General features: G+C 64.8%; 52 protein-coding genes (2 of these 52 running past the window's edge). 26 read left to right on the plus strand and 26 right to left on the minus strand.

Annotation, left to right across the window (positions count from 1 at the left end):
- The 5 genes in view from CH268_RS12225 to CH268_RS12245 are tightly spaced (at most 3 nt apart) and all read left to right on the plus strand, a layout consistent with a single transcriptional unit that may run on beyond the window.
- Nucleotides 1-997, plus strand: the 3' portion of a protein-coding gene (locus CH268_RS12225; RefSeq protein WP_094664269.1) for a flavin monoamine oxidase family protein. 431 nt of this gene lie to the left of the window's left edge; the window shows 997 of its 1428 coding nt (coding positions 432-1428); its start codon lies beyond the left edge, outside the window; the stop codon is at nucleotides 995-997.
- Nucleotides 979-1458, plus strand: coding sequence for an SRPBCC family protein (locus CH268_RS12230; RefSeq protein ID WP_094664271.1), 480 nt, complete (start codon nucleotides 979-981; stop codon nucleotides 1456-1458). Before CH268_RS12225 ends, CH268_RS12230 begins: the two co-directional genes overlap by 19 nt.
- Nucleotides 1455-2390 (plus strand): carbohydrate kinase family protein, encoded by a 936-nt coding sequence (locus CH268_RS12235; protein WP_094664273.1) that lies wholly within the window; start codon nucleotides 1455-1457, stop codon nucleotides 2388-2390. Before CH268_RS12230 ends, CH268_RS12235 begins: the two co-directional genes overlap by 4 nt.
- A complete protein-coding gene (locus CH268_RS12240) occupies nucleotides 2390-3052 on the plus strand; it encodes a class II aldolase/adducin family protein (RefSeq protein ID WP_032388058.1) in 663 nt (220 codons plus the stop codon). The genes CH268_RS12235 and CH268_RS12240 overlap by 1 nt, the downstream gene beginning before the upstream one ends.
- Nucleotides 3053-3055: 3 nt before the next feature.
- A complete protein-coding gene (locus CH268_RS12245; protein ID WP_032388057.1) occupies nucleotides 3056-4255 on the plus strand; it encodes an MFS transporter in 1200 nt (399 codons plus the stop codon).
- On the opposite strand, the gene CH268_RS12250 is transcribed toward CH268_RS12245, so the two are convergent.
- The 5 genes from CH268_RS12250 to CH268_RS12270 form a co-directional block, all read right to left on the minus strand.
- Nucleotides 4256-5833 carry an acyl-CoA synthetase gene (locus CH268_RS12250; RefSeq protein ID WP_094664275.1) on the minus strand — a complete coding sequence of 526 codons (1578 nt, stop codon included), beginning with the start codon at nucleotides 5831-5833 and terminating at the stop codon, nucleotides 4256-4258.
- Nucleotides 5834-5967: 134 nt separating this feature from the next.
- Entirely contained in the window at nucleotides 5968-6597 is a 630-nt protein-coding gene (locus CH268_RS12255; protein WP_369597506.1) for a TetR/AcrR family transcriptional regulator, read from the minus strand.
- A 28-nt stretch (nucleotides 6598-6625) separates the two neighbouring features.
- Nucleotides 6626-8800 carry a 3-hydroxyacyl-CoA dehydrogenase NAD-binding domain-containing protein gene (locus CH268_RS12260; RefSeq protein WP_094664279.1) on the minus strand — a complete coding sequence of 725 codons (2175 nt, stop codon included), beginning with the start codon at nucleotides 8798-8800 and terminating at the stop codon, nucleotides 6626-6628.
- A 24-nt stretch (nucleotides 8801-8824) separates the two neighbouring features.
- The gene (locus CH268_RS12265) at nucleotides 8825-9979 is read right to left on the minus strand and encodes an acyl-CoA dehydrogenase family protein (RefSeq protein ID WP_094664281.1); all 1155 of its coding nucleotides are present in this window, start codon (nucleotides 9977-9979) and stop codon (nucleotides 8825-8827) included.
- A gap of 106 nt (nucleotides 9980-10085) precedes the next feature.
- The gene (locus CH268_RS12270; protein WP_048317041.1) at nucleotides 10086-10784 is read right to left on the minus strand and encodes a FadR/GntR family transcriptional regulator; all 699 of its coding nucleotides are present in this window, start codon (nucleotides 10782-10784) and stop codon (nucleotides 10086-10088) included.
- A gap of 192 nt (nucleotides 10785-10976) precedes the next feature.
- Between CH268_RS12270 and CH268_RS12275 the strand changes: the two genes are divergently transcribed.
- From CH268_RS12275 to CH268_RS12285, 3 genes are all read left to right on the plus strand, one after another.
- The gene (locus tag CH268_RS12275; protein ID WP_094664283.1) at nucleotides 10977-12347 is read left to right on the plus strand and encodes an SLC13 family permease; all 1371 of its coding nucleotides are present in this window, start codon (nucleotides 10977-10979) and stop codon (nucleotides 12345-12347) included.
- 135 nt (nucleotides 12348-12482) lie between these two features.
- Nucleotides 12483-13682, plus strand: coding sequence for a CaiB/BaiF CoA transferase family protein (locus CH268_RS12280; protein WP_094664285.1), 1200 nt, complete (start codon nucleotides 12483-12485; stop codon nucleotides 13680-13682).
- Nucleotides 13679-15181 (plus strand): carboxyl transferase domain-containing protein, encoded by a 1503-nt coding sequence (locus CH268_RS12285; protein WP_094664287.1) that lies wholly within the window; start codon nucleotides 13679-13681, stop codon nucleotides 15179-15181. The genes CH268_RS12280 and CH268_RS12285 overlap by 4 nt, the downstream gene beginning before the upstream one ends.
- A gap of 71 nt (nucleotides 15182-15252) precedes the next feature.
- Here CH268_RS12285 and CH268_RS12290 read toward each other — a convergent pair whose 3' ends face one another.
- The gene (locus CH268_RS12290) at nucleotides 15253-15993 is read right to left on the minus strand and encodes an SDR family oxidoreductase (protein WP_094664289.1); all 741 of its coding nucleotides are present in this window, start codon (nucleotides 15991-15993) and stop codon (nucleotides 15253-15255) included.
- A 106-nt stretch (nucleotides 15994-16099) separates the two neighbouring features.
- Complete coding sequence (locus CH268_RS12295; RefSeq protein WP_094664291.1) at nucleotides 16100-16963, minus strand: RNA polymerase sigma-70 factor; 864 nt, start codon at nucleotides 16961-16963, stop codon at nucleotides 16100-16102.
- Nucleotides 16964-17010: 47 nt separating this feature from the next.
- Here CH268_RS12295 and CH268_RS12300 point away from each other — a divergent pair, with 47 nt between their 5' ends.
- The 6 genes from CH268_RS12300 to catC all read left to right on the plus strand — a co-directional run bounded on the left by CH268_RS12300 (nucleotide 17011) and on the right by catC (nucleotide 22376).
- Complete coding sequence (locus CH268_RS12300) at nucleotides 17011-17760, plus strand: IclR family transcriptional regulator (protein WP_027494689.1); 750 nt, start codon at nucleotides 17011-17013, stop codon at nucleotides 17758-17760.
- Between the two features lie 66 nt (nucleotides 17761-17826).
- Nucleotides 17827-19002, plus strand: coding sequence for a 4-hydroxybenzoate 3-monooxygenase (locus CH268_RS12305; protein ID WP_094664293.1), 1176 nt, complete (start codon nucleotides 17827-17829; stop codon nucleotides 19000-19002).
- Between the two features lie 144 nt (nucleotides 19003-19146).
- A complete protein-coding gene (locus CH268_RS12310) occupies nucleotides 19147-20076 on the plus strand; it encodes a LysR family transcriptional regulator (protein WP_027494687.1) in 930 nt (309 codons plus the stop codon).
- Nucleotides 20073-21176 carry a mandelate racemase/muconate lactonizing enzyme family protein gene (locus tag CH268_RS12315; protein ID WP_094664295.1) on the plus strand — a complete coding sequence of 368 codons (1104 nt, stop codon included), beginning with the start codon at nucleotides 20073-20075 and terminating at the stop codon, nucleotides 21174-21176. Before CH268_RS12310 ends, CH268_RS12315 begins: the two co-directional genes overlap by 4 nt.
- A gap of 43 nt (nucleotides 21177-21219) precedes the next feature.
- Nucleotides 21220-22086 (plus strand): catechol 1,2-dioxygenase, encoded by an 867-nt coding sequence (catA, locus tag CH268_RS12320; RefSeq protein ID WP_032367867.1) that lies wholly within the window; start codon nucleotides 21220-21222, stop codon nucleotides 22084-22086.
- A gap of 5 nt (nucleotides 22087-22091) precedes the next feature.
- Nucleotides 22092-22376 carry a muconolactone Delta-isomerase gene (gene catC / locus CH268_RS12325; protein WP_032385893.1) on the plus strand — a complete coding sequence of 95 codons (285 nt, stop codon included), beginning with the start codon at nucleotides 22092-22094 and terminating at the stop codon, nucleotides 22374-22376.
- 51 nt (nucleotides 22377-22427) lie between these two features.
- Here the strand turns inward: catC and CH268_RS12330 are convergent, their stop codons facing one another.
- Complete coding sequence (locus CH268_RS12330) at nucleotides 22428-23573, minus strand: SGNH/GDSL hydrolase family protein (RefSeq protein ID WP_094664297.1); 1146 nt, start codon at nucleotides 23571-23573, stop codon at nucleotides 22428-22430.
- A 141-nt stretch (nucleotides 23574-23714) separates the two neighbouring features.
- Between CH268_RS12330 and CH268_RS12335 the strand changes: the two genes are divergently transcribed.
- The gene (locus tag CH268_RS12335; RefSeq protein ID WP_032408374.1) at nucleotides 23715-25199 is read left to right on the plus strand and encodes an amidase; all 1485 of its coding nucleotides are present in this window, start codon (nucleotides 23715-23717) and stop codon (nucleotides 25197-25199) included.
- A 32-nt stretch (nucleotides 25200-25231) separates the two neighbouring features.
- Here the strand turns inward: CH268_RS12335 and CH268_RS12340 are convergent, their stop codons facing one another.
- The gene (locus tag CH268_RS12340; RefSeq protein WP_176457929.1) at nucleotides 25232-26284 is read right to left on the minus strand and encodes an NAD(P)H-binding protein; all 1053 of its coding nucleotides are present in this window, start codon (nucleotides 26282-26284) and stop codon (nucleotides 25232-25234) included.
- 86 nt (nucleotides 26285-26370) lie between these two features.
- Between CH268_RS12340 and CH268_RS12345 the strand changes: the two genes are divergently transcribed.
- Together CH268_RS12345 and CH268_RS12350 are read left to right on the plus strand one after the other, a co-directional pair.
- Entirely contained in the window at nucleotides 26371-27171 is an 801-nt protein-coding gene (locus CH268_RS12345) for an alpha/beta fold hydrolase (RefSeq protein WP_027494681.1), read from the plus strand.
- A complete protein-coding gene (locus CH268_RS12350) occupies nucleotides 27171-28328 on the plus strand; it encodes a PP2C family protein-serine/threonine phosphatase (RefSeq protein ID WP_371828749.1) in 1158 nt (385 codons plus the stop codon). Before CH268_RS12345 ends, CH268_RS12350 begins: the two co-directional genes overlap by 1 nt.
- Here CH268_RS12350 and CH268_RS12355 read toward each other — a convergent pair.
- The 5 genes from CH268_RS12355 to CH268_RS12375 all read right to left on the minus strand — a co-directional run bounded on the left by CH268_RS12355 (nucleotide 28305) and on the right by CH268_RS12375 (nucleotide 33096).
- Nucleotides 28305-28664 carry an STAS domain-containing protein gene (locus tag CH268_RS12355; RefSeq protein WP_094664301.1) on the minus strand — a complete coding sequence of 120 codons (360 nt, stop codon included), beginning with the start codon at nucleotides 28662-28664 and terminating at the stop codon, nucleotides 28305-28307. The two genes, CH268_RS12350 and CH268_RS12355, sit on opposite strands and share 24 nt — an antisense overlap.
- Before the next feature lie 67 nt (nucleotides 28665-28731).
- Nucleotides 28732-30063 (minus strand): MCE family protein, encoded by a 1332-nt coding sequence (locus tag CH268_RS12360; RefSeq protein ID WP_094664303.1) that lies wholly within the window; start codon nucleotides 30061-30063, stop codon nucleotides 28732-28734.
- A gap of 139 nt (nucleotides 30064-30202) precedes the next feature.
- A complete protein-coding gene (locus CH268_RS12365; RefSeq protein WP_027494677.1) occupies nucleotides 30203-30658 on the minus strand; it encodes a hypothetical protein in 456 nt (151 codons plus the stop codon).
- Between the two features lie 68 nt (nucleotides 30659-30726).
- Complete coding sequence (locus CH268_RS12370; RefSeq protein WP_094664305.1) at nucleotides 30727-31974, minus strand: DUF6745 domain-containing protein; 1248 nt, start codon at nucleotides 31972-31974, stop codon at nucleotides 30727-30729.
- Nucleotides 31975-32115: 141 nt separating this feature from the next.
- Complete coding sequence (locus CH268_RS12375; protein WP_027494675.1) at nucleotides 32116-33096, minus strand: sugar-binding transcriptional regulator; 981 nt, start codon at nucleotides 33094-33096, stop codon at nucleotides 32116-32118.
- A gap of 122 nt (nucleotides 33097-33218) precedes the next feature.
- On the opposite strand from CH268_RS12375, the gene CH268_RS12380 reads away from it, so the two are divergent.
- The 5 genes from CH268_RS12380 to CH268_RS28430 all read left to right on the plus strand — a co-directional run bounded on the left by CH268_RS12380 (nucleotide 33219) and on the right by CH268_RS28430 (nucleotide 39220).
- A complete protein-coding gene (locus CH268_RS12380; RefSeq protein ID WP_027494674.1) occupies nucleotides 33219-34073 on the plus strand; it encodes an MIP/aquaporin family protein in 855 nt (284 codons plus the stop codon).
- On the plus strand, nucleotides 34070-35587 hold the full coding sequence (gene glpK, locus CH268_RS12385; protein WP_032367858.1) for a glycerol kinase GlpK: 1518 nt from the start codon (nucleotides 34070-34072) through the stop codon (nucleotides 35585-35587). The genes CH268_RS12380 and glpK overlap by 4 nt, the downstream gene beginning before the upstream one ends.
- Nucleotides 35584-37290: a glycerol-3-phosphate dehydrogenase/oxidase gene (locus CH268_RS12390; protein ID WP_032384182.1), complete on the plus strand. Its 1707-nt coding sequence runs from the start codon at nucleotides 35584-35586 to the stop codon at nucleotides 37288-37290. The genes glpK and CH268_RS12390 overlap by 4 nt, the downstream gene beginning before the upstream one ends.
- A gap of 168 nt (nucleotides 37291-37458) precedes the next feature.
- Nucleotides 37459-38973 carry an alkaline phosphatase D family protein gene (locus CH268_RS12395; RefSeq protein ID WP_057472482.1) on the plus strand — a complete coding sequence of 505 codons (1515 nt, stop codon included), beginning with the start codon at nucleotides 37459-37461 and terminating at the stop codon, nucleotides 38971-38973.
- 61 nt (nucleotides 38974-39034) lie between these two features.
- Entirely contained in the window at nucleotides 39035-39220 is a 186-nt protein-coding gene (locus tag CH268_RS28430; RefSeq protein WP_327212954.1) for an aromatic-ring hydroxylase C-terminal domain-containing protein, read from the plus strand.
- Here the strand turns inward: CH268_RS28430 and glgX are convergent.
- Complete coding sequence (gene glgX, locus CH268_RS12400) at nucleotides 39151-41193, minus strand: glycogen debranching protein GlgX (RefSeq protein WP_094664307.1); 2043 nt, start codon at nucleotides 41191-41193, stop codon at nucleotides 39151-39153. The two genes, CH268_RS28430 and glgX, sit on opposite strands and share 70 nt — an antisense overlap.
- A gap of 122 nt (nucleotides 41194-41315) precedes the next feature.
- Here glgX and CH268_RS12405 point away from each other — a divergent pair, with 122 nt between their 5' ends.
- Nucleotides 41316-43691 (plus strand): ATP-binding protein, encoded by a 2376-nt coding sequence (locus CH268_RS12405; RefSeq protein WP_141215141.1) that lies wholly within the window; start codon nucleotides 41316-41318, stop codon nucleotides 43689-43691.
- Between the two features lie 8 nt (nucleotides 43692-43699).
- On the opposite strand, the gene CH268_RS12410 is transcribed toward CH268_RS12405, so the two are convergent.
- A complete protein-coding gene (locus CH268_RS12410) occupies nucleotides 43700-44086 on the minus strand; it encodes a DUF5313 family protein (protein ID WP_032367853.1) in 387 nt (128 codons plus the stop codon).
- Nucleotides 44083-44535, minus strand: coding sequence for a MarR family winged helix-turn-helix transcriptional regulator (locus tag CH268_RS12415; RefSeq protein WP_080966137.1), 453 nt, complete (start codon nucleotides 44533-44535; stop codon nucleotides 44083-44085). The genes CH268_RS12410 and CH268_RS12415 overlap by 4 nt, the downstream gene beginning before the upstream one ends.
- Before the next feature lie 210 nt (nucleotides 44536-44745).
- Between CH268_RS12415 and CH268_RS12420 the strand changes: the two genes are divergently transcribed.
- Entirely contained in the window at nucleotides 44746-45732 is a 987-nt protein-coding gene (locus CH268_RS12420; protein WP_027494666.1) for an alpha/beta hydrolase, read from the plus strand.
- 24 nt (nucleotides 45733-45756) lie between these two features.
- Here CH268_RS12420 and hglS read toward each other — a convergent pair whose 3' ends face one another.
- Complete coding sequence (hglS, locus tag CH268_RS12425) at nucleotides 45757-47142, minus strand: 2-oxoadipate dioxygenase/decarboxylase (RefSeq protein ID WP_255182374.1); 1386 nt, start codon at nucleotides 47140-47142, stop codon at nucleotides 45757-45759.
- A gap of 184 nt (nucleotides 47143-47326) precedes the next feature.
- Between hglS and styD the strand changes: the two genes are divergently transcribed.
- Together styD and CH268_RS12435 are read left to right on the plus strand one after the other, a co-directional pair.
- Nucleotides 47327-48811 carry a phenylacetaldehyde dehydrogenase StyD gene (styD, locus tag CH268_RS12430; RefSeq protein WP_094664372.1) on the plus strand — a complete coding sequence of 495 codons (1485 nt, stop codon included), beginning with the start codon at nucleotides 47327-47329 and terminating at the stop codon, nucleotides 48809-48811.
- A gap of 40 nt (nucleotides 48812-48851) precedes the next feature.
- Nucleotides 48852-50381 carry a GMC family oxidoreductase gene (locus CH268_RS12435; protein WP_094664313.1) on the plus strand — a complete coding sequence of 510 codons (1530 nt, stop codon included), beginning with the start codon at nucleotides 48852-48854 and terminating at the stop codon, nucleotides 50379-50381.
- A gap of 30 nt (nucleotides 50382-50411) precedes the next feature.
- Here the strand turns inward: CH268_RS12435 and CH268_RS12440 are convergent, their stop codons facing one another.
- From CH268_RS12440 to CH268_RS12475, 8 genes are all read right to left on the minus strand, one after another.
- Nucleotides 50412-51317 carry a helix-turn-helix domain-containing protein gene (locus tag CH268_RS12440; protein ID WP_032388036.1) on the minus strand — a complete coding sequence of 302 codons (906 nt, stop codon included), beginning with the start codon at nucleotides 51315-51317 and terminating at the stop codon, nucleotides 50412-50414.
- Between the two features lies 1 nt (nucleotide 51318).
- On the minus strand, nucleotides 51319-52626 hold the full coding sequence (gene paaK / locus CH268_RS12445; RefSeq protein WP_032388035.1) for a phenylacetate--CoA ligase PaaK: 1308 nt from the start codon (nucleotides 52624-52626) through the stop codon (nucleotides 51319-51321).
- Between the two features lie 18 nt (nucleotides 52627-52644).
- Nucleotides 52645-53739, minus strand: a complete 1095-nt coding sequence (paaE, locus tag CH268_RS12450; protein ID WP_094664315.1) for a 1,2-phenylacetyl-CoA epoxidase subunit PaaE — start codon at nucleotides 53737-53739, stop codon at nucleotides 52645-52647.
- Nucleotides 53739-54200 (minus strand): 1,2-phenylacetyl-CoA epoxidase subunit PaaD, encoded by a 462-nt coding sequence (paaD, locus tag CH268_RS12455; protein ID WP_052055184.1) that lies wholly within the window; start codon nucleotides 54198-54200, stop codon nucleotides 53739-53741. Before paaD ends, paaE begins: the two co-directional genes overlap by 1 nt.
- A 41-nt stretch (nucleotides 54201-54241) precedes the next feature.
- Nucleotides 54242-55159: a 1,2-phenylacetyl-CoA epoxidase subunit PaaC gene (paaC, locus tag CH268_RS12460; RefSeq protein WP_094664317.1), complete on the minus strand. Its 918-nt coding sequence runs from the start codon at nucleotides 55157-55159 to the stop codon at nucleotides 54242-54244.
- A gap of 28 nt (nucleotides 55160-55187) precedes the next feature.
- The gene (paaB, locus tag CH268_RS12465) at nucleotides 55188-55565 is read right to left on the minus strand and encodes a 1,2-phenylacetyl-CoA epoxidase subunit PaaB (protein WP_032373518.1); all 378 of its coding nucleotides are present in this window, start codon (nucleotides 55563-55565) and stop codon (nucleotides 55188-55190) included.
- Nucleotides 55562-56509: a 1,2-phenylacetyl-CoA epoxidase subunit PaaA gene (gene paaA, locus CH268_RS12470; protein ID WP_027494656.1), complete on the minus strand. Its 948-nt coding sequence runs from the start codon at nucleotides 56507-56509 to the stop codon at nucleotides 55562-55564. Before paaA ends, paaB begins: the two co-directional genes overlap by 4 nt.
- A gap of 186 nt (nucleotides 56510-56695) precedes the next feature.
- Nucleotides 56696-57281, minus strand: the 3' portion of a protein-coding gene (locus CH268_RS12475) for an enoyl-CoA hydratase/isomerase family protein (RefSeq protein WP_094664319.1). It continues 185 nt past the right edge of the window; only the last 586 of its 771 coding nucleotides appear in the window; its start codon lies beyond the right edge, outside the window — the gene reads right to left on this strand; it ends in the stop codon at nucleotides 56696-56698.

The following is a 57281-nucleotide window of genomic DNA, read 5'->3' on the forward strand; positions in this document are numbered from 1 at the left end:
CGAGTGGGACACCCAGACTCTCGCCACCTGGGCCCGGAGGCACGCGGCCACCGACGGTGGGGTGGAGCTACTCGACATCCTGCTCGGTTCGGTGTTCGGTGGCACATCCGCCGACGTGTCGGCGCTCTTCGGCCTGGCGTACATCGCCGGGGCGGGCAACGAGTACACCCCCGGCACCGTCGACCGGTTGATGAGTGTCGCTGGGGGAGCGCAGCAGTGGCGATTTCTCGGTGGCTCGCAGGCGATCTGCATCGAAATGGCGTCGCGACTCGGTGATTCGGTCCGCCTCGATACTCCCGTGCGCCGCGTGGAGCAGTATCCGGATCGCGTGGTGGTGAACAGTGATACCGAATCGTGGGTGGCCCGATCGGTCGTTGTTGCGATTCCGCCCGCTATGGCCGCCCGAATCGACTGGAGCCCAGCGCTGCCCGCGCCTCAAGACGCACTGTTCCAGCGGATGAACTTCGGCGGATTGGCCAAGTGTGAGGCCGTGTATCCCGAACCGTTCTGGCGCGCGAGCGGGCTCTCCGGCCAGGCGCTCTTTCGCGACAGCGACGTACCGGTGTCCTCGATGTTCGACAACTCGCCTCCCGACGGAAGCCACGGAGTGCTGATGGGATTCGTCGGCACCTGGGGCGCACGCTGTCGAGGAGGTCGAAACTGGTCCGAGGGCAACGAATCCGAGCGACGTGGTGAGGTTCTTCGGGCATTCGCCTCCGCGGTGGGGCCGCGCGCACTGGAGCCGACCGAATGGATAGAACTGGACTGGACCCGCGAGCAATGGACCCGTGGTGGTCCCACCTCGGTGTTGACGCCCGGCGTCTTGACCGGACTTGGCCGGTGGCGCGACACCGCGTTCGGTCGGGTGCGGTGGGCCGGTGCCGAACACTCCGACTATTGGAACGGATACATGGACGGTGCCGTGCGATCGGGGGAAAAGGCCGCAGCAGAAATACTTTCGACCGAAGGAGAACTCTCGTGGAACAACGCTTCGTAGTCTCGGCCCATCGCACCCTGTCGGTGAGCCCGGAGGAAGTGTGGGCACTGACCAGTGACACCAGACGCTACGCGGAATGGGTCACCGACGTTCGGGCCGTCACCACGCATCACGGCACCGCGCGCACCGGCGGTGTCTACACCGAGGAGGTGGCGACGCTCAGTAGCTTCACCAGTCACGCCACATGGACGGTTCGGCACCTGGAACCGAACCGACTGCGGATCGATTCGGGAGAAGTATTCGCGCCGCTGACCAACGTGGCCAACGTATTTCGCTTCGCACCGCTCAGTGACGCAACCTCCACCGCAATGACCTTCGAGTTCTGGTTCGATGTGGCTCCGGGCTGGCTGGGACGTATTGTGCGGCCGATCGCGACCGCCGGGATGTCCGCACGATTCGACGTGTCGATGTGCAACCTCGAGGCGCTGATCCTCTCCGAGCGAACCGCGTCGATCCGATGAGAGAACCGGCGGAAGTCCTCACTCTCGGGGTGCACGTACTCGACACTCTGGTTCGTCCGGTGACCGAGATACCCGACGGTCAGCAGGCCGTACTGGCGGAGCAGATCGCGCTATCGGCCGCGGGCACCGCCGCGGGAACGGCGCTGGTGCTGTCCCGACTGGGTGCCGCGGTACACACCGCAGGAGTCGTCGGTAATGATTCGGCAGGCGCGTTTCTCCTGCAGCTTCTCGCCGACGACGGGGTGGACGTCTCCCTCGTTCATCGCATGGACGGGGTGCAGACCTCGGCGTCGGTGTTGCCGATCAGGCCGGACGGATCCCGGCCGGCTCTGCACGTGATCGGCGCCAACGGCTATCTGGCTCGACATGTTCCGTGGAACATGTTTCACAACGTCGACTTCCTTCACCTTGGCGGACCCGAGTTCTTCGGACCGGACACCGCGTGCGACATCGCACGCCGCGCCCGCGAGGACGGGGCCGTCGTCACTGTCGACAGCCTGGCACCGTCCGTTCCGGAAGGACTCGGTGCTTTCGCCGCCGCGCTGCCCCACGTGGACTATCTGCTGCCCAACGACGAGCAGGTCCTCGGCTGGACCGGCTGCGCCTCTGTCGAGGACGGGTGTCGTCGACTGCTCGAGCTCGGAGCGTCCTGCGTGGTGGCCACCGCGGGGGCGTCGCCCACTCTCGTCGTCACGGCCGACGGGGCCGTCGAGGTCCCCGCATACTCCGTGGACGTGGTGGACACCAGCGGATGTGGAGATGCGTTCTCGGCCGGGTTCGTTCGTGGCCTGTCCCTGAATCTGAACATCGTCGAGTCGGCCGAACTGGGCAATGCGACCGCCGCGCAGGTGGCGCAGGGCCTCGGTACCGACTTCGGCACCTACGACCTCGACTTCGTCCGAAAGTTCGCACGTACCTGCAGGACCATCTGATGCCGGCCGACGTGGACGAGCTACGGCAGTCCGTCGCCGAGACCGCCCGGCAACTGGGCCGACGGGGCCTGGTTCTCGGCACCGCAGGCAATGTCAGCGCACGCGCGGGTGATGTGGTGGCGGTGACGGCGACCGGACTGGTGTTGGCGAACGCCACGCTCGAGGACGTCACGCTCGTCGGTATGGACGCAGTCGTACGTGCAGGTGCGTGCGAGCCGACCTCGGAACTCGGCCTGCACCTCGGCATCTACGCGTCGTCCGAGGTGCAGGCGGTGGTGCATGCGCATTCTTCTGCAGCCGTTGCTCTTTCGCTCGTCGCGGACGCACTGCCGCCCGTGCACTACGCGCAGCTGGCCCTCGGCGGCAGGGTCCCGGTGGTGCCGTTCGCGCCGTTCGGTACGGCCGAGCTCGCCGACGCGGTGGTGGCGGCGATGCGTTCGAGGTCGGCGGTGATCATGGCCCATCACGGATCGGTGGCCACCGGTCACGATCTCGGGGCCGCGCTGTCGAACATCGAACTGCTCGAATGGCTCTGCGGGGTCTACCTTTCCGCCGCGTCGGTGTCGAACCCGCGCACCCTCGACGACGCGCAGCTGGCGGCGACCCTCGACGAGGTGGTGCGCCGTGCATACGGAACAGCCGCACCCGTACGAAGAGACTGATCGATGACCGCCCGGGTGCGCCCGCTCTGGATTGCCGTGTTCTCCATGGCGTGGCTGGGCTATTGGATGGCCGATCTGGTTCCGCTGCAGCTGCTTCTACCCGAGCGGTTGCAGGAGATCGATCCGCAATCGAAGGTGTTCGACTTCGCCGTGATCAACGCGGTCTCTGCCGTGGTGCTTCTGATCGGTCTGCCTGTGTGCGGGTCGCTGTGCGATCGCACTCGCAGCAGGTTGGGGCGACGGCGCGTCTGGTTCGGCGGCGGTGTCCTGTTCTTCGCCGGTGCGTTGGTGGTCACCGGGCTGCAGAACACCGTCTTCGGAATCGGGGCGGCGTGGTCGGTAGCGATGCTCGGATTGAGTGCTGCAACAGCAGGGTTGACAGCCGTGGTGGCCGACCGTGTGGCGGACGAGCAGCGTGGAACGGTGTCGAGTGCGATCTATGCGCCACAGGCACTGGGCGTGGTGGCGGGCCTGGCCCTGGTGTCCACGCTCGCCCTGTCGGTACTGGGCGGGTACTTCTGCGTGGCGATCGCCCTGGTGATCTGCGCGGTGCCGTTTCTGCTGTCGTATCGCGAAACTGACTCAGCGACAGCGCTGTTGAGCCTACACAGCATCGTGGCCTCGCTGCTCGTTTCTTTGCGTCACCGCGACTTCGCGTGGGTCTTCGGGGGTCGAATCCTGGTCAACGTGGCGAACTCGCTCGGCACCTGCTACTTGCTGTTCTTCCTCACCGACGGCCTTCGAGTCGCCGATCCGACGGCATCGCTGCTCGAGGTCACCGTCGTCTATCTGTTCGCCTGTGTGCTGTGCACGTTCACCTTCGGTCCGTTGTCGGACAGGATGCGTCGCCGAAAGATCTTCGTGGCGGTTGCGGCATCGATGCAGGCCGTTGCCGGCTTCGTCCTGGCGGTACATCCCACGATGGAGGCGACGTTCGTCTCGGCTGCGTTGCTGGGCGGCGGATTCGGCGCGTACATGGCCGTCGATCAGGCACTGGTGACCGGGGTCCTTCCGTCCGCCGACAGTCGGGCGACCGATCTCGGCGTGATGAACATCGGGGCGATCGTTCCACCTGCCATGGCTCCGCTGATCGCGAGCGTGTTCCTCTCCGCCGTCGGTGGGTACCCGGCTCTGTTCGCGGCAGTGGGGGTACTGGCCGCACTCGGGGCAGCCGTGACATGGCAGGTGAAATCGGTTCGGTGATCACAGAGTTCGTGTCGTGCCCGGGCGCGAATCCGTCGCGGTTCCGAGCGCTTCCTTCGCGACGTAGGCGTCACGCAGGTCGCGCTTGAGGATTTTGCCTGCCCCGCTCATGGGAAGAGCCGTGACGAACTCGATGGTGCGCGGAGTTTTGTATCCGGCAACGTAGGTGCGAGTGTGCTCGCGTAACTCGGCTGTCGTGGGTGAGAGTCCCTCGGCCAGAACGACACACGCATGAACTCGTTCACCCCACTCCTCGTCCGGAACGCCGATCACGGCGCAGGCCAGAACGGCGGGATGACGACTGAGCGCACTCTCCACCTCGGCGCTGTAGACGTTCTCGCCGCCGGTGATGATCATGTCCTTCAAGCGGTCGACGACGAACAGGAATCCGTCGGAGTCGAGGTAACCCACGTCGCCGGTGTGCATCCAGCCGTCTCGAACGGCGGCCGCGGTCTCCTCCGGCTTGTTCCAGTAGCCCAGCATCACATGACCGCCGCGGACGCAGATTTCTCCGACGTCACCGGTGGCGAGCTCCTCGTCGTCCGGGCCGAGGATGCAGATCTCCGAGTGTGGGGCTGCGCGTCCCGCCGACCCGATACGTTGTCCAACATGATGTTCCGGCCACAGCAGAGATGCGACCGGCGCGAGTTCTGTCATGCCGTAGGCCTGAGTGAGGCGGGCCTGCGGTAGCCGGGCGAGGGTCCGTTCGAGGACCCCGGCGGAGATGGGGGATCCTCCGTACAGCACGCGGCTGAGTGACGAGGTGTCGAACTCGCTCAACGTGGGGTGGTCGACCAGAAGCTGAATCATCGTCGGTACCAGCAGAACATCGGTGATCGAATGCTTCGCGATCGCGCCGAGGACGGCGGTCGGCTCGAAGAACGGAACCATGACATGGGTGCCACCGAGCATGACCTGCCCTACCCATGCAGCCAGATCGGCGAGGTGGAACATCGGTGCGGCGTGGAGCAGTACCGACGCGTCGTCGAGCAGCTGTCCGGTGGCCACCGTCCCCAGGCCGGACGTCACCAGATTCGCGTGGGAGAGCATGACGCCCTTGGGGAATCCGGTGGTGCCGCCGGTGTAGAAGAGGCCGGCCAGGGCGTCGCCGCTGCGTCGTACATCGGGAACGGGACCGTGGGATGCCACCAGATCCTCGTACGACACCATGCCGTCAGGGGTGGAGCCGTCCCCGCAGTAGACGACGGTGGCCAGGTCGGGGCACGACGCGCGTAGAGCCGGAACCATCGCCCCGAAGGTGTCGTCGACGATGAGTACCTTGGTCCCGGAGTCGTTGAGTGCATACGCAACTTCGACGGGTGACCACCGAATGTTGACCGGATTGAGCACGGCATCGGCCCACGGGACCGCAAGCAGGTACTCGGAGTAGCGGTCACTGTTGAACGCCAGCATTGCCACTCGATCGCCGCTCTCGACTCCGACGGAATGCAGACCGGCCGCCAACCTCGCCACACGATCGATCTGTTCCGAGAAGGTGCGCACGCGATCGCCGAACACCGTTGCAGCGCGATCGGGCGTGGTGACTGCGGAGCGATGGAGGCCTTGAGTGAGATACATGGCGAGGTCCCTTGTGCGAGAGGGGGCGCGGTACGCCCGAGTGAATACGGTCACAGTTCCACCTTGTTGGCGTGGTGTCAATAGCGAAGCCGTGGGTGATCGACGGGATGTGAACCGTGAAAAGGATTGCCCAGCTACCGTTCTGGGGCGTTGTCGAGAGAGCGTGCGGTGGAGATAACGGTGACGAGCACGTCTGTCAGAAGTGTTTCCACCTGGTCCCGGGTCAGCGTGCCGCGCACCAGCCACTCGCGACCTGCCGCCTTCACCATGCCGCCGAACGCCCGCACTGCCGACGTTGCGATGCGTCTGTCGCCGCGGTGTGTCTCGAAAGCCGTTGCGTCCAAGACGCGCTCGGCGGCAAGGTCGTCCGCCTCGTCCAGAATCTGCGCCACCTGCTGGTCCACGCCCGAGCCGCTCGCCACCGACACCCACGCCGTTCCGTGTGCCTCGATGACGCCGACCAGCCAGTGCACACTCCCGCGAGCCCTCTCCTCGACCGAGCCCGTGGGCAAGTGCACGTCCTCGATCGGCGGCACGGTGACCAGGAAACGAACACACTCGAGGTACAGATCGCGTTTGCTGCCGATGTAGTGATGAATGAGCCCGCGTGCAACACCCGCAGCCGCAGCCACGTCGGCCATGGAGACCTCGGCGTACGGCTTGTCGCCGAACAAGCGAACGGCGGCGGCCAGGATCTGGGTCCGTCGCTCGTCCGGTTCCAGTCGATTCCACTTGGGTGTGCTTGCAGCCGGCATGGTTGTCATGATCGCACCGAACCGAGCGAGCGCGATCTCAGAGGTACCGCTCGGTGCGCGCTCGCAGCGACGCGGGTACGACGAACCTGTCGCCGTATCGCGCCCGCAACTCGTCGGCTCGGTGCACGAATCCCGGGAGACCGCCGTCGAACTGGTTGACGAATTGCAGCACACCGCCGGTCCAGGCAGGGAAGCCGATACCCAGAATGGACCCGATATTGGCGTCGGCGACGGTTCGGAGAACGCCCTCGTCGAGGCACGCGACCGAATCCAGCGATTGGGCGACGAGCATGCGATCCATCATGTCCTCGAACGGAATTCCGTGTTCGGGGTCATGGTAGTGCTCCACCAGGCCCGGCCAGAGCCGGACCTTGCTGCCGTCCTCGGCGTACTCGTAGAACCCGCGCCCCGCCTTGCGGCCTGGACGGTCGAATTCGTCGACGAGGCGATCGACCAGCGCGTAGGAGTTCGAGACGATCCAGGGGCGACCGTCCGCTCGAGCGGCCTCGGCCATGCCCTCGCGGATGTGCCGCGACAGGGTCAACGAAATCTCGTCCATCAGAGCCAGTGCGCCGGACGGGTAGCCGGCCTGGAGTGCGGCCTGCTCGACGGTGGCCGGATGCACGCCCTCCGCGACCAGCGAGATCGCCTCGTCCATGAATCGGCCGATGACGCGGGTGGTGAAGAAGCCGTGACTGTCGCCGACGACGATGGGTGTCTTGCCGATCAGGCGGACGAAGTCGAATGCGCGGGCAAGAGCGGAGTCGCTGGTGTGTTCTCCCACCACTATCTCCACCAACGGCATCTTGTCGACGGGGGAGAAGAAGTGCGTGCCGATGAAGTCGCCGGCTCGCGAAACAGATTGCGAGAGTCCGGTGATGGGGAGGGTGGAGGTGTTCGAGCACAGCAGCGCGTCGGCGGTCAGGTACTTGTCGACGTCCTCGAAGGCACCCTGCTTGACGGCGGGATCCTCGAACACTGCCTCGACGACCAGGTCGCAACCCTCGGCGTCCGCCGCGTCGGAGCTGGGGGTGATGAGCGCGAGCACCGCATCGGCATCGGCCTGGCTTGTGCGGCCTTTCGCGATGGCTTTGCCGAGAACCGAACGTGCATAACTCTTCCCGCGCTCGGCGGATTCCATCGAGACATCACGGAGGATCACCGGAACCCCGGCCGAGGCGACGACGTAGGCGATGGCGGCACCCATCATTCCGGCCCCGATCACCAGCACTTTCTCGGGAACTCGATGTGGTTCGGCCGGAGGGCGGGAAGCGCCTTTGGTGATGGAGCCGAGATCGAAGAACATCGACTGGATCAGGTTGCCCGAGATCGGCCCGCAGGCGAGCGACGTGCAGTAGCGGGTTTCGACGAGCGAGGCGGCCTCGAAGTCGAGTACCGATCCTTCCACTGCCGCGGCAACCACTGCGATGGGGGCAGGCATCGGCGCGCCCTTGACCTGTTTACGCACTGTTGCCGTGAGTGCCGGCAGCTGCGCGGCCACAGCCGGTGCTGCCGCCGAACCGCCGGGGATCGTGAATCCCGCTCTGTCCCAGGGCTGGAGGGCCCCGGGATTGGCGCTGATCCAGGAACGTGCCTGCGCCATCATCTGCTCGTGGGTGTCGACGACCTCGTCGATGAGTCCGAGTTCGAGGGCCTGCGCCGGCCGATACCGCTGGCCCTGGCCCACCACCTGTGTCAGAGCCTTGACGATGCCGAACATGCGGACCGTCCTGGTGACGCCACCGGCCCCGGGGAGAAGCCCGAGGGTCACCTCGGGCAGCCCGAAGCGAGCCTTGCTGTTATTCAGCGCAATTCGATGGTGGCAGGCCAGGGCGATTTCGAAGCCGCCGCCGAGCGCGGTGCCTCCCAGTGCGGCCACCACCGGCTTGCCGAGCGTCTCGAGCCGCCGAAACTTGTCCTTCGTGAAATCGAGCGCACCCGCGATGGTTGCATGGTCGGACGGACCGGCGTCGCGCAGCAATTCGAGGTCGCCACCGGAGAAGAACGAATCCTTGCCCGACGTGACGATGATGCCGTCGTACGCATCGAGTTCGGTCTCGAGCCAGTCGACAGTCTGCTCGAGCGATTCACCGAATGCCGCGTTCATGGTGTTCGTGGAATGCGCAGGATCGTCGATCGTCAGCACGACGATACGGTCTAAGCCGATCTCGCCGGTGATGGTGGAAGTGTGCAGTGCGGCTGGGCTGTTCATCGGATCCTCGGGTCGGTGCGGGTTCTACAGAGAGCGAGAGATGAGGTCTTTCATGACTTCGTTGGCACCGGCGTAGATGCGGGCGATGCGACCGTCGACGAACATGCGGGCGATGGGGTATTCCTCCATGTAGCCGTAGCCGCCGAAGAGTTGCAGGCAGCGGTCGACCACCTCGAATTGCCGATCGGTGGTCCAGTACTTGACCATCGCAGCCGTCGTCACGTCGAGTGATCCCGAAATATGCTTGGCCACTGCGTCGTCGACAAAGGTGCGGACGACGCGTCCGATGGTGGCGCATTCGGCGAGCTCGAACTTGGTGTTCTGCAGGTCGAACAGTGTCTTGCCGAACGCGTTTCGTGTCTTGGTGTATTCGACGGTCTGCTGGACGGCGGCCTCGATCATCGCGGCGGCGGCAATACCGCAGATCAGCCGTTCCTGAGGAAGCTGCTGCATCAACTGCGCGAAGCCGCGACCTTCTTCACCCAGGAGGTTGGCAGCCGGAACACGTAGACCGTCGAAGCTGAGTTCTGCTGTGTCCTGGCCTTTCTGGCCGATCTTGTGCAGTACCCGGCCGCGGTGGAAACCTTCGGTGTCGTCGGAGACCTCGGCGACGAGCAGCGACAGCCCCCGCGCTCCGGCGGCCGGATCGGTCTTGGCGGCGATGATGATCAGATCGCAGTGAGCTCCGTTGGAGATGAACGTCTTTCCGCCCGTGACCACGTATTCGTCGCCGTCGCGCACCGCGCGGGTGGTGATGCCCTGGAGGTCCGAGCCGGTTCCCGGTTCGGTCATCGCGATCGCGCCGATCCACTCGCCGGAGCACAGCTTCGGAAGCCAGCGCTGCTTCTTCTCCTCGGTTGCGTACGCAAGGATGTAATGCGGAACGATGCCGCTGTGCACACCCAACTGCATGGCCGAGTCGCCTGCGCGGACCTGCTCCTCGAACAGCACCGCCTCGTGGCGGAAGTCGCCGCCGCCTCCGCTGTACTGCTGGGGTATCGACATTCCCAGGAGTCCATGGTTGCCCGCACTCCGGTAGACCTCGCGGCTGGGGCGTCCGGCCGTCGCGAATTCCTCGCGGTGCGGCGCGACCTCCTTCTCGAAGAAGCTGCGGGCGAGCTGTCGGACGTCGGCGAGCTCGGTGGTGACGTCGTCGGTGCGGTCTGCGAGTGCAGTCATGGAGGGTCCTCGGGTCGGAGCGTACGACGCGTTGTTGGCGCTGTGCCAATAACGATGCACCGACGTGGCCACGGATGTCAACCATGTTCTGCGGCGGGTGAGTTCTCTAGCTGTCCGTGGAGCGGAGCAGTGCAACGTCCGAGACGAGGCGGATGTGCTCGGCCATCGCGCGTCCGGCCTCGACCGAATTCTGTTGCCGCACAGCGTCGGCGATGCGGCGGTGGTGTTCCAGCGAGGTCTGTGGTCGGTTCGACTGCGAGAGGGATTCGATTCGAGTTTCGCGGATCAGGCCGGCGATTTCACCCATGAGGCGGGCGAGTAGCGGCGAGTGTGCGGCCTCGGTGATGGCGTGATGGAACAGCTCGTCGCCGGAGTCGCCGCGATTTCCGTCGGTGATCTCCGAGGCCATCACCGACAGGGCATGGTCGATCGCCGCCATTTCGGCGTCGCTGCGGCGGTTTGCGGCGAGCTCGGCGAGCTTGACCTCGAGTGCCTCGCGGGCTTCGATCACCTCGGGCAGACGATCGGCGTGCTCGCGCAGGGCGCGAATGGCCATGTCTCCCACGGGCCGTCGCACGAGTACCGCTCCGTCGCCGTGGCGCACGGCCAGTATGCCCTGTACTTCGAGTGCGACGAGGGCCTGACTCAGTGAGGCTCTGCTGACGCCGAGGTGACCCGCCAGTTCACGCTCGGGCGGGAGGCGATCGCCGGGCTTCATGTCGCGATCGGCGATGTGTTTGCACAGCTGCTCCACGATGACCTCGTACAGCCGTGGTCGGGTCACCGGGCGAATTTGCTCAGCCACTGTGTCACTCGCTCTCTGCTCCTCTGGACCCCCACCTTAACCGTCGGGTAGGTAGTGGCCCGGGTCATAGCAACTGTTGACAAGTGATCCACTTCACTGGTTCAGTCTGTAAAGACTCAGTGGCTAGTCCAATTGGCCACAGAACCCGAGCGCCCGCTCGGGGGACAACCTCAGACGAACCGGAGACCTTCGATGTCGACCGAGTTGATACCCATCATTGCGCTCGTCGTCATGTTCCTCGCTGCGACCGTGTTCCCGGTGAACATGGGCGCGCTGGGGTTCGTGGCGGCGTTCTTCGTCGGAACCATTGCCGTGGGCATGGGCACCGACGAGATCATCGCCGGCTTCCCGAGCAGCTTGTTCCTGACGCTGGTCGGTATCACGTACCTCTTCGCGATCGCCCAGAACAACGGCACGGTCGACCTCCTGGTCCGCGGTGCGGTGCGGCTGGTCGGTGGCCGGGTCGCCCTGATTCCGTGGGTCATGTTCGGTATCACCGGCGTGCTGACCTCCATCGGAGCGCTGGGACCGGCAGCCGTGGCCATCGTCGCACCGATCGCACTCGGCTTCGCGGCGCGGTACAAGATCAATGCCCTGCTCATGGGCATGATGGTCATTCACGGCGCACAGGCGGGCGGGTTCTCGCCGATCAGCATCTACGGCGTCACGGTCAACAACATCGCTCAGAAGGCGGGTCTGGTCAACAGCCCACTCACCTTGTTCCTGGGCAGCATGCTGTTCAACGCGGCAATCGGTGCGTTGCTGTTCATGTTCCTGGGCGGACGCGCACTTCTCGGACGTAGCGTGCACGACGAGGACGGCACCCGCCCCGAGGGAGATTCGGGCGGAGTAGGCGGGGGCGGCTCGAGGACTGTGATGCGCGGCTTCGGATCGTCGACGCCCAAGCCGTCCGGTCAGACGGTCACGGTCGAGAACGCGCCACCTTTGGCCACCGCCGTCAAGGCCATCACGTTCGATCAGATCCTCACGCTCGTGGGGCTGGCCTCGCTGGCGTTGTTCTCACTCGTCCTCGATCTCGATGTCGGCTTCGTGTCGATGACGGTCGCCGTGGTCCTCGCCCTGGCGTCGCCCGAGGCGCAGAAGGGTGCGATCAACCAGATCAGCTGGTCGACGGTACTGCTCATCGGTGGCGTGCTGACGTTCGTCGGCGTGCTGCAGGAAGCCGGCACGGTCGAGTACGTCGGTGATGCGGTTGCCGGCATCGGTATTCCGCTGCTCGTGGCTCTGTTGCTGTGCTATATCGGTGCCATCGTGTCGGCGTTCGCGTCGTCGACGGCCATCCTCGGTGTCACCATCCCGCTGGCCGTTCCGTTCCTGCTCGCCGGCGAGGTCGGTGCCATCGGTGTCATCGTGGCCCTGTCCATCGCTTCGACGATCGTCGATGTCAGTCCCTTCTCCACCAACGGCGCCCTGGTTCTGGCCAACGCCCAGGACATCGATCGGGACGTCTTCTACAAGCAGATCCTGAAATACAGCGCGTTGGTCGTCGTCATCGGCCCGTTGATCGCCTGGGCGGTACTGGTCGTGCCCGGCTGGCTCTAGCTCTCGAGCTGCGCGGACGTCCGAGAACGCGATCTTGACTTCCCCTCGGATCGCTGGTCCAATGAAATTGGCTAGGCCACTGACTCAATGGGCCACACTGGCGATTCACCCCCTTTCGACGTAAGGATCAATTCGATGCCCCTCAACACGACAGGCAGAACCGGACCGCTCGACGGCACCGTGGTGGTGGATCTGACGCGCGCCCTGGCCGGCCCGCACGCGGCGATGATGCTCGGAGATCTCGGCGCGGACATCATCAAGGTCGAGACCCCCAAGGGCGGCGACGACACCCGGGTGTGGGGCCCGCCGTTCGTCACCCCGCGCGACGCGGAGCGCGAATCGACGTACTTCCTCTCGGCCAACCGCAACAAGCGGTCCATCGCGCTCGACCTCAAGACCGACGACGGCCGAGAAGCGTTGGAGCGCATGATCGAGCGAGCGGACGTTCTACTCGAGAACTTCCGCACGGGAGTGCTCGATCGGCTCGGCTTCTCGCCCGAGCGCATCGCGGAGATCAACCCGCGCATGGTCGTGCTGTCGATCAGCGGATTCGGCCACGACGGCCCCGAGGGCGGCCGATCCGGCTACGACCAGATCGCTCAGGGCGAGGCCGGGTTGATGTCGTTCACCGGCTCCGGTCCCGACGATGTTCAGCGCGTGGGGGTTCCGATCGCGGACCTGCTCGCCGGAATGTACGGAGCGTTCGGCGTTCTCGCTGCGCTGCGCGAGCGCGACCGCACGGGCCGCGGCAAGGTGGTTCGAACGTCGTTGCTGGCCAGCGTCGTCGGGGTGCACGCCTTCCAAGGCACCAAATGGACCGTGGCAGGCGAGATCGGTGAGGCGCAGGGCAATCATCACCCGTCGATCTGCCCGTACGGCCTCTTTCCCACTTCCGATGGAGCCGTGCAGATCTCGGTGGGCAGCGAAGGACTGTGGCACCGCTTCTGTGAGGGCTTCGGTATTGATCCCGACCTCGAGGGGATGGCGACGAACCCGCAACGCGTCGACAGTCGCGACGACGTCGTCGAGCTCGTGTCCAAGATCTTCCGCACCTACGAGACCGAGCCGTTGTTGGCGCTCCTCGACGAAATAGGCGTTCCCGCAGGCAAAGTGCGCAATGTGCAAGAAGTATACGAATGGGAGCAGACCAAGTCTCAGGGCCTGCTCATCGACGTCGAGCACGAGACTCTCGGCACGGTGACCCTGCCCGGGCCGCCGCTGCGATTCTTCGAATCCGACGGCACGGAGGTCACCGAGAACCGACATCTGGCGCCGCCGGTCCTGGGAGCCGACGACGAACTCGTCCGCGACTGGTTGAAAGAAGCGATCCGATGACGAGGATGACCGCGCTCGAACTCCTCGATCTGGTAATCGATCCCGGAAGTTTCGAGTCGTGGGACAGCCCGGCTGCCGACTACGTCATCGACGACGAGTACGCGAACGAACTGGCTGCGGCGCGTGAGAAGACGGGTCTCGACGAATCCGTTCTCACCGGATCCGCGACCGTGCGCGGACGCACGGTGGCAATCCTGTTGGGCGAGTCCGCCTTTCTGGCTGGATCCATCGGAGTGGCCGCCGGTGAACGTTTGGTCAGCGCGGTGCACCGATCCACCGCCGAGCGGCTTCCACTGCTTGCGTTGCCGACCTCGGGTGGAACGCGCATGCAGGAGGGCACCGTCGCGTTTCTGCAGATGGTCAAGATCACCGCGGCGATCACCGCACACAAGGCGGCGAATCTGCCGTACATCGTCTATCTGCGGCACCCCACCACCGGCGGCGTCTTTGCATCCTGGGGATCGCTCGGTCACGTCACCGTTGCCGAGCCCGGTGCGCTCGTCGGGTTCCTCGGGCCCCGCGTCTACGAGGCGTTGTACGACGCGAAATTCCCCGCCGGTGTGCAGACCTCGGAGAACCTGCAGGCGCACGGACTCATCGACGCCATCCGTCCGCCCGAGCAGCTCGGTGAGATCGTCGACCGGGCACTACGCATCATGACCGACGTGCCGTCGTGTCGCGTCCGGCATTCCGATGCTCTCGAGTGGGAGATCGAGGACGTGCCGGCATGGACCTCCATTCTGGCCTCACGCAGGAGCGATCGGCCTGGGGTACGCGAATTGCTGTTCAACACAGCGGCAGACGTGTTACCGCTCAACGGAACCGGTCAGGGCGAGTCCGATCCGGGCCTCATTCTGGCGCTCGTCCGGTTCGGCAACATGCCGTGCGTTCTGCTCGGGCAGGACCGGAGGAGTCAGACGACGAAGACGCCACTCGGCCCCGCGGCTCTGCGTGAGGCCCGACGCGGCATGCGGCTGGCGCAGGATTTGAAGCTTCCCCTCGTCACCGTCATCGATACTGCCGGTGCCGCGCTGTCCAAGGAGGCGGAGGAAGGCGGCCTGGCCGGCGAGATAGCACGGTGCATCGCAGACATGGTCGACCTCGAAACCCCTACGCTCTCCTTGCTGTTGGGGCAGGGAACCGGCGGCGGTGCCCTTGCGTTGGTGCCCGCGGATCGAGTTCTCGCTGCTCAGCACGCCTGGCTCTCGCCGTTGCCGCCCGAGGGTGCCTCGGCCATCGTGCATCGCGACACCACTCACGCCGCCGAGATGGCGACCAAGCAGGGAGTGCGCTCGCTCGATCTCTTCCGGGCCGGTGTAGTCGACATCATCGTTCCCGAGTTGCCCGATGCCGCAGACGAATCACAGCAGTTCTGCGATCGAGTGGGCGCGGTACTGCACCGAGAACTTGCCGAGCTGATCGCTCAGGACCCCTCGATGCGGATGATCGCGCGAGAAAAGCGTTTCAATCGAATCGGTTTTGCGGCTGCCACTGTCTGATTTCCCGCCCAACTCGAAGTTATGGACGGATTGGAGGCCGTTTCCATCCATAACTTCGAGTTCGGCGAGAATCAGGACTCGAGCCAGGCGGCGAAAGTAGTAGTGGACAGTTCGGCCCCATCGCCTGGAACCAGTTCACGGCCGTGCAACAGTGCGCCGAAGTACGGAGCCTGGTCGTCGGCGACGACGGTTCTGCTGTCGCCGCGTGCCTTCAGACCTCTTTCAACGAACTCGTTGAGCCCGAACGCTTCCGGGCCTCCGATCTCGATCGTCTCGTTACGCGGTGCCTCGAGAGCGACACGAGCGACAACGGTCGAAACGTCGTGTGCCGCGATCGGCTGGACGAGACCCGAGCTCAACCGGACTTCGTCGCCCGTCGTCGCGCCCTGTGCGATGGCGGAGAAGAACTCGAAGAACTGCGTTGCGCGCACGAGGGTGTACGGAATCGACGATGCGCGAATCAGTTTCTCTTGAGCCACCTTTGCGCGCAAGTAGCCGCTGGCGGGCAGTCGGTCGTTGCCGACCACGGACAGTGCAACGTGGTGCTGCACGCCCGCACTCGCTTCGGCTGCGAGGATGTTGGTCGTCGCGCGTGTGAAGAAGTCCAACACGGCCGCGTCCTCGAACGACGGTGAATTCGAGACGTCGACAACGATATCCGCACTGACGAGAGCATCGGCCAGGCCCTCGCCGGTCAGAGTATTCACACCGGACTTGGGCGACGCCGCTATCGCATCGTGACCGTGCTCGGTCAACATGCTCACAACTGCAGAACCTATGAGGCCGGTTCCGCCGATGACAACGATCTTCATGAGAATCCTCTCTTCGCCGCAGGAGGGGTGCCTGCGAGACGAGCCGGTCAACTCTTGTCTGCTGCCGGTCGCAGTGTTGACAGGGCAGCGCTCCGATCTGTGACACCTAGCGCGGCAGCGCGTGCAGCTTGTCCGGATTCATCACCCACAGGACGGTCCCGATCCCGTCCTCGGTGGCATCGATCGTCAGCAGCGTGGTCACCGTCGACTCACGAACGATCAGTACGGCAGCCCTTCCGTTGACCTGGATGAACGACGTCGTGGTTCCTGTCCAGAAATGCGAGGAGAACGCCGCAACGAATGCGGCGACTCGGCTGCGTCCGACAATGGGTATTCGGGCTGCAGCCTTCACCTTGCCGCCGCCGTCGGACAGGCTCACTACGTCCTGCGCAAGAATCTTTTCCAGAGCGGCCAGATCGCCCCCCTTGGCTGCGGCGAGAAAGGCGTCGAGCAGTCGATGATGGCGGTCGGAATCGACAGGGGTCGGACGAGCGTCGGCCACATGTCTGCGGGCGCGCGTCACCAGTTGACGCGCGTTGGCTTCGGTTGTCTCCACTATGTCGGCGATCTGGCCGTACGGATAGTCGAATGCTTCCCGGAGAACGTACGCGGCTCGCTCACGAGCCGGAAGTCGTTCCAGCACAACAAGAACGGCAAGCTCGACCGTGGCGTCGTTGTCTGCCACCGTCGCCGGATCGGCTCGGGTGTCGATCGGTTCGGGCAGCCACGGGCCGACGTACGACTCCCGCCGCACCCGCGCCGACTGCGTGACGTTGATGGCCAGGCGTGTCGTGACGGTGGTGAGGAAGGCGAGTGAATTACGGACGGTGGTGCGGTCGGTGGCGTGCCACTTCAGCCAGACATCCTGCACCACATCTTCGGCCTCGGCGGCGCTGCCCAGCATGCGATAGGCAATCCCGAACAATCGCGGGCGTGCCAGCTCGAATGCGGCGGTGCCGTCGTCGGTCATCGGCGTGGTCTCACTCTCTGTCTCGTGGGGACACTATCGTCCATGTCATGGCTGGCAATGCTCGGGACCCCGGAGTCTCGGTGGCTGCGCGCCTGCTGGCCCTGCTCGGTGTGTTCGACGAGAAGGCTCCGTCGCTGACCTTGACCGACCTGGCCGCCGGTGCCGACCTACCCATCGCCACTGCGCATCGGCTGGTGCGAGAACTGGTGGAGTGGGGCGCGTTGGTCCGGGGCGACGACGGGCGCTACGTCGTCGGTAGGCGGTTGTGGAAGCTGGGCTTGCTCGCACCCGATCAGTCCGATCTTCGCGATATCGCGTCACCGTTTCTGCACGACATCTACGGAGCGACCCTTGCGACGGTGCACCTGGCCATCCGCGACGGGTGCGAAGTGCTCTATCTCGACAGGTTGGCCGGCCACGCATCGGTTCCCGCGGTCAGTCGCGTCGGCGCTCGGCTGCCGCTGCACGCCACCGGCGTCGGCAAGGTGCTGCTGGCGTACGCGCCGCGGGAGGTGCAGGAGCAGGTGATGCGCTCTCTGGATCGCCTCACCCCGTACACGGTGACGCATCCTGGGCAGCTGGAGAGCGAGTTGCGTCGAGTGCGTCGCGAGGGTTTCGCGCAGACGGTCGAGGAGATGACACTCGGTGCGTGTTCGGTGGCTGTGCCGGTCCATGCCGGCGACAGTGTGGTCGCCGCATTGGGAATCGTGGTTCCCAAGCTGGGCCGCGATCGAGTGAGACTGGTTGCCGCGCTTCAGGTTGCGGCCCAGGGGATCGGACGAAGTCTCGGCGGGTAGTCGGCCGTTTTCACTCAGTGGAAGTGCGGTCTTGTTTGGGTCGAGATCCCGGGGTCTACTGCTTGCATGCGTACACAGGTTGCCATCATCGGTGCAGGGCCCGCGGGTCTGCTGCTGTCCCACCTGCTCGACGAGCAGGGGATCGACTCCATTCTGATCGAGTCACGTACTCAGGAATACGTGCTCTCCCGAATCCGGGCAGGAGTCCTCGAACACTCGACGGTCCAGTTGCTCGACGAACACGGACTCGGTGAGCGTCTGCACCGCGAGGGCGACGAGCATCGAGGCATCTACCTGCAGTGGCCGGAAGAGCGGAACCACATCGACTTTCGTGATCTCGTCGACCGGAGTGTCTGGGTGTACGGGCAAACGGAGGTCACCAAGGACCTCGTCGTGGCACGCGAGAAGGCCGGCCAACAGATCTACTACGACGTCTCGGATACGGCGTTGCACGACGTCGAATCCGACGCCCCCTACGTCACCTTCACCGACGCGTCGGGCAACGCGGTGCGAATCGACGCGACAGTCGTTGCGGGATGCGACGGTTCCTTCGGGCCGAGCCGGGCGGCCATGCCCGATTCGGTGCGCAACACCTGGGAAAGGGTCTATCCCTACTCCTGGCTCGGGGTGCTCGCCGATGTCGCCCCCTCGACCGACGAACTGATCTACGCCTGGCACCAGGACGGCTTCGCGATGCACTCGATGCGGTCGTCGACGGTCAGCCGGCTGTATCTGCAGGTGCCGAACGGAACCGATATCGACACGTGGTCCGACGACCGCATCTGGGATGCGTTGGCGACCAGGCTCGGTCACGGTCAGGACGGGTGGACTCTGAACCCCGGACCCATCACCGAGAAGAGCGTGTTGCCGATGCGCAGCTACGTGCAGACGCCGATGAGACACGGCAACCTGTACCTGGCCGGCGACGCCGCGCACATCGTGCCGCCCACCGGAGCGAAGGGCCTCAACCTCGCGGTAGCCGACGTGGCTCTGCTCGCGCCTGCCCTGGCGCAGAAGCTGAAGGGGAACGATTCTCGGGCCGCAGACAGCTACAGCGACGACGCCCTTCGACGCGTCTGGCGCTGCACCCACTTCTCGTGGTGGATGACCACGATGCTGCATACCGGCGACGACCCCTTCGATGCGCAATTGCAACTCTCGCAACTGAAATGGGTGGCGTCCAGCGAGGCGGGTGCCATGGGACTGGCGGAGAACTACGCCGGATTGCCGATCGGATTCTGATCGGCGGGCGGCGTGTGCACCGCGATGAATTGATCGCTCCGACTTATCAATGAGCTGCAAATAGGTCTTTGTCATCAATGGATTGCGGGCTTACTGTGGGCAGGGTCACGCCTGAGCGTGATACGAACCGACAGGAGGCAATCGATGGAACTGAGGCATCTTCATCAGTTCGTCGCCGTGGCCGAGACCTGTCACTTCGGTCAGGCAGCCAAACGCCTGCATCTGGCGCAGCCGGCATTGTCTCAGTCGGTCCGACAGCTCGAGGCCGAACTGGGCGTCACCCTGCTCACCCGAACCACGCGTCAAGTGAGCCTGACTCCGGCGGGGGAGTTCTTCTACCGCGAGACCGTCCGCAACCTCGACAATCTCGAACGCAGCAACCGCGGTGTCCGACGCATCGCCGATGGCCGGTACGGGTTGGTACGTATCGGCTTCACCGGCACGGCGGCATTCGATCAGTTGCCGCCGATCGCCCGTGCGATCAAGCAGCGCCTTCCCGGGATCGCGCTCGAAATTCACGGGGATCTGTTGACCCCCGCTCAGGTGGAGGGATTGCGGTCGGAGCAGCTCGACGTCGCGGTTCTGCGGCCACCCGTGGCAGGTGACGACCTCGTCGTACGCACCATCACCACCGAGTCGCTGCTGCTTGCGGTGCCCGTAGATCACCGGTACGCCGCCGAGGCAGCGCTCGGCATGGCCGACCTCATGTACGAGGATTTCGTGATGTATGCGGACACGCACTCGGTGATGAACGACGCCGTGGTGCGTAGTTGTCGCGCAGCGGGTTTCAGTCCTCGTCGTGAACACGAAGCCCCGGACACCTCGGTTCTGCTGGCCCTCGTCGCGGCCGGGTTGGGTGTGGCATTGGTTCCCGAATCCGTCCGCGCTCTGCAGTTGAACGGCGTCGTGTTCCGCGACATCGCCGGAGCGAGCACGATCGACCTGGCATTGGCGTGGCACCGCGACCGACCGTCGGCACTCGTCGATGCGCTGGTCGCAGCGTTGGAGGACGCGGGAGTGCTCCCTCCGCTCGAACTATCCGTACCGCCTGCTCAGTCGAAGGACGCGTTGTGAAAATCGTTGCTGTGGAGGCTATCCCGTACTCTATTCCGTATCGAAAGCCGCTGAAGTTTGCCAGCGGCGAGGTCGATGCCGCCGACCACGTTCTCGTACGCGTTCATACCGACGACGGTGTCGTCGGAGTCGCCGACGCTCCGCCTCGGCCGTTCACGTACGGCGAGACCCAGCGCGGGGTGGTGGCGGTAATCGAGACCCTGTTCGCGCCGGCCGTCGTGGGACTGCCGCTCACCTCGAGGGAGGTGGTCAATGCCAAACTTGCTCGTACAGTGGGTAATCCGGTTGCCAAATCTGCCGTGGACATGGCCATCTGGGATGCGCTCGGGCAGACACTCGACCTACCCGTCACCGAACTCCTCGGCGGCTACACCGACCGTATGCGGGTGAGCCACATGCTCGGATTCGACACGCCTGCAGCGATGGTCGACGAGGCGAGTCGGATGCGAGAGACATACGGCATCGGAGTCTTCAAGGTCAAAGTCGGGCGAAGGCCCGTAGAGCTCGACACCGCCGTGGTCCGCGCACTGCGAGAGGGGCTCGGTGAGACGGTCGAACTGTACGTCGACGGCAATCGCGGATGGACCGCTGCCGAATCTGCGCGTGCCATGAAAGAGATGTCGGATCTGGGGCTCACTCTTGCCGAGGAACTGTGCCCGGCCGACGACGTCCTCGGGCGTCGTTGGCTGGTACAGCAACTCGATGTTCCGTTCGTTGCCGACGAATCGGCGACGACCCCGGCGGAGGTCACTCGCGAGATCCTCGGTGGGTCTGCAACGGCCGTCAGTATCAAGACCGCTCGCACCGGATTCACCCGCTCGCTCCGCACTCATCACCTGTGCGAAGGGCTCGGTGTCGACGTGGTGATGGGAAACCAGATCGACGGCCAGCTCGGCACAGCCTGCACCGTCGCCTTCGGCGCGGCCTTCGACCTCACCTCACGCCGAGCAGGCGAGCTGTCGAACTTCCTCGACATGAGCGACGACCTGCTGACCGAAGGCCTCGTCATCCGCGACGGCGAACTGCACGTACTGCCGGGCTCGGGCCTCGGCGTGCGTATCGACCCCGACAAGCTCGCGAAATACCGCACCGACCACTGATCTTCAGCCCCGAAGAACGCAACTGTGAGCCAAGGAGTTCTCCATGAGCATCGACCACGCACCCTCGACGGAATCCGCTACCGAGGTGGCCACCGCAGCCGCGTCGGGGGCGAACGCCACCGAGCGTTTCACCTCCGACAAGCAGGCAGCCGCCGACACCCCGCCGGAGCGAGTCAGTCTGCTTGCCCGACAAGTCATTTCGGCAGTCCATGACACGATTCGCGAACACAAGGTCACTTACGACGAGTACAACGCACTCAAGGCCTGGCTGATCAACGTCGGTCAGACCGGTGAGTGGCCGCTGTTTCTCGACGTCTGGGTAGAGCACGTCGTCGAAGAAGTTGCCGGCGAAACCCGTGAAGGCAGCAAGGGCACCATCGAAGGTCCGTACTACGTTCCGAATGCCCCGGAGCTCGGGTCGGCCGCGATCCTGCCCACTCGCGACGGCGAACAGGGCACTCCGCTGCTGTTCCAAGGTCAGGTCACGAGCGTCGACGGTAGCCCGCTGCCGCATGCGGTCATCGAGATCTGGCACGCCGATTCCGACGGCTTCTACTCGCAGTTCGCGCCCGGAATCCCGGAGTGGAATCTGCGCGGCACGGTCACGGCAGACGATCAGGGCAACTTCTGGATCCACACGATGAAGCCCGCCCCGTACCAGATCCCGACCGACGGGGCCTGCGGCAAGCTGATCTCCGCGGCCGGCTGGCACCCGTGGCGTCCTGCACACCTGCACCTCAAAGTTGCGGCTGCCGGGCATCAGCAGATCACCACCCAGCTCTATTTCCCGGGCGACGCACACAACGACGACGACGTCGCCAACGCCGTCAAGCCCGAACTGATCCTCGATCCTCGGGAAGTCGACGGCGGCCAAGAAGTGACGTACAACTTCGTACTCGACAAGGGCTGAGCCACATGCTTTTTGCCGTGAAGATGCACGTCGCATTGCCGCAGGACCTCGATGCGGACGTAAGGGCGGACACCCTCTCCAGGGAGAAGGCGTACTCGCAGCAACTGCAGCGGGATGGGGAGTGGGTGAGCATCTGGCGCATTGTCGGCCAGTACTCCAACCTCAGCATCTTCGATGTCCGGGACAACGAGCGGCTCCACGAAATCCTGTGGAATCTCCCACTGTTCCCGTACATGACGATCGAGGTGTCCCCGCTCGCGCAACACCCGTCGGACATTTCCGCGGGGTGATCGACCCCGCCGAACTCGAAGTTAGGGACGGAATATCCGCCGAATCCGTCCCTAACTTCGAGTTCGCGGGAAGATCCGGTCGACGACGCGTTCGGCGATCAGCTCATGCGTCGACTGGTCGGGGTGCAGCCTATCCGGCAACGGGTAGTCCTCGACATCATTGTCTCCATACAGTTCTCGGCCGTCCAGGTAATGAAGGTGGGGGTCCGCGGTGGCGCGCTCGGACACGATGCGGGCGAGTTCCTCGCGGATCACGGTCAGAGTCAGCTTTCCGGCACGCACCTCGGCGGGATCACCCGTCGCCGCGAATTTCACCGTGTCCGACGCCAATGCCGCCGGATCGAATGCACCTGGGCCGGGGGTGTTCTCGTGGATGGGGCACAGCAGCGCGGAGATCACGAACAGTGGGGTGTGGGGGTGACCGTCGCGGATGGTGTCGAGAAATCCGTGCACCGCGGAGGTGAATGCGCGTAGCCGCATCACGTCGGAGTTGACGAGGTTGATTCCGATCTCGAGGCTGATGAGGTCGGCGGGCGCGTCCCGAATGGCCGTCGCTACGAAGTGATCGAGCAGTGCGCTTCCGCCGAAACCCAGATTGCGCAGTTGCACACCGGCTGTCGCGGCGGCGAGGGCCGTCCAGGTGGTGCTGGGCCCTGTGGCGTTGGACCCCTGACTGATGGAGCTGCCGTAGTCGATCCAGATCGGTCGGGTGTCGACGACGGGTGAGACAGCTGCGTCGGTACGCAGCCCGACCAGTTCGATGATTTCGTTGTGCGGCAACCAGATTTCGACGTGTTTGTCGGTTGCGGGCAGCCCGGAGAACCGCGCGACACCACTCGGCGCGACCTGATCGGTGACCGACCCCGTCGCCATGTCGATGGTCGTGGTGATGCCACCCGTCGTCGGAACGCGCTCAGTGAGGACGCCGTCGATTCGCAGGTCGAATAGTCCGGCCGGCCGCGGCGGCAGGCCCAGGAATGCGCGACGGGTCGCCACTGCCTCGATCTCGACAATGGTGGCGGTCGTGGTGAAGACCAACCGAACTCCGGACGGCTGAGATTCCGCCATCGTGAGCTGGGGGTCGGTGAAGCGCTGACGAGCTGCGCGTGGCAGGCGATGAGGAAGCACGCCGTTGTCGGTTCGTTCCAGCTCGGCCGCGCCGTGCAGAAGTGTGTCGGAGATGTCGGTAGTGATCATGGTGGTCTCGATCTCTGGAGTGTCGGGCTGAGGTAAAGGCAGCTGGCGCACCTGCTTTCCTATACGAACCGTATATTTGCCTAATGCATTTAGGCAAACCGTTTCGCACACGGATGGGCCGCACGTAATTAAGGTGGCCACATGCGCATCGACGAGTATCGGACGTACGACGGCCTCGGGCTGGCCGAGTTGGTCTCCACAGGCGATGTCACCCCGCGTGAACTTCTCGATTGCGCACTGGAGCAGGCGAAGTCGGTGAACCCGGGTCTCAACGCGATCGTGCGCCCGATGCGCGAGGAGGCCGAGCAGCGGCTGGCCGGAACGCTGGAAGGCCCGTTCGCCGGGGTGCCGTTTCTGATCAAGGACCTGTCGCAGGATTACGCGGGGCTGCCCACGTCCAGTGGTTCGCGCGCACTCACCGAGCTGCCGATGCCCGAACACGCGACGGTGGTGCAGCGCTGGCTCGACGCAGGCCTGGTCATCTTCGGTAAGACGAACACCCCGGAGTTCGGTGCCAAGGGAATCACCGAGCCGGCAGTGTTCGGCCCGGCTCGAAACCCGTGGGACCGCAGCAGAACTCCCGGTGGTTCGTCGGGTGGCTCCGCCGCGGCGGTCGCGGCCGGGATCGCGCCGGTGGCGGGAGCGAACGACGGAGGCGGCTCGATCCGCATTCCGGCGGCCTGCTGTGGACTGGTCGGGCTCAAGCCCGGCCGCGGGCTGGTGCCGTCGGGACCGACGTTCGGCGAGCCGATGCACGGGGCCGCAGTGCAGGGCGTGGTGTCGAGATCGGTCCGCGACACCGCCGCGATGCTCGATGTACTCGCCGGTGGTGAGCCGACGTCGGGATACTCGTCCACGCCGCCGCCCGACGGGTTCCTGTCTCGGATGGACACCGACCCGCGGCCGTTACGGATCGGCATGTACGCCGCGACCTCGGTGAATCCGTCTCCGGCCCCGGAGGCGATCGCTGCGATGGAATCGGCAGCGACCACGCTCGGCGAACTGGGCCATACCGTCGAACTCCTCGAGGCCCCGCCGTTCGACGACGCAGCGCTCAACCGCGAATTCCTGCTCGCCTGGTTCACGTACCTGGCGTGGGAAATGGAAGAGGTCAAGCGCAGAACCGGGTGCGGTGACGACGCATTCGAGCGGGACACCCGAATCATGGCCGCGCTCGGCCGATCCGCGAGCGGAGTCGACTACCTCGATGCGGTGGAGGGCCGACACGTGCACGTGCGGGCCCTGGCCACATACTTCGAGACGTACGACCTGCTGCTGACCCCGACTCTGGCCGAGCTGCCCCCGAAGATCGGGGCGTTCGAGCTGGCGAAGCCGCTGCAGTTGGCATCGGACTTGCTGTTGCGCAGCCGAACTGCGGGAATGCTCAAGTACACCGGCATCGTGGATCAGATGATCGACGAGAACATCTCGTGGATCCCGTACACCCAGACCGCCAACGTCACCGGGCGTCCCGCCCTGTCCGTTCCGCTGCACTGGACGAGCTCAGGATTGCCCATGGGCGCACACTTTCTCGCCCCGCTGGGCGGGGAGGGGCTGCTCGTCCAACTCGCAGCGCAGTTGGAACGAGCAGTGCCCTGGGCTCATCGCTACAGCGACATCGGCTGACAGCTACATCAGCTGACAGACAGCGACACCGGCTAGCGGGTCGCTCCGAGCTGGACCTTGCCCGCGATGCCGGACGGACGCTGTCGCACGGTGCCGTCGACGATGTCGACGACTCCGCCTGCCCAGTCGGGATCGGTGTCGGCTGCGGCCTGAGGATCGGCGTGTGCGTCCGTACCTTCCTCGGCTGCCACCGTGATGGAGCGTTCCAAGGCCTCCCGCACACTGAGCAACGTCGTATCCGGTTCTGCGAACACTTCCGTCGCGGCATTTCCGCGTCGCACGACCATGTCGTGGGTCAGGCTCTCCACCAACGAGATCACGGTGCCGGGTGGCATCGCGGTGATGGTCGCGACCGCGCGGCCGACCAGCCCCGTCGGCAGCAGTGGCACCGGAATCTGCGCGCGGCGCAGACCGGCGACGTTGCCGTACGCCTGCAGGAGTTCCGGGTAGCTCATCGTCTCGGTGCCGCCGATGTCGAACGATCCGGGACGGGCTGTATCGCCGAGGGCGCGGGCGATGATGGCGACGACGTCCACGACGGCGATCGGCTGTACCTGTCTGCGCATCCACGTCGGAATCGGCGTCACCGGCAGTCGCTCGGTCATGCGTCGCACCAACTCGAACGACGTGGATCCGGAACCGAGGATGATGGCGGCCCGGAGGACGGTGGCATCGACGGAACTGTCGAGGAACGCCTCCTCGACCTGCAGTCGGGAGCGCAGGTGATCCGACAGCGGAGTGCCGTCGTCGGGAATCAGTCCGGACAGATAGACGATTCGCTGGAGACCGTTGCGTTCCGCAGCAGCGGCCATCGACTGCGCCGCGTGGCGATCCTTCTCGACGAAATCGCCCTCGTCCATCGAGTGAACCAGGTAGACCACCGCGTCGACGTTCTCGGTAGCGGAGTCGAAGCTGTCGTGGTCGTCGAGGTCGAAGTGCACTGCCGTCACGTGCGCACCCCAGGCGAAACGCGACTTCTTCTTGGGGTCACGCATCGCGGCGTGTACCTCGTGGCCCTGTTCGAGAAGCACGGGGATCAGCCGAGATCCGATGTATCCGGTTGCGCCGGTGACCAGCACTCGCATGAGATTCTCGTTTCTGTAGACAGGGGTCATACCCTGTCCGGGCAGTCTCACTCCCCGCTTCCGGTGCCGGATGACACACTGTGCAGGTGAGTGCGCGCATCAGGAACAACGTGAAAGTCGTCGGAGCTGCCGACGGCCCGGTCGTGATGCTGGCGCACGGCTTCGGCTGCGACCAGACGTTGTGGCGAGGCGTCACCGAGATCCTGGCTTCGCGATTCCGGATCGTCCTGTTCGACCACGTGGGGGCCGGGGCATCGGACCCGGCGGCCTGGGACGCCGAGAGATACGCCCACATGAGCACGTACGCCGCCGACATCGTCGAGATAGCGCAGGAACTCGACCTGACCGACGTCACGTTGGTCGGTCACTCGGTGGCGTCGATGATGGGGGTGCTGGCCGCCACCTCTGCGCCCGATCGATTCACCAAGTTGATTCTGCTGACTCCGTCCCCCCGGTACATCGACGACGGCGACTACCGCGGCGGCTTCAGTGCAGAGGACATCGACGAACTGCTCGAATCGCTGGACAGCAACTACCTCGGTTGGTCCGCATCGATGGCATCGGTGGTCGTGAACGCACCCGATCGACCGGAACTCGAGAACATGTGGACCGCGAGCGTGTGCCGAACCGATCCGGCGTGCGCACGGGTGTTCGCCCGCACCACCTTTCTGTCCGACAACCGGGCGGATCTGCCTGCAGTACCGGTGCCGACGTTGATCATCGACAGTGCGCGCGACTCGCTCGCTCCGCCTCAGGTCGGCCGGTTCGTGCACGAACAGATCCCGGGGAGCGTCCGCATCACGCTCGACGTCAGTGGCCATTGCCCGCAGATCACCGCACCCGAACTGACGGCCGAGACCATCGCGGACTTCGTGAGACCGTCGTGATCGATGACCTCGATGTCGAGGACCTGTACGAGAATGCGCCATGCGGGTACCTGTCCGTACGCCCCGACATGCGGATCGCGCGACTGAACTCGACGCTGGCAACCTGGCTGGGCTTCGAGGTCGACGCGCTGGTCGGCACCGATTTCGGGGAGCTGCTCACCGTCGGTGGACGGATCCACTACGAGACCCACTTCGGGCCGATGCTGTTGATGAACGGCAAGCTCGACGGCATTGCACTGGACCTGGTGACGGCTGATCGCCGACGGCTGCCGGTGTTCATCACGGCGAACGTCAAGATCGACGCAGAGGGCCGGCCGGTACTGATCCGCATCACGGCGCTCGACGCTCGCGATCGCCGTACCTACGAGCGCGAATTGCTGCAATCACGCACGCGTGCAGAACTGTTGGCCAAGACGCTGCAGCGGTCGCTGTTGCCGCCTGCTCTGCTACCGCCGTCGGGGATGACCGCCGCGGCGCACTACCGGGCAGCGTCCCGCGACGAGGTGGGTGGCGACTTCTACGACCTGTTTCCGTTGTCCGACGACTGCTGGGGCTTCTTTCTCGGCGACGTCTGTGGCAAAGGTGCATCGGCGGCCGCTGTGACGTCGCTGACGCGGTACACGTTGCGCGCGGCAGCGGTGTACGACGAGAACCCCGTCGCGGTGCTGCAGAATTTGGATTCTGTTCTGCGACAAGAGTTTCGGGATGCCAATGCGCAGTTCTGCACTGCGGTCTTCGGCATTCTGAGCCGAACGGACACCGGATTCGAGGTATCGATGGCCAGTGGCGGGCACCCCCCACCGCTGGTCCTTCGTGCCGACGGCACCGCCCACTACGTGACCATGACGGGCGGCCAGCTGATCGGAATACTTCGGCACGCTCGCTTCGTTCCGGCGACCGTCACGCTCGAAGCAGGGGACACCCTGATGCTCTACAGCGACGGTCTCACCGAAGCGCGAGTCGGCCGGGGCCGATACGACGACGACGGTGCCCTGCTGGAATTCGCGACGGCGCACGCTCCGGCGACTCCGGCAGCGATCGTCGACGATCTGCGGTTGCTGCTGCGCAGTTTCGGCGACGGTCTGGCCGACGACGCCGCCGTGATGGCACTGGGCGTATCCCCGGCCCCAAACTCAGCCGAGGGCAGCGAGGGCTGACGCCAGGTCGGCGTGCAGGGTGAATTCCTGATCCAAGCCCATCAGCTTGATCGGCCGGCTGGTGGTCGGTCCGTCGGCGACGACCGAGAACGACAGGGACTCGCCGTGATCCTGTTGCGCCGTCGCGAGAACGGTCATGGCCGCCGAGGCCAGAAACGACACTCCGCTCAGGTCGACGATCAGTGCAGCCGGGCCGGTCGCGGTCTGTGCGGTGATGGCCTCGGACAGTGCCGGAGCGGTGGTGACGTCGAGCTCGCCCGCTACCGAGATGACGGCCGCGCGCCCGTCGTTGAAGGACTGGATCGAGAATCCTGCGGCGTTCGTGTCGACTGGCATCTGTACTCCTGAATCGTTACCCGCCGCGCTCGTCGACGGGGGATGCGGACCATTCAATCAGGCGGTGTCAGCGGAGCGTGACCTGAGTTCCTCGAAGCGCAGGCGCGCCCACCGTCGTGGTCCAGGAGGGGACGGCCTCCGGTGCGATTCCGGTGGCACCGCCGTAGATGACGGCCAGGGTCTGCTGCTCGGTGACCGAGCCCGCGTACGAGGCGGGAACAGGAGAGAGCTGCGGAGCCGAGAGCACCGGGATGTTCTGCTCGCCCGGGTTTCTGGTCGGTACCTGGTACGAGCCGTCATTGGGTGACCCACCCGGGTACTGCGGGAAGTATTCGCCCGCATTGCGGTCGAGCGGGGTGTAGCAGCTCGGTCCGCGGGTCTGCTCGAACAGCCGTGGCTCGTCCTGGTTCGGCAGGTACCGACCCTTCGGATTGACGAACGGCATCGAGACGTTGATGCCGGGATACTCGTCGCCGACGCCGGTGACGATCCTGCCGCGTCGGGCCCCTTCGGCGAACTGCGCGACCGTGCAACCCAGGGCGGGGGAGAACTCGGCCAGCACTTCGAGTGCCTCGCGCGAATTCGCGGCGAGACCGATCAGCTGCGTCGAGTTCGCCTCGAGAAAGCCGGCCGTCGTGTTCGAGGCGGAAGACACCGACGTGTACAGCGTCGCGAGCGCGGATTGCTTCTCGACGACGGTGTTGCCGGTGGTCCGCAGATTGTCGAGAGCGCTGACCAACTCGGGAGCTGCATCGGCGTAGGTCTGGGAGAAGTCCGCCAATCCGCGTAGGTCCTGCTGGATGGCGGGGAGTTCGGTGTTCAGTCCGGAGAAGATGTTCTCCAGCCGATCGATCGTCAGGCCCAGCTGTTCTCCGCGGCCGCTGAGCCCCTGTGCCAGTGCGCCGAGGGTGTTCGAGAGATCCTGTGGCGGCACGGCTTGGAGCAACGGCAGCAGGCCGTCGAGCAATTGCCCCACCTCGATGGCATTTCCGCTGCGATCCTGCTTCAGCACGGTGCCCTCGGTGATGGGCGAACCGGGCTTGCCGTCCGGCAGAATCAACGCGACGTACCGCTCACCGAAGAGAGTCTTGGGCAGCAGGCGAGCCGTGACGTTCGAGGGGATCATCGGCGCTTTGTCCGGCTCGATCGCCAGTTCCGAGGTGACGACGCCGTCGGTGGTCGTAGCCGATCGGACCTCGCCGACGATCATGCCGCGCACCTTGACGTCGGCATTGCGGGGCAGCGCGTTGCCGACGCTGTCGGTCTCGAGGGAGACGGTCACGACGTCGACGAATGTCTTGTTGTACGAGGTGACACTCCACCCGACGAACACCACGATGAGCACGACCAGTCCGATTCCGAGGAGACGGTTCTGCACCGGCGAAGGGGCGCCGGTCATGCGACGGTCTGTGCGACAACAGCAGTCATGACGCGAACCTTAGTGCTACATAGAGTCACACTTACTGCTCCGACGCCCCTTCTGAGATGCACCTATCAGTGCCCGGGTGATGCGATACAGATCACACGCAGTCGGTGTGTCAGTCTGCGATCAGTTGCGTCGACGAGAACCAGCCGTCTCCGCCGCGTTCGCGCTGACGACCGATGACGTATCGGCCGGGTGCAATTCCGGTGGCCCCGTGTTCGGGGTGAATGAGGTAGGCGGTCTCCGAGTTGCTCAGGATGCCCAGAGCGAGGCGTCGAACGTCGTGCACCGGACTCGACCACGTGCATCCGCGGCCGTCGGCGACGAGGCTGTGCGGATTGCCGCCCGCCGCACTGCGGAGTAGTTCGATGCCGGACAACGGCACGGTCTCGTGTCGTGTCCGTTCGGTGGTGACGACGATGCCGTCGAGTACGGCGAGCGGGACGACGATCAGATCTCCCTGGGCCTGCGACCCGTTGACGACGGGCACCGATATCTCCTTGTCGAGGTAGTCGAAGACATCCAGACCGGTGCGGTCGGTGAGAGTGGACAGCGTGATGTTCGAGTTCATGGGGTCACCTGTGGTTGGTCGTTGGGGTGGGTAGTTGTGGTGTGGGTATCGATGGAGTTCGTGCGGAGTCACGTACGGCGGAGGAGCCGGGCATAGTCGGCTCCGGCCAGACCGTAGGTCCAGCCTGCCGCGTCGATGGCGGAGGTGAAGGCGGCGGGGACCCGCAGGCCGTAGCGGCGACGCCGGCCATCGCGTTCACGGGAACCGTTGACGGCGAGCAGAATTCGTCCCCCGTCCTGCCAGCCCTCCGGTGCTGCGTACAGCTCCAGGGTGCAGCCCGGGTTCCCCGGATCGTGGCCGGTGTCGACGAGGCGTAGGCCCGCCTGCTCCAGATAGGTGTCCCAGCCGATCCGTTCGATGGCGCTTCGTCGCACTTCGACATTGCGTTCGACGGTGATGCGGTCGACCGTGGGATTGTCGATCACCCAGCTCGGAACGACGGTGCCGCTCAGTACGTGGACTGCGCTGCCGTCGGCGAACTCCACGGCCGGGCCCTCCGAATTGTGCAGCCGCACTTCACCGTGCGGTGAATCGGGTAGCGGTTCGACGTATACGGAGGTGGGCCGTTCTGCCATCACTGCGATGTTCTCGAACGCCCACCACCAGCCCGTCGACTCGATGAGGGCGGTTTGGACGTCGAGTAGTTCGACGTCTTCGAAGGAGAACCGGGCGAGGCCGTGGCGACGGAAAGCGTCGTAGTAGGCGACGCGATGGGCTTCCTGTTGGCCGTACCAGGTGATGGAGCCGAACGGGCGGGGAGTGGTCGTGCGGATGGAAGTGGCAATTCCGTCGAACAGGCTGGTGTGCAACGACGTACGGACGGTCCGGTCGATGATGGGATCCGGGCTGATACCGGCGAGGGCCGCCTCGATCGGGGTACCGCGGGCGACGATGCCGCGGACTCGAAAGTCGTTGCTGCCGTTGGTTGTGCTCCACCGGTCTTCCCGCGGCCATTCGATGTGGCGGCGCTCGATGATGCGGTCCATGCGGTGCCGGGAGTCGGACAACATGGTCGCGATCGCGGCGTCCACCTCGGTGCCGGCGGTGGATATCGACGGTGTTCTCGCCAAGTGTCTGCCGGCGATGAAGGTCGCTGCAGCCCGAGGCGACGGCACCCAATGGAACTCGGGCTCGTCGAACCCGGCAGATCGATACAGTTGTGCCACAGCATGTTCCGCGACAGATCTGTCGGCTGGGCCGGCTTTCAGTCCGTAATCGAGCCACCGGTCGCGTTGCGCACAGACCGCGCGGATGTCTTCGGCGTAGGAATCGGGATCTTCGGAGAATGTGCCTCGACGGGGGAATGTCGACGGCATCGGCACGGCGCTCACTTCGGTGAGGCGGTGTCCGCCTTTCCTGTTGTCATGAACCAAGAGTGACACGAGATTCGGCCGAGCGCAAGGGTTGCCCACGTGCGCGGAAGTTCGTAGCAGGGGTCGAGTTTCCACTCACATGGGTCAGCGCGAGCGCAACACCAATTTCGCGGCACTGATGTCGTCGATCACCAGATCGGTGATCAGGCCACCGCGCAGTGCGGCGGTGAGGGCGTCGAGTTTGGACTCTCCCGCCACGATGGCGACTCTGCGCGGGACGGCCTTGAGCCGATCGAGACTTGGCCCACTCGATCTGTCGTTCAACGCAATTCGGTTGTAGCTGCCGTCGGATCGGAGGAACACCGTGGCGATGTCGCCGACGACGCCGTCACGTTGCAGCTCGGCTCTGTCCTCGCGTTCGAGATAGCCGGCGCTGTAGACGTGACTCGGAACGGCTCCACTCATGACGCCGATGCTGAAGACGGCGAGGTTCATGCGATCCTGAAGTTCGAGCACGCGCCTGATGCTGCGCTCGCGCCACAGGTGCTGTCTCGTTTCCGGATAGTCGAAGAATGCGGGGACCGGAAATCCCTGTGCCGCAGCCCCGTACGCGTCGGCGAACGTCCGGATGATGTCGGTGGCATACGAGACCCCCGTGGTGCGCATGTTGGCTGCCCCGTTCAGTTGCACCACGCTCGAGTTGTGGGTCCGTTTGGGGGCGAGCTTGCGGCTGACGGCGCTGACGGTGGTTCCCCAGGCGACGCCCATCACCATGTCCGACTCGAAGAACGACGTCAGCAGTCGGCCGGCGAAGGTCGCGACCCGATCGAGACGCTGCAGTTCGTCGACCGTCTCCGCGACCGGCACCACGTGTGCACGAATGTCGTACAGATCGGCGAATGCACGCTCGATCCGCGGTGCCTGACCGAGTGGGGTGGAGATCTTGATTTCCACCAGTCCCGACGCCCGCGCGAACGTGATGAGTCGTGAGACTGTCGAACGAGATACGCCCAGCTCACGGCCGATCGCCGCCATCGTCATGTCCTGGAAGTAGTACAGCCGCGCCGCCTGGGTGGCATGGCCGGTCCGCAGGTCGGATTCAGGAGTGATGCCGGTGTCCGTCACCGGCACCAGTGTACGACCGAATTGCACATATGTGCATCAGCTGTGAAACGCAGTGCAGGCCGTCTACCGTGGCAAATGGCACGCAATGTGGCGTGTATCACTGACTGTGTGGAGGCTGAAAGATGGCACGTAAGGAACCGGAATGGGGGCTACCGGCGCACATGGCCGCGGAGTTCGCCGGAACCATGATTCTCATTCTGTTCGGTGTCGGCGTCGTCGCTCAGGTGGTCTCGGGTGGTGAGTCCGGCAGCCTCGGCGGTCACGACTCGATCGCCTGGGCGTGGGGGCTGGGCGTGATGTTCGGTATCTATGTCGCGGGCCGTATCACCGGCGCGCACCTCAATCCCGCGGTGACCATCACGTTCGCACTCTTCCGCGGATTCAGCTGGAAGATGGTTGCGCCGTACATCCTCGCGCAGACCGCAGGTGCCTTCGTGGCCGCACTGCTGGTGCGCTGGAACTACAACGACATGATCAACGCGGTCGACCCCGGGCACACCACCGCCACCCAGACCATCTTCTCGACACTGCCCGGTAACGGGACACTGCCGGTGAGTGTGTCCTCGGCGCTGATCGACCAGATCATCGGTACCGCCATTCTGCTGTTCCTCATCGTGGCCGTGACCGATTCGCTCGGCACCGCGCCGATGGCCAACATGGCTCCTCTGATCGTGGGCCTCATCGTCGTCGCCATCGGATTCGCCTGGGCCACCAACGCCGGCTACGCGATCAACCCGGCTCGAGATTTCGGACCTCGCCTGGCGTCGTACATCACGGGCTACGGTGGAGCGTGGCGAGATCAATACGGTGGCCTGTACTTCTGGGTGCCGATCGTCGGGCCTCTCGTAGGTGGACCGATAGGAGTGTTCCTGTACGACCTGTTGATCGGGAAGAACCTACGCAAACAAGAAGGTTCGACGCCCGAGCCGCCATCACGACTCCCAGCAGACACCCAGACCACAGGAGAGAAGCCATGACCGAGTTCGCAGGAAAGTACGTCGCCGCGATCGATCAGGGAACCACGTCCTCACGCTGCATGATCTTCGATCACGCGGGCACCGTCGTCGCCGTCGATCAGAAGGAACACCAGCAGATCTTCCCGCAGGCCGGTTGGGTCGAGCACGACGCGTCGGAGATCTGGGACAACGTGCGCGCCGTCGCGGCCGGTGCCATGGCCGCAGCGGATCTGACGCGCGAGGATATCGCCGCAGTCGGTATCACCAACCAGCGTGAGACGGCACTGGTGTGGGATCGCGAGACGGGCAAGCCGATCTACAACGCCATCGTCTGGCAGGACACCCGTACCGATCGCATCGCGACCGCACTCGGCGGCGGCGATGCCAACAAGTACACCGCCAAGACCGGTCTGCCGTTGGCGACCTACTTCTCCGGGCCGAAGATCAAGTGGATTCTCGACAACGTCGACGGTGCACGGGCCAAAGCCGAAGCGGGAGAGCTGTGTTTCGGCAACATGGACACCTGGGTGCTGTGGAACATGACCGGCGGAACCGACGGCGGATTGCACTACACCGATCCGACCAACGCGTCGCGCACGCTGTTGATGGATCTCGACACCCTGCAGTGGGACGAGGGCATCTGCGCCGACATGGGCATTCCGATGTCGATGCTGCCCGAGATCAGGTCGAGTTCCGAGGTGTACGGCACCGGCCGTGAACGCGGACCGTTCCGCGGTGTGCCGATCTCCGGAATTCTGGGCGACCAGCAGGCTGCCACCTTCGGGCAGGCCTGCTTGTCTCCCGGTGAGGCCAAGAACACTTACGGCACAGGCAATTTCGTGCTGCTCAACACCGGCACCGAAAAGGTCATGAGCAAGAACGGCCTGCTCACCACCGTCTGCTACAAGATCGGCGACCAGCCGACGGTGTACGCGCTCGAAGGCTCGATCGCGGTGACGGGTTCGCTCGTGCAGTGGCTGCGGGACAACCTCGGCATGATCTCCTCGGCTGCGGACATCGAGACCGACGCGCGTTCGGTGGACGACAACGGCGGCGCGTACTTCGTGCCCGCGTTCTCGGGTCTGTTCGCTCCGCACTGGCGTGCCGATGCTCGCGGTGCCATCGTGGGATTGACGCGATTCGTCAACAAGGGCCACCTGGCCCGTGCCGTACTCGAAGCCACCGCGTACCAGACGCGCGAGGTCATCGAGGCCATGAACGCCGACTCCGGTGTCGACCTCGAGGTGCTCAAGGTCGACGGCGGAATGGTCGTCAACGAGCTGTTGATGCAGTTCCAGTCCGACATCCTGAACGTCGACGTGGTGCGGCCCGTCGTAGCCGAAACCACCGCTCTCGGAGCGGCATACGCGGCAGGCCTCGCCGTCGGGTACTGGGCGAGCGAGGACGACATTCGCCAGAACTGGGCCGAGGACAAGACATGGACACCGTCCATGGACGAAGACCAGCGGGCAAAGCTGTACGCCGGCTGGAAGAAGGCAGTGACACGTACTCTCGATTGGGTTGATGAAGAATGAGTTCCACCACAACGGCTTTGAGTCCAACCGCGCGCGCCGAGGCGATCGCACGGATGGAAGCCGAAGAGCTGGACATCCTGGTGATCGGCGGCGGCGTCGTCGGCGCGGGAACGGCTCTCGACGCGGTGACGCGTGGTCTGAAGGTCGGACTGCTCGAAGCACGCGACTATGCGGCCGGCACGTCCAGTCGCTCGAGCAAGCTGTTCCACGGCGGTCTGCGGTACCTCGAACAGTTCAACTTCTCGCTGGTGTTCGAGGCCCTCAAAGAGCGCTCGCTCGTGCTGAACACGTTGTGCCCGCACCTCGCTCGGCCGGTCCCGTTCATCTATCCGCTCGAAAAGGTGATCGACCGTCCGTACGTGGGGCTCGGCATCGGCGTGTACGACGTCATGGGTGCCGGACGCGGCGTACCGAGTCATCACAAGCATCTCGGTAAGAAGAAGACGCTCGAATCCTTCCCTTCCGGTAAGCGGTCGGCGATTCGCGGTGCGGTGAAGTTCTACGAGGGCCAGGTCGACGACGCTCGGCACACGATGATGATTGCGCGGACCGCGGCCGCCTATGGTGCGTTGTGCGCTAACAGCACTCGCGTCACGGGCTTCCTTCGGGAGGACGACAAGGTCGTCGGTGTCGTGGCGAGCGATCTGGAAACGGGTCGTTCGTTCGAGGTGCGTGCCAAGCAGGTCATCAACGCCGCGGGTGTCTGGACCGACGAGGTCCAGCAGATGGTCGGCGGGCGTGGACAGTTCCAGGTTCGCGCATCCAAGGGCGTGCACCTGGTGGTGCCCCGCAACCGCATCAACAGCGCCACGGGCATCATCACGCGCACCGAGAAGAGCCTGCTTTTCGTCATCCCGTGGGGAAGCCACTGGATCATCGGCACCACCGATACCGACTGGAAGCTCGATCTCGCCCACCCGGCCGCGAGCCAGAGCGACATCGACTACATCCTGGGGCACGTGAACAAGCTGCTGGCCGATCCACTGGACCGCGCCGATGTCGTCGGGGTCTACGCAGGTCTGCGGCCGCTGCTGTTCGGAGAGTCCGACTCCACCAGCACGCTCTCCCGCGAGCATGCGGTGTCCAGCCCGGTGCGAGGACTGACCGTCATCGCCGGTGGCAAGTACACCACCTACCGCGTGATGGCCAAGGACGCAGTGGATGCTGCGGTGCACGGACTCGAACGCACAGTGCCCAAGTGTGTCACCGAGAACATCCCACTCGTCGGGGCCGACGGCTACCTCGGGGCGTACAACTCCCGCAATCTGACGGCCGAGCGCACCGGCATGCGGGTCTCACGCGTCGAGCATCTGTTGGGTCGGTACGGCACCCTGATGGGTGAGGTGCTGGATCTGATCGACGCCGATCCCGAACTCGGTAAGCCTCTCGACAGCGCACCGGAGTACCTCAAGGCAGAGGTCGTCTATGCCGCGAGTCACGAAGGCGCGCAGCATCTCGAGGACATCCTGACCCGGCGCACCCGCATCTCCATCGAGGTTCCCGATCGTGGTGAAGCGGCAGCCGAGGAAGTGGCTCGGCTGGTGGCTCCGATTCTCGGCTGGGACGATCAGCACCGGGCCGAGGAGATCGAGCACTACCGTCTTCGTGTTCTGGCAGAACGGGATTCACAGCAACAGCCCGACGACGAGACTGCCGATGCGGCCAGGCTCGGGGCACCGGACGTGCGCGCCGGGGTGAGCTGACCCCTCACGGCGGTTCGGTGAGGTAGCGCCGCAGGGTCGGGATCGGTGGTTGTGTCTTCCGATCCTGCGGCCGCGTTCCTCATCGGACTGCGTGACGAGTTGCGGCGGAAATCGTCTGTCTTCCTGGGCGCTACGAGCCGTTCATGTCGATGCTGGACGGTGGAGGGTATGCAGCTCACCCGTCGATCCCTCCTCAGATATGCCGCTCTCGGTGCCGCTGCCACGCCCGTGCTGGCGTGCAGCCCGGCGTTGGTTCGCACCCGGCCGATGCTGACACACGGCGTCGCCAGCGGTGATGTGCGTGCCGACGGAGCGCTGGTGTGGGCACGTTCCGATACTCCGGCGACGATGATCGTCGATACGTCCGCGACGGACTCGTTCTCCTCGGTGACGACGATGCGCGGGCCACTGCTGACCCCGCAGTCGGACGGCACGGGAGTGCTGCGCCTGACCGGATTGCCTGCGGGACAGAAGGTTCATTATCGCGTCACGCTCGAGGGCGAGGACGGTGCGACGTCGGAGCCCGTCACCGGAATGTTCTCCACAGCTCCTGACGGCCCATCCGACATCCGCCTGTTGTGGGGTGGCGACACCGCAGGCCAGGGCTACGGTATCAACCCCGACATCGGCGGTATGACGATCTTCTCGGCGATGGCCGACAGGCAGCCGGATCTGTTCCTGCACAGCGGCGATGTGATCTATGCGGACGGCCCGCTCGAGGAGCGCGTGACACTTCCCGACGGCCGAATCTGGCGAAACACCATGAGCGAGGCCAAGTCCAAGGTCGCCGAGACGCTCGACGAGTACCGCGGCCAATACGCCTACAATCTCACCGACGACAACTACCGCCGCTTCAATTCGTCTGTCGCCCAAATGGTCCAGTGGGACGATCACGAAACCGTCAACAACTGGTATCCCGGTGAGATCCTCGACCTGGAGCAATACACGGTGAAGGATGTGGACCTGCTGTCGCAGAGAGCGTTGCAGGCGTTTCACGAGTGGTTGCCCATCGCGCCCACAGAAGCCGTCGACGGCCGGGTGTACCGCAAGATCGCCTACGGGCCGCTGCTCGACGTCTTCGTCCTCGACATGCGCACGTACAAGGATGCGAACGGTGCGAACACCGCTGCGTCAGGGGAGATCCTCGGCTCGGCGCAGCGTCAGTGGTTGATCGACGAGCTGTCCCGCTCCACCGCGACGTGGAAGATCATCGCGAACGACCTGCCCCTCGGACTCGTCGTGCCTGATGGGAAGGACGCGCAGGAAGGCGTCGGCAACGGCGACCCCGGTGCGCCGCTGGGCCGTGAGACCGACATCGCGCAGGTGCTCACCGCGATCGACCGGAACGACGTCACCGGCACCGTCTGGCTCACCGCCGACGTGCATTACACAGCAGCGCATCACTATTCGCCGGAGCGCGCGGCCTACCAGGAATTTCGCGAGTTCTGGGAATTCGTCAGCGGACCGCTCAACGCCGGCGCGTTCGGCCCCAACGATTTGGACGGCACGTTCGGCCCGGAAGCAGTGTTCGTGCACGCGCCACCGGAGCCGAACGCGTCGCCACTCGACGCGTTTCAGCATTTCGGTGAGGTGCTCATCGACGGGGACTCGCGCGATCTGACCGTCAACCTCTGCGACGCGACCGGGGCCGTGCTGTTCACGAAGGTACTGCCTGCCGCCTGATCGCTCGGGTCCGTCGATTCGTCGGGGTCAAGTCGGCGAAAACGACTGCAAGCGAACGGACATCGTCCGCCGTACCGACAGCGGCCCCGCCGTCCTCGTCCGGCCCGACGGATACATCGCGTGGGCCGGACGCTCCGAATCGGAGGAGTGGCTACAGATTCTCGAACAATGGACCGATCAGCCCTGCAGCAACGTGAACGAATGCTCGCGAATCAGAATGGACGGTCCGCCCGCCTCGTACGCCTGATCCGGATCACTCGACGTCGACTGACTCCACTTGCCCTCCGGCAGCGTGAATTCGACTGTCGCAGGTGAGGCGTTGACCATCCAGGCGAACGCCGCGTCTCCCTCGCCCGCACGCATCAGGATGAGAATGCTGTGTGCGTTGGCGTCGGACCAATCCTCGTCGACCATCTTTTGACCGTCGGCGCGGTAGAAGTCGACCGTATCGGGTCCTGCCCCGTCCTCCTCGGAGTCGCTGTCGTGCCGGAACCAGGTGGGACGCAACGCCGGATGCTCGTCACGCAGCGAGATCAAATGGGTGGTGAAGTCCACGAGATCCTGATCGACCGTGCTCCAATCGAACCAGGAGACCTCGTTGTCCTGGCAGTACGCGTTGTTGTTGCCGTTCTGCGTTCGGCCCAGTTCGTCGCCGCCGAGGATCATCGGGACGCCGGCCGAAAGGAGCAGTGTGGCAAGGTGATTACGCTGCTGGCGGGCGCGGAGTGCGTTGACGCCCTCGTCGTCGGTCGGGCCCTCGGCACCACATCCCCACGAACGGTTGTCGGATTCGCCGTCCTGGCTGTCCTCGCCGTTCTCCTCGTTGTGCTTCTCGTCGTAGGAGTTGAGGTCGGCCAGGGTGAAGCCGTCGTGGGCGGTGATGAAGTTGACACTCGCCAAGGTCGGGCGCCGGGTGCTCTCGTACACGTCGGGGCTGCCGGTGACACGTTGCGCCAGAGCGGACAACGCGCCGTCCTCACCGCGCCAGAAGTCACGAACGTCGTCGCGGAACTTACCGTTCCACTCCGACCACCGGGCCGGGAACCCGCCCACCTGGTAGCCCTGGGTGTCCCAGGGCTCGGCGATGAGTTTGACCGGCGCGAGCGTCGGATCCTGGTGTACGAGATCGAGGAACGCGCTGTGGACGTCGAGGCCGGAGTCCTGACGGGTCAGGGTGCTCGCGAGATCGAAACGGAATCCGTCGACGTGCATCTCCGTGACCCAGTACCGCAGCGAGTCCATGATCAGGCCAAGCGCCGCGGGATGTCCGACGTTGAGGCTGTTGCCGGTGCCCGTGGTGTCGTAGTAGGCGCTGCGGTCGTCGTCGACGAGTCGGTAGTGCGAGCCGTTGTCGATTCCTTTGAGCGACAACGTCGGTCCCAGGTGGTTGCCCTCTGCTGTGTGGTTGTAGACGACGTCGAGGATGACCTCGATACCGGCCTCGTGCATCGCCTTGACCAGTGCCTTGAATTCGTCCACCTGGCCGCCGGTGTCGCCGGTGCTGGCGTACTCGTTGTGCGGGGCGAAGAAGCCGATGGAGTTGTAGCCCCAGTAGTTTCGGCGGCCCTCTTCGAGCAGGTGTGAATCCTGGACGAACTGATGAATGGGCAACAGCTCCACTGCGGTGACGCCGATACGCTTCAGGTGCGCGATCGCGGCGGGGTGGGCCAGCCCGGCGTATGTTCCTCGAATGTCCTCGGGAACATCGGGATTCGTGGCGGTGAAGCCCTTCACGTGGACCTCGTAGACGACAGTGCGGTCCAGCGGAGTGCGCGGTGCCTCGTCGCCGGTCCAGTCGAAGTTCGATTGCACTGCAACGGAATACGGCATGTGCGGTGCGGAGTCCTCGTCGTTGCGGGTCTCCGGCTCTGCATGCAGATGCGAGAACACCGACTCGTTCCAGTCGACCTGGCCGGTGACGGCCGTGGCGTACGGGTCGAGCAGTAGCTTCGCCGGGTTGTGGCGCAGTCCCGAGGCGGGATCCCACGGGCCGTCGACGCGGAGACCGTATCGCGTTCCCGGCGTGACATCGGGCACCAGATCGTGGAAGACGTGACCGGTGCGAAGCGTCAACGGTGTTGTACTGCGCTCTGTTCCGTCGTCGTTCATCACGACGACGGACACCGAGTCGGCTGTTTCGGAGTAGACGGCGAGGTTGGCACCGTCGTCGGACAGACGCGAGACGCCCAGGGGATACGGGAGACTGGATGAGGTGGGCATGAGCGGTCGATTACCCCCGGCGCAGGTGAGCGAAACGCTCGCCCACCTGGTGCTCGGATAGAATCGTCGAGGAGTTTGCGCCCGTCCTTGACCTACGGCCGCATGTGACTAAGGACGAGGCCATGAATCCCGCAGTACCCGATCCCGGTTCGGCTCGGCTCGACGAGCTGTTTCCCGGTGACAATGCCACCGAGGCTCGGTTTCGCGAGCTGGATTGGAGCTGCACGGAGCTGGGACCGGTGGAGCAATGGCCGTACGAATTGATCGCGGCCATCCGCACGGTCATGCCGTCGACCATCCCGATGTTGATCTGGTGGGGGCCGCACCTGGTCCAGATCTTCAACCACTCGTACACCGATTTTCTCGGTGACAAGTTTCCCGCCGCCGCAGCGCAGCCGGCCAGGGACTGCTGGGCAGAGATCTGGGACGAGATCGGCGCATTGGCTCATCAGGTCGTCGACGGCGGCACTGCGGTGCACGGTGCTCGCCAACGGTTCATGATGAATCGGTACGGGTTCCTCGAAGAGACGTACTGGACCTTCTCGTACAGTCCGATTCACGGTCCCGAGTGCGCGGTCCTCGGCGTGTTCGTCGCGACGTCGGAGGTCACCCAGCAGCTCCTCGGCGAACGCCGCATGCAGGCGTTGCTGAGCCTGGGCACGCTGACGGGCAACGACACCGACGGTGCCGTGGACATCTGCCGTGCGGCAGTGGGCGTGCTCGCGGCGGAAGCGTCGGAGTTTCCCCTCGTCGCCGGTTACCTCCGCGAAGATCTGAATGCGGACGGTCCGGTGGAATGTGTCGTGACCGGCGGCGACGCCGGGTACGACGCTGCGACGTGGGAGTGCGCCGACATCTCTCGAGTTGCCGACGGTACGGTCGCCTGCGCGACCGTGCAGGTGGACGGCAACGTTCCGCAGGCCGTCGTCGTACCGTTGACGATGGCGGGTCGGGTTCAGCCGGTCGGGGCGCTGTTGATCGGAGTGAGCAGCCATCGGGTGATCGACGATGCCTTCACCTCGTTCTGCGTCGTCGTCGCCGAACGCCTGTCCACCGCATTGACGGCCTCGCACGCGTTCGAGATGGAGCGCAGCCGGGTGGCGGCCTTGGCCGACGCCGATGCTGCGAAGACTCGGCTGCTCGAGAACGTCGGGCACGAATTCCGCACCCCGCTGACGTTGCTGACCGGCCCGCTCGATTCGGTACGCGAGAACGCTGCTTCGGTGTTGGCCGCGAACGACCGCGAATCACTCGACGTCGTTCATCGCGCGTCGATGCGGCTGCGCAGGTTGGTGGACGACCTGCTCGACATCGTCAATGCCGAGGCCGGCCGACTCGTCTCTCGACCCGAGCCGGTGAACCTCGGCTCGGTGACCCGCGATTGCGCGACGATGTTCTCGGCCGTCGCGTCGGCGCAGGGGCTCGAGCTCGTCGTGGATGCGGCAGAGGACGTCGTGGTCCTGACCGACGCCGAAATGTGGTCGAAGGTCGTGTTCAACCTCGTCGCCAACGCCGTCAAGTACACCCCGGCCGGACGGGTGTCGGTTCGTCTGGTCGCGGACGAGAACACCGTCCGGCTCGTGGTCACAGACACCGGACTGGGAATTCCGGCCGAGGACCTCCCTCGAATCTTCGACCGGTTCCACCGCGTCGAACGAGAAGGCGCGCACAGCATCGAAGGGTCCGGAATCGGGCTTGCCCTGGTGACGGACCTGCTGACCGCTCTGAACGGACGCATCGACGTCGACAGCGACGTGGGCCGGGGAAGTACTTTCACCGTGCAGGTGCCCCGGTTGCCCGCAGAAGCTGCCGCTGTCGATCGACCCGGCGCTCCGGCCGATCCGATCTCGGCGATCTTCCCCTCGATCGAGCCCGTTCCCGAGACGACCGGTCGCGCAGACGTCCTGCTCGTCGAGGACAACGTCGACATGCGCAACTACCTCGCGCGCCTGCTGACCGACGAAGGGTTGTCCGTCTCGACAGCGGGGGACATCGAGACCGCTCTCGATCGTGCCCGGACGATGCTGCCGGGGCTCGTGCTCTCGGACGTCATGCTGCCGGGGCGCAGTGGTCTGGATCTGGTGGACGACATCCGCGGTGACGCCGAGTTGCAGCGAGTGCCGGTCATCTTGTTGACCGCTCGTGCGGGAACGGATTTTGTGCTCGACGGACTCGGGCGCGGTGCCGACGATTACATCGTCAAGCCGTTCCACGACCGCGAACTCGTCGCGCGCGTTCGCGTGCACCTCGAACTGTCACGGATGCGCGAGCAGCTGATCGCGGAGAGCGGCAATCAGGCCGCGACACTGCGTACGGCGCTCGAGACCCGCGGCACGATCGGCCGAGCCGTCGGCATCCTCATGTCGGTGTACCGCATCGACGCGGAAGCCGCGTTCACGCAATTGACCGAACTCTCACAGAACACCAACCGCAAGACGCGGGATCTGGCCGTCATGATCGCCGACGACTTCACCGCAGGCCTCGCCCGCGAGCACTGACCGGCCGGTCAGTGGTTGCGGCGGTAGTTCTCGCGTTCGCGTTCGAGTTCCGCCGTTTTCTTCTCGCTCTTCAGGTCGGCGGGCAGTCCGTGAATCTCGAGACGACGGGCGCGGTTCTGGTCCATGTATGCGGCGGTGTAGAACAGCGCGAGCAGCAGGGCCAACAGGACCATCGAGGCACGTAACCAGATCGCGCCGGGAAAGAGCACGAAGAACCCGATGAAGATGGGCAGGAACGGGATCATCGAGCGCAGGATGTGACGCGGTGTCGCGCCGGGGCCGACGAGGTCGCGTCGAACCCAATCCTGCATGGAGTCGGGGAGTTTGCGGCCCAGGACGGCGTAGCCCAACCATTGGCCGGCGTTCGGACGGGTGCGCTGGGGTCGTGCGCTCATGTCAGTGCTCCTGCTGCGATCGCCGCGTCGTTGACGCGAGTGAGGACGCGGCGCAACTGCTCCAGTTCGTCGAGTGACGCACCGAGTCTCGCCACGACCGCGGATGGAATCTTTTCGGCCTCGGCGCGGAGAGCGGCTCCGGCGGGGGTGAGGGATACGAGCAGAATGCGCTCGTCTTCCGTGCTGCGGGTGCGGGTGAGCATCCCCATCGATTCCAGACGCTTCAGCAGTGGGGACAGGGTGGGCGAGTCGAGTTGCAGCGCTGAGCCGATCGCTTTGACCGACATCGGCGACTCGCCCCACAAGGCCAACATCACCAGATACTGCGGATGGGTCAGGCCCATCGGTTCGAGCAACGGCCGATACACCGACAGCACAGCCCGGTTGGTGACGGCCAGGGCGAAGCAGACCTGGCGATCGAGCGCGAGTGGATCCTCGGTGGTGGTCACGATGGCCAGAGTATCAGAATTGATTAGTGCACGAATTGTTCGTGTGCGACTCAAGAGACGAAAAAGGGCGGAGGTTCAGGTTCGCCACCTCGATCGGGTATCGAGTCTGCGGCAGTGGTGAAAGTTTGCCCACAACGTGTTACCGGGCGCGCAATTGTGCAATGCTGCACCTCGATTCACCCTTACCGTGATAATCCCGAGAGGATCGCCATGCGTCGCCGACGCATCTCCACCACTGTCTTCGTCGCAGCGTTGTCCCTGTCGATCGCCTCGGGAGGTATCGCATCCGCCGAGCCGGCTGCCCCCTCCGCCCGCATCGTCGACACCGTCCTGACATCCGACACGCTGCGCACGCTGAAGGTCGACTCACCCGCCATGGGAGCCGTCGTCGAAGTGCAGGTGCTCACACCCGCGGCGAAAAGCGGACCGCGTCCGACGCTGTACATGCTCAGCGGCATCGGCGAAGAGGATCCGCACAACAGCATGTGGTTGCGCAAGGGGCAGGCAGCGGAGTTCTTCGCCGACAAGAACGTCAACGTCGTCCTGCCGTTGGCCGGGCCAGGAAGCTTCTACACCGACTGGCAGCGCGACGACCCGAAACTCGGCCGATACCAGTGGGAAACGTTTCTCACCGAGGAACTGCCTCCGCTGATCGACGCGGCCGTGGACGGCAACGGCCGCAACGCGATCGCCGGCCTGTCGATGGGCGCACAATCGGCGATGATGCTCGCCGCACGTAATCCGGACGTGTACTCCGGCGTGGCGTCGTACAGCGGCTGCTTCGCGTCCGCCGAACCGTTGGGCCAGGCCAGTATTCGAGCCATCGTCGGAGCATTCGGCGGCAATGCCGACAACATGTGGGGCGGACCCTTCGATCCTGCGTGGGCCGAACATGATTCGGTGGCCAATGCCGAAAGTCTGCGCGGTACCGATGTCTACGTGTCGGTGGGAACCGGCGCTCCCGGACGTCACGAAAGCTTCGACACTGCAGCGGGATGGGACAGGGTGGTGGTCGGTGGCCTCATCGAGGTCGGGTCGAACTACTGCACACACCGACTTGCGGATCGGCTCGGCCAGTTGAACATTCCTGCAACGTTCGACTTCACCGAGACCGGAACGCACTCGTGGCCGTACTGGGTGGAGCAGCTACCGAAGAGTTGGCCGACCCTCGCCGGATCCCTCGGTATCTCGGGCTGACACTCGGTATCTCGGGCCGATTGCTCAGTGGGTCCAGGGGCAGTCGAGCGGCTTCGTCAGGCCGAGGTGCTTCTCGACTCGCGTCACCGACTCGTCTCGGAGGCGGCCGTAGGTCCGGTACGGGTCGTGCAGGGTCCGTCCCAGAACGCTTTCCATCGCCTCCGCATCGAAGGCTGCCGCGGTGTTGTCGGAATTGCGGGTGCCGTCGGATTCGAGATTGGACCTGAAGATGCCCGCCGCCGACTTGGGCAGGAAGTCCTCGTACACGATCGGGTCGGCCGCGAGAACACCCGACCTGACCAGATCGACGAGGCCACCGTCCCGGTCTGCAGCGGACGGGTTGGTCCCAGTGACTCGAAAGGTGAAGTAGGCGAGGTCTTCTGCCATCCACAGTGTCTCGTCGTCCGGCACCAGCGACGACCACAGTGCGGACGCGTCCTCGGGTTCCTCGGTATCGAGTCGATCCAGATACTCGTCGTAGCGACGTCGTCCGAGTGAGGTAGCTGCCGCGCCCCTGGCTTCGACCTCGCCGAACCGCACCCGTAGATGGCCGGGTTCGACGTTGCCGTTCTCGTCGAGAAACATCCGCTGCTCGTCCAGCGCTCGGAACGACGTCTGGCGCAACAGCAATCCGGGACCGGACGTACGAGGAGGGCCCTGGATGGTGTCGATCATCGCCACCCCGTGCTCTCCCATACGGCGATGCAGAAGATCGATGTCCAGAACCCTCGGTGTCAGGTGGTTGATGTGGGTGGAGGAGACACCACCGATGTCGGCGGCCACCGCCGAGACTGCCTCGAGTTCGCGGTACCACGCTCTGTCGACAGGGTCGGTCGACAACGCGAACGCCGCCGTCGCGAGGTCCAGAAAGGTAGCGGACTCCTCCGCTGCGAGGCCGTTGTCCCTCTCGCACGTGGCTGCCAGCTCGAGCAGTAGCGGAGGGAACAGTGTTCTGCGGTCGAGGAATTCCGTCAGGCGACGGCCGAGATCCGGGTCGAAGAACCGTCGATCCGACGCCACCAGCATCGAGGTGAAGATCCGGAACGGGTTGATGGCCAGCTCGGCCGGATCGATCGGCCGGAACGCTGTCGACACCACCGGAATCGAACTCGACGCAGTGTCACGCAGATCGTAGAAACCCACCGGATACATGCCCATGGCACCGAATATCAGTGCCACCTGCGACATCTCACGTGCATTGCCGACACGAATCGCCCCGTGTCGCTCGGCGGTGACGCGATCGATGGAGCCGAAACGTTCCGCATCGGCACCGCTGGTGCGCATCGTGTCGGCATTGATCGACGCGGTGACATCCAACAGCGTCGTGTACGCGGGAACCTCCCGCCCGTACAGAGCCGACAGACGAAGGGCGAACTGCGCTCGCAATTGCGTCGGTGTCACGTTCACCACCTCATACTGCGCCTTTCGGTGCCGGCACGGAACCCGTTCGGCTGCCTGCTGCACTCTCGCGACTGTGCGCATCTACCGCACAATGTGTGCGCGATCACACAAGACCCGCACGTTCGCCTGCGCGCAGTCTGGAGCAGACATGCGAGAGGTGCCTGCACACGGCACCGAAAAGGAGCGAAAACACATGACCGCAGTACAGGAATCGGCCGCACCGTCGCTGCCGACCGGCACCGCCACCGAGCTCTACATCGCGGGGCAGTGGCACGGTGCATCCGACGGAGGCACCTTCACCAACTTGAACCCGACCACCGAACAGCCGTTGGCCGAGATTGCCGCAGCCACGGCGTCGGACGTCGATGCAGCGGTGTGTGCGGCCCGTGCCCAGCTCGGTGGTGAGTGGGGTGCTACCCCCGGAGCAGTCCGGGGCCAGCTGCTCAATCGGGTGGCCGATCTGATCGAGCGGGACGGTGACGTGCTCGCTCGGCTCGAAGCTCTCGACGTCGGCAAGCCGGTGGGTCAGCCCGCGATGCTCGACATCCCCAATGCCGCAGCCACTTTCCGGCACTTCGCGGGCTGGGCCGACAAGATCAACGGGAGCTTCATCCCTACCGCGGGCTACTTCGGGCAGCCGACGCACTCGTACACCGTTCGCGAACCCGTCGGCGTCATCGGCATGATCGTTCCCTGGAATACCCCGCTGATGATTGCGGCATGGAAGCTTGCTCCCGCTCTGGCCGCGGGGAACACCGTCGTCGTCAAGCCGCCGGAGGACGCGCCACTGTCCATCCTGCATCTGGCTCGACTGATCGACGAGGCAGGCGTACCTGCCGGAGTGGTCAATGTTGTTCCAGGACTGGGCGAAGTGACGGGCGATGCCTTGGTCGGCCATCCCGACGTCGACAAGATCAGCTTCACCGGCAGCCCTCGGGTCGGCAGAATCATCGCCAAGAAGGCAGCCGACACATTCAAGCGGACGACGCTCGAGCTCGGCGGCAAGTCCCCGCAGATCATCCTCGAGGATGCGGACCTGGAGGCGGCGATCAACGGAACCGCGATGGGACTGTTCTTCAATCAGGGCCAGGTGTGTGCCGCGGGGACGCGAGTGCTGGTGCACCGCTCGCTGTACTCGCAGGTGGTCGACGGTTTGGCCGCCGCCGCATCGGCTCAGGTCCTGGGAGATCCCTTCGATCCGTCGACGACGATGGGCGCACTCGTCAACGCGAAGCAGCGCGACAGCGTCCTCGGGTACATCCAGGCCGGACGCGACGGCGGAGCGCGAGTGGCGGCCGGCGGTGGACGTCCCGACAACGCCGGCTATTTCGTCGAGCCGACGATCTTCGCCGACGCCGACAACGACATGAAGATCGCCCAGGAGGAGATTTTCGGACCCGTCGGAACGGTGATTCCGTTCGATACGGCCGACGAGGCGATCTCCATTGCCAACGACACCGTGTACGGCTTGGCCGCTTCGATCTGGACCCGCGACGTGTCGAGGGCGCACATACTGGCCGGGCAGGTCCGTTCCGGCGCGGTGTGGGTGAACGGCTGGGCTGCAATCGATCCCGCTCTCCCCTGGGGCGGCATGAAGTCCAGTGGCACGGGCCGGGAACTCGGGTGGGCCGGTATCGAGGCCAACACCGAAGAGAAGGTCGTCACCGTAGTTCTGTAGCCCGACTCCCTCGTGCAGCAACGAAACAGCAAGGACTGACATGCCGAAGAAATCGACCGACTACGTCGTCGTCGGAGCAGGATCAGCAGGAAGCGTCATAGCCAGAAGGCTCCTCGACGCAGGCCACACCGTTCACGTCATCGAGGCCGGTCCCGTGGACACCGATCCGGCGATCCACTCACCGCAGGGCTGGCCGACGCTGTTGGGCGGACCGCAGGACTGGGGACTGTTCACCACTCCGCAGAAGCACGCCAACGATCGGCGAATCTTCTGGCCACGCGGACGCGTCCTCGGTGGCAGCTCGTCCCTCAACGGAATGATCTACGTACGTGGGCATTCCAGCGATTACGACGGGTGGGCATCGGCCAGCGGTGACGCCGGATGGTCGTGGGAGAACGTGCTGCCGCTGTTCAAGCGTTCGGAGTCGCACGAGCTCGGTGCCAACGAGTTCCACGGCGGTGACGGGCCACTGCCGGTGTCCATCATGGGTACCCCGCATCCGCTGGCGGCAGCCTTCGTCGACGCGGCCGTCGAGCACGGGCACAAGCTCATCGACGACTTCAACGCCGACGAGATGGTCGGTGCCGGCTACAACCACACCACCACGCGCGACGGTGAGCGGATGAGCGCCTGGAAGAGCTTCGTCGGCCCGGTGCTCGACAATCCCGACTTGACGGTGACCACCGGTGCGCTCGTTCATCGCGTGGTGCTCGAGAACGGCCGAGCGGTGGGCATCGAATACAGCCGCGGAGATGGCGAGCTGGAGCGAGCGTTCGCCGATCACGAGGTCATCCTGTGCGGCGGAGCCCTCGGCTCTCCGAAGACCCTGCTGCTCAGTGGAATCGGACCGTCCACACATTTGGCCGAACTGGGAATCGACACCGTCGTCGACCTGCCGGGGGTGGGCGAAAACCTGCACGATCACCTGCTGCTGAGCAACATCTACGAGTCCTTCGAGCCGCTCGCAGCCGGTACGAACAACCTGCTCGAAGCGCAGCTGTACGCCCGCAGTACCGGATGGGCCGGTGCTGCACCCGATCTGCAGCCCCTGTTCATGCACATCCCCTACCCCGCCGACGGATACCCGGTGCCCGAGAACGGTTACACGATCGCTCCGGGAATCGTGGCTCCGCGCTCGCGTGGCAAGCTGCGACTGGCGTCCTCGGATCCTAATGAACTGCCGCTGGCGGATCCGAACATCCTGGCCGATCCGTACGACCTCGAGGCGATGGTCGACGCGGTGGAGATCTGCCGGGAGATCGGTGCCTCCGATGCCTTCGCGCCGTGGCGTAAGGCGGAGGTGGTTCCGGGACCGAGCGCCCGCACCCGTGACGACCTGCGGGCGTATGTCCGACAGACTGCCGGTACGTACCACCACCAGGTCGGCACCTGCAAGATGGGAGCCGAGTCGGACTCCGATGCCGTTGTCGGAGCGGACCTTCGGGTCCGCGGGGTCGATGGATTGCGGGTGGCGGACGCGTCGATCATGCCCACGGTGCCGTCGGGCAACACCAACGCGCCGTCCATCATGGTCGGTGAGCGGGCCTCGGATCTGATCCTCGGAAAGTAGTTCGTGGTCGGGTGAGGGCGGCGTGCGCTCTCACCCGGCGCGATACTCCCGCGGAGACATGCCGTACGTCTCCTTGAACAGCTTCGAGAAGTTCGAGGAATCGATCAAACCGTGACGTGCACAGACGGTTCCGATACTGTCTGCGGCGAAACGAGGGTCACGCAGGTCGCGGTGGCACCTCTCCAGACGCCTGGATCTGATCCAGCCGGCCACCGTGCGACCGTCCTGCTCGAAGAGCTTCTGCAAGTAGCGCGTCGAAATATGCAGATGCGCAGCGAGAGTCGCCGTGGACAGAGTCGGATCGGACAACTGAGATTCGACGAGACTCTTCGCCTCGATCAGGAGTGTGGATCCCGGCGCGTCGTGGGGAGCAGCGTCGTCGAGAGCGGCGCAGAGCAAATCGAGGACGGCGTTCTCGAGCATCGGTGTCGTCGGCAATGTGCCGTCGGCGGCGTTGCGACGCAAATTGAACAGGAACGGCGACACCAGCGCACCGACGCCGTGATCGCCCTCGATGCGACGCGCGGCAACGGTCGTCAAGTCACGGGAATCGATGCGGAGCGCGTCGCGTGGAAACATCACCACGAACATCTCGAAGTCCCCGGCGAAGTGCAGATCGTAAGGGGCACTGGTGTCGTAGACCGCGAAGTCGCCAGGATGGAGCACGGCCTCGCGCTCGTTCTGGACGATCGTGCCGCACCCCGTCAGTTGCAGACCCACCTTGATCAATCCGGGGTCGGACCGCCGGATGGTCGCGCGTGTGCGCCTGACGTCGACCTCCCGGCCGGTCACCTCGCTCAGTTGCAGCGCCCCGAGCGTCGACGACACCAGCGTGCCCTGGAACGACGACGGCCCGGTGGACACAGCGTCGAGCGGCACGAACGCCGTCGAGACGTTCTCGCGCCATTGCTCGAAATCCTGTGCCACCGGGCTCATGTCATACGGTCGGACGGTTGTCGATCAGACGGCGGGCTTTACCGATGGAACGCTCGAGGGCCGCCGGTGCGACGACGTCGACCGCGACGCTGACGCCGATCCGGTCTTTGACCAGCTTCTTCAGTGTTGCTGCGGCAATCGGATGCGTGTCGAGCGAGGCATCGGGTCGGGCTTCGACGAGGACGGTCAGTGAGTCCATGCGTCCGGCACGCTCGAGCACGCACTGGAACTGCGGTGCCAGAACGGGAACAGTCAAAATCAGCTCCTCGATCTGCGTCGGGAAAAGATTAACTCCGCGCAGAATGATCATGTCGTCGGTGCGGCCGGTGACCTTCTGCATCCGACGCATCGTGCGAGCCGTGCCCGGTAGCAGTCGCGTCAGATCGCGCGTGCGGTAGCGGATGATCGGCATCGCTTCCTTGGACAGGGACGTGAACACCAATTCACCCTCCTCGCCGTCGGGCAGAACCTCGCCGGTCACCGGGTCGATGACCTCCGGGTAGAAATGATCCTCCCAGATGTGAAGTCCGTCCTTGGTTTCGACGCATTCCATCGCGACGCCCGGTCCCATGACCTCGGACAGGCCGTAGATGTCGACGGCGTCCATGTCGAGAGTCTTCTCGATCTCCTTGCGCATCTCCTCGGTCCAGGGCTCCGCGCCGAAGACACCGGTTTTCAGCGAGGTCTTCGCCGGATCGATGCCCTTCTTGACCATCGCGTCGACAATCGTGAGCATGTAGGACGGCGTGACCATGATGGCGTCGGGCTCGAAGTCCTCGATGAGCTGGATCTGACGATCGGTCATACCGCCCGACATCGGAATAACGGTGCAACCCAGTCGTTCTGCGCCGTAGTGCGCGCCGAGTCCGCCGGTGAAGAGGCCGTAGCCGTAGGCGACGTGCACCTTGTCCGACGGCTTGACGCCACCGGCGCGGAGGCTGCGCGCGATGAGGTCGGCCCAGTTGCTGATGTCGTTCGCGGTGTACCCCACCACTGTCGGCCTACCCGTGGTGCCCGAGGACGCATGGATGCGGGAGACCTTGTCCTGCGGAACCGCGAACATCCCGAAGGGGTAGTTCTCCCGCAGGTCCTTCTTGGCGGTGAACGGAAACTTCGCCAGATCCGACAGGTCTTTCAGATCGGTCGGATGCACCCCGGCGTCGTCGAATGCTTTCGTGTAGTGCGGAACGTTGTCGTACGCGTGCTGCAGCGACCATCGCAGGCGCTCCAACTGCAGCGTGGAAATGCGGTCCCGAGAGGCGAACTCGATGTCGGGGGTATCGGTGGGGGCGGACAGCACACTGGTCATGATCGGTCTCTCGTGGTCTCAGGCGTCGAAGTCGACGGTGACGGTGTCGCTGAGTGGGAAGGTTTGGCAGGTGAGCACGAAGCCGGCATCGACCTCGTTGTCTTCCAATGCATAGTTACGACGCATGTCGACCTCTCCGAAGGTCACCTTCGCGCGGCAGGTGCCGCACACTCCGCCCTTGCATGCGAAGGGGAGGTCCGATCGCAGCTGCTCGGCCGAATCGAGTATCGACTCGTTCTGCGGCAGAGCGCCTTTCACCTCGCGGCCATCGAGGATGATCGTGACCTCACTGCTGGGTCCGGTGATACCGGGCTCGCGGTGCTGCTCCTGCGGCGGCGGTACGTCGTCGACGTAGAACAGTTCGTGGTGAATGCTGCTCTTCGCGACGCCGAGTTCCTTCAGAACGTCCTGCGCGTCGTTGACCATCCCGAACGGACCGCACAACCAGAAGTGGTCGATGTCCGGGGTTGCGACGACGGTGTCGAGTATCTCGCGTAACCGGTCGGCATCGAGCCTGCCGCTGAACAACTCGACTTCCCGCGGCTCGCGAGAGAGCACGTGAATGACGTCGAATCGACTGCCGTACTGATCCTTCAGATCGGCGATCTCCTCGGCGAACATCACCGTTCGCGTCCGGCGATTGCCGTACAGCAGAACCACTTCGGAGTCGGGATTCGCCAGAACGGATGCCGCAATCGACAACATCGGGGTGATACCGGAACCGGCGGCGATGAGCACGTGCCTGCCGGCCTGGGCCGGATCAGCGTGGAAGGTGCCGCTCGGGCCCTGCACGTCGATTCGGTCGCCTGCTTTGACGTCGTGAACGAGCCAGGAGGAGAACAGACCGTCGGACACCTCACGGACACCGACGCGGGGACGCGCACCCACCGGGGCACAGATGGAGTAGGAGCGGCGGTGCTCGACGCCGTCGACGGTGCGGCTGAGCATCAGTGACTGGCCCGGTCGAAAGTCGAACTCTTCGCGCAATTCTTCCGGGACGTCGAACGTGACAGCAACGGCGTCGTCGCAGAGGGATTTCACGTCGGCGACGGTCAGCGTATGAAAAGGCTTGTTCCGCAGATTCTTCTGCACTGGCTCGGCGGTGACGGTCATCAGATTTCCTTCACGTGGTCGAAGGGCTCGAGGCAGTCGTCGCACCGGTACTGGGCTTTGCAGAGGGTGGCGCCGAACTCGGACGTGAGCCGGGTGTTGCGCGAGCTGCACTGCGGGCAGGTGAGCTGACGGGGTTTGACGGTCAAGGTCAGCGGCACCGGGCCGGATGTACGTTCCGGGGCCGGACCCGGAGTGGAGTAGCCGGTCTCGCGAAGCTTGCGCAGGCCCTCCTCGGAGATCCAGTCGGTACTCCATGCCGGCGTCAGGCTGGTGACGATCTCGACATCCGCGTAGCCGTGGTCCTGAAGCTTGTGGGCGATGTCGTCCCGCATGGTCGCCATGGCGGGGCAGCCGGAGTACGTCGGAGTGATCGTGACAAGCACGCTGCCGTTCTCGCGTACCTCGACGTCGCGCAGGACGCCGAGGTCGTCGAGGGTGAGCAGCGGCATCTCCGGATCCATGACGGTCGCAGCGATCTCGCGTGCCGTTCGCTGAAGAGTGGTCACCAGACTCCCTCCGGATGGGCCCTCGCCACGACCTGCATCTCGGCGATCAACGGGCCGAAGGCCTCGGTGTGGATGCCGCGACGACCACCGCGGCCGCCGATGGTGCCCACGGACTTGTCCTCGGGCGCTTCGAGTTCTGCGGCGTGAAGGACCTGTGCGAGAACCGAATCGAACTCCTCGCGGACGTCACGGGGATCGACGGCGACACCGACTTTCGCGAGTGCGATCTCCTCGTCCGTCGGAATGAACAGTTCCGAGACGTACGGCCAGATCCGGGCCACGGCGTCGCGGACGCGTCGCTTCGATTCGTCCGTGCCGCAGCCCAGGGTGACGACCCAGCGTGCCGCGTAATCGCGGTGGTACGTCAGCTCTTTGACGCCCTTGTTCGCAACTGCGGCAAGAACGGGATCACGGGATTCCTGCAGGCGAGTGAAGACGGCGAGCCGCCACGTCGAGAACACCAGCAGCCGAACCAGCGACTTCGCGAAGTCGCCGTTGTCGAGCTCGGTGAGTCTGACGTTGCGGAAGTCGGCCTCGTCGCGAAAGAACGCCAGCGCATCCTCGGCGGGTGCGGGTGAAGTGTCCGAGATGAACGGCACCACCGTCGGATCGGCTTTCGCGGCGCGGGCCAGTAGTAGCCGGGCCTGGCCGAGGAGATCGAGGCCGACGTTCGCCAGCGCCACCTCTTCTTCCAGTTCCGGTGCGCGAGTGCTCCACTCGGCGAGGCGCTGCGAGCTGATCAGCGCATCGTCACCGAGCATGAGGCAGTATGCGGCAAGCGAGTTCAGGTCAACGTCGTCGGGAACGGTGGTATCGACGCCGGCGAGTGGGTCGTCGAAACTCGTCCCGAATGCCCACTGCCCGTGCGAGTCCTCGTCGACGAGGCCCTCGTAGGCGCTGTCGTGATCGGTCATGAGTGCTTGTCCTCTGGGAGTATGGGTCTCACATGTGGGGAACGTTGTCGGGGATCTCGTAGAACGTCGGGTGGCGGTACACCTTGTCGCCACTCGGTGCGAAGAACGGATCCTTCTCCGACGGCGACGACGCGACGATCGAGTTGGACGGAACCACCCAGATGCTGACGCCTTCGTTGCGGCGGGTGTAGACGTCGCGAGCATGCCGCAGGGCCATGTGGTCGTCGGCAGCGTGGAGCGATCCGACATGCACGTGGTTCAGGCCGCGCTTGCCGCGGAGGAAAACCTCGTACAACGGCCAATCGGCCTTGACCGCTTCCCTTTTCGGCTCGACCGGAACACCCTCGGTGGGCACTGCTCCGTGGCCGCCCTCGGCGGTGAACTGGGCCTCTTCAGGGCGTGTCATGATGCTGCGTTCCTTTCGGCGAATGCGGTTGCGGCCTCACGGACCCAGGCTCCGCCGTCGTGAGCTGCTCGACGGTTCGCGATGCGCTCGACGTTGGAGGCACCGTTGCCCTTGATCACCTGCATGAACTCGGACCAGTCGGGCTCACCGAAATCGTGTGACTTGCGCTCCTCGTTCCACTTCAGGTCCGGGTCGGGGAACGTGACTCCGAGTGCCTTCGCCTGCGGGATCGACATGTCGACGAAGCGTTGGCGCAGTTCGTCGTTGGTGTGACGCTTGATGCCCCACTTCATGGACTGCTCGGTGTTGGGGGACTCGTCGTCCGGCGGGCCGAACATCATCAGTGCCGGCCACCACCATCGGTTGACGGATTCCTGGACCATGGCACGCTGTTCGTCGGTGCCGCGCATCATCGTGGCCAGCAGCTCGTAGCCCTGACGCTGGTGGAAGGACTCTTCTTTGCAGACGCGGATCATCGCGCGCGCGTAGGGCCCGAAGCTGCTGCGGCACAGGGGAACCTGGTTGCAGATCGCTGCGCCGTCGACGAGCCAGCCGATGGTGCCCACGTCTGCGTACGTCAGGGTGGGGTAGTTGAAGATCGAGGAGTACTTCTGCTTGCCCTCGATGAGCTTGACCGTCAGGTCGGCGCGGTCCGCTCCGAGGGTTTCGGCAGCAGAGTAGAGGTAGAGGCCGTGACCGGCTTCGTCCTGCACCTTGGCCATCAGGATCGCCTTGCGGCGCAACGACGGTGCGCGGGTGAGCCAGTTGCCCTCCGGCTGCATGCCGATGATCTCGGAGTGCGCGTGCTGGGCGATCTGGCGGATGAGCGACTTGCGGTAGCCGTCCGGCATCCAGTCGCGGGGCTCGACGCGCTGCTCGTGGGCAATGGTCTCGTCGAACCCGTCCTGCAGCGTCTCGGTGGACAGGGTGTTTGACGTGGTCATAAGTCCTACTTTCATTACCGAATGATCGGTTGGTAACCAGTATGCATCGAAGTGACCCCGGGCACAAGAGCGGCTTCGCCGCACGTGCGTGAAAGTTCGTAGCAGGGGTCGAGTTTCTGTTCACATGGGTCGTTCCGCAGGCTCCACTCCCGCTCACATGGGTCGTTCCGCAGGCTCCACTCCCGCTCACATGCCGACGAAGGAGGTTCTCTTCTTCGCCAGGAAAGCATCGACGGCGGCCTTGTGGTCGGCGGTCTGTCCCAGAGCGGTCTGCGCCTGCGCCTCGCGGTCCAGGGCGTCGGACAGTCCGGACCGCGCGATCAGTGATTTGACCTGCTTGTACGCCAGGGTGGGTCCCGCAGCGAGCGTTGTGGCCAGCGTGCGCGCGGTCTCGAGAACGTCGGCATCGTCAACAACGCGATGCACCAGACCCCAGTCGAGAGCCTGCGCGGCGGTGACCTTGTCGCCGAGCAGCATCAGACCCGCGGCCCGGCTCGCGCCCAGTGCGTCGACCAGCGTGTAGCTCAACCCCGAGTCGCTGGCCAATCCGATGCCGGTGAACGCCGTCGCGAACGACGACTTGGTACCGGCCACTCGGATGTCTCCGGCGAGTGCGATCCCGAGACCCGCACCGACACACGCGCCGGGGATGGCCACGACGATCGGCACCTCGAGCGCTGCGAGCCCTCGGATGACCGGGTTGTAATGCTCGCCGACGGTATCCATCGCCGTGGCCGGGTCGGCCTCGAGCGCGGTGACGTGCTCGCCGAGG

Source organism: Rhodococcus sp. 06-1460-1B, assembly GCF_002258475.1.
GTDB classification, from domain to species: Bacteria; Actinomycetota; Actinomycetes; order Mycobacteriales; family Mycobacteriaceae; genus Rhodococcoides; species Rhodococcoides fascians.

Excerpts from the sequence above, each read along its gene's own strand:
- CH268_RS12235 (WP_094664273.1), top strand. The coding sequence starts at position 1,455 with ATGAGAGAACCGGCGGAAGTCCTCACTCTCGGGGTGCACGTACTCGAC.
- CH268_RS12240 (WP_032388058.1), top strand. The coding sequence starts at position 2,390 with ATGCCGGCCGACGTGGACGAGCTACGGCAGTCCGTCGCCGAGACCGCC.
- CH268_RS12245 (WP_032388057.1), top strand. The coding sequence starts at position 3,056 with ATGACCGCCCGGGTGCGCCCGCTCTGGATTGCCGTGTTCTCCATGGCG.
- CH268_RS12250 (WP_094664275.1), bottom strand. The coding sequence starts at position 5,833 with ATGTATCTCACTCAAGGCCTCCATCGCTCCGCAGTCACCACGCCCGAT.
- CH268_RS12255 (WP_369597506.1), bottom strand. The coding sequence starts at position 6,597 with ATGACAACCATGCCGGCTGCAAGCACACCCAAGTGGAATCGACTGGAA.
- CH268_RS12260 (WP_094664279.1), bottom strand. The coding sequence starts at position 8,800 with ATGAACAGCCCAGCCGCACTGCACACTTCCACCATCACCGGCGAGATC.
- CH268_RS12265 (WP_094664281.1), bottom strand. The coding sequence starts at position 9,979 with ATGACTGCACTCGCAGACCGCACCGACGACGTCACCACCGAGCTCGCC.
- CH268_RS12275 (WP_094664283.1), top strand. The coding sequence starts at position 10,977 with ATGTCGACCGAGTTGATACCCATCATTGCGCTCGTCGTCATGTTCCTC.
- CH268_RS12280 (WP_094664285.1), top strand. The coding sequence starts at position 12,483 with ATGCCCCTCAACACGACAGGCAGAACCGGACCGCTCGACGGCACCGTG.
- CH268_RS12285 (WP_094664287.1), top strand. The coding sequence starts at position 13,679 with ATGACGAGGATGACCGCGCTCGAACTCCTCGATCTGGTAATCGATCCC.
- CH268_RS12290 (WP_094664289.1), bottom strand. The coding sequence starts at position 15,993 with ATGAAGATCGTTGTCATCGGCGGAACCGGCCTCATAGGTTCTGCAGTT.
- CH268_RS12295 (WP_094664291.1), bottom strand. The coding sequence starts at position 16,963 with ATGACCGACGACGGCACCGCCGCATTCGAGCTGGCACGCCCGCGATTG.
- CH268_RS12300 (WP_027494689.1), top strand. The coding sequence starts at position 17,011 with ATGGCTGGCAATGCTCGGGACCCCGGAGTCTCGGTGGCTGCGCGCCTG.
- CH268_RS12305 (WP_094664293.1), top strand. The coding sequence starts at position 17,827 with ATGCGTACACAGGTTGCCATCATCGGTGCAGGGCCCGCGGGTCTGCTG.
- CH268_RS12310 (WP_027494687.1), top strand. The coding sequence starts at position 19,147 with ATGGAACTGAGGCATCTTCATCAGTTCGTCGCCGTGGCCGAGACCTGT.
- catA (WP_032367867.1), top strand. The coding sequence starts at position 21,220 with ATGAGCATCGACCACGCACCCTCGACGGAATCCGCTACCGAGGTGGCC.
- catC (WP_032385893.1), top strand. The coding sequence starts at position 22,092 with ATGCTTTTTGCCGTGAAGATGCACGTCGCATTGCCGCAGGACCTCGAT.
- CH268_RS12330 (WP_094664297.1), bottom strand. The coding sequence starts at position 23,573 with ATGATCACTACCGACATCTCCGACACACTTCTGCACGGCGCGGCCGAG.
- CH268_RS12335 (WP_032408374.1), top strand. The coding sequence starts at position 23,715 with ATGCGCATCGACGAGTATCGGACGTACGACGGCCTCGGGCTGGCCGAG.
- CH268_RS12340 (WP_176457929.1), bottom strand. The coding sequence starts at position 26,284 with ATGCGAGTGCTGGTCACCGGCGCAACCGGATACATCGGATCTCGGCTG.
- CH268_RS12355 (WP_094664301.1), bottom strand. The coding sequence starts at position 28,664 with ATGCCAGTCGACACGAACGCCGCAGGATTCTCGATCCAGTCCTTCAAC.
- CH268_RS12360 (WP_094664303.1), bottom strand. The coding sequence starts at position 30,063 with ATGACCGGCGCCCCTTCGCCGGTGCAGAACCGTCTCCTCGGAATCGGA.
- CH268_RS12365 (WP_027494677.1), bottom strand. The coding sequence starts at position 30,658 with ATGAACTCGAACATCACGCTGTCCACTCTCACCGACCGCACCGGTCTG.
- CH268_RS12370 (WP_094664305.1), bottom strand. The coding sequence starts at position 31,974 with ATGCCGTCGACATTCCCCCGTCGAGGCACATTCTCCGAAGATCCCGAT.
- CH268_RS12380 (WP_027494674.1), top strand. The coding sequence starts at position 33,219 with ATGGCACGTAAGGAACCGGAATGGGGGCTACCGGCGCACATGGCCGCG.
- glpK (WP_032367858.1), top strand. The coding sequence starts at position 34,070 with ATGACCGAGTTCGCAGGAAAGTACGTCGCCGCGATCGATCAGGGAACC.
- CH268_RS12390 (WP_032384182.1), top strand. The coding sequence starts at position 35,584 with ATGAGTTCCACCACAACGGCTTTGAGTCCAACCGCGCGCGCCGAGGCG.
- CH268_RS12395 (WP_057472482.1), top strand. The coding sequence starts at position 37,459 with ATGCAGCTCACCCGTCGATCCCTCCTCAGATATGCCGCTCTCGGTGCC.
- glgX (WP_094664307.1), bottom strand. The coding sequence starts at position 41,193 with ATGCCCACCTCATCCAGTCTCCCGTATCCCCTGGGCGTCTCGCGTCTG.
- CH268_RS12405 (WP_141215141.1), top strand. The coding sequence starts at position 41,316 with ATGAATCCCGCAGTACCCGATCCCGGTTCGGCTCGGCTCGACGAGCTG.
- CH268_RS12410 (WP_032367853.1), bottom strand. The coding sequence starts at position 44,086 with ATGAGCGCACGACCCCAGCGCACCCGTCCGAACGCCGGCCAATGGTTG.
- CH268_RS12420 (WP_027494666.1), top strand. The coding sequence starts at position 44,746 with ATGCGTCGCCGACGCATCTCCACCACTGTCTTCGTCGCAGCGTTGTCC.
- styD (WP_094664372.1), top strand. The coding sequence starts at position 47,327 with ATGACCGCAGTACAGGAATCGGCCGCACCGTCGCTGCCGACCGGCACC.
- CH268_RS12435 (WP_094664313.1), top strand. The coding sequence starts at position 48,852 with ATGCCGAAGAAATCGACCGACTACGTCGTCGTCGGAGCAGGATCAGCA.
- CH268_RS12440 (WP_032388036.1), bottom strand. The coding sequence starts at position 51,317 with ATGAGCCCGGTGGCACAGGATTTCGAGCAATGGCGCGAGAACGTCTCG.
- paaK (WP_032388035.1), bottom strand. The coding sequence starts at position 52,626 with ATGACCAGTGTGCTGTCCGCCCCCACCGATACCCCCGACATCGAGTTC.
- paaE (WP_094664315.1), bottom strand. The coding sequence starts at position 53,739 with ATGACCGTCACCGCCGAGCCAGTGCAGAAGAATCTGCGGAACAAGCCT.
- paaD (WP_052055184.1), bottom strand. The coding sequence starts at position 54,200 with ATGGATCCGGAGATGCCGCTGCTCACCCTCGACGACCTCGGCGTCCTG.
- paaC (WP_094664317.1), bottom strand. The coding sequence starts at position 55,159 with ATGACCGATCACGACAGCGCCTACGAGGGCCTCGTCGACGAGGACTCG.
- paaB (WP_032373518.1), bottom strand. The coding sequence starts at position 55,565 with ATGACACGCCCTGAAGAGGCCCAGTTCACCGCCGAGGGCGGCCACGGA.
- paaA (WP_027494656.1), bottom strand. The coding sequence starts at position 56,509 with ATGACCACGTCAAACACCCTGTCCACCGAGACGCTGCAGGACGGGTTC.